This is a genomic window from Actinoallomurus iriomotensis (genome assembly GCF_030269445.1).
GTDB lineage: Bacteria > Actinomycetota > Actinomycetes > Streptosporangiales > Streptosporangiaceae > Actinoallomurus > Actinoallomurus iriomotensis.
Genome location: NZ_BSTJ01000018.1, coordinates 113321 through 158836, shown reverse-complemented (window position 1 = coordinate 158836; position 45516 = coordinate 113321). Strand labels below are relative to the sequence as shown.

General features: G+C 71.3%; 44 protein-coding genes and 1 pseudogene (1 of these 45 running past the window's edge). 24 read left to right on the top strand and 21 right to left on the bottom strand.

Annotation, left to right across the window (positions count from 1 at the left end; translation table 11 throughout):
• Positions 1–389 precede the first annotated feature (389 nt).
• Entirely contained in the window at positions 390–578 is a 189-nt protein-coding gene (locus tag QSK37_RS47825) for a DUF397 domain-containing protein (protein WP_285583153.1), read from the top strand.
• A gap of 93 nt (positions 579–671) precedes the next feature.
• On the opposite strand, the gene QSK37_RS47820 is transcribed toward QSK37_RS47825, so the two are convergent.
• From QSK37_RS47820 to QSK37_RS47810, 3 genes are read right to left on the bottom strand one after another with little or no spacing between them, the layout of a single operon-like run.
• Positions 672–1592: an alpha/beta hydrolase family protein gene (locus QSK37_RS47820; protein WP_285635738.1), complete on the bottom strand. Its 921-nt coding sequence runs from the start codon at positions 1590–1592 to the stop codon at positions 672–674.
• Positions 1593–1634: 42 nt separating this feature from the next.
• Complete coding sequence (locus QSK37_RS47815; RefSeq protein ID WP_285635735.1) at positions 1635–2348, bottom strand: class I SAM-dependent DNA methyltransferase; 714 nt, start codon at positions 2346–2348, stop codon at positions 1635–1637.
• Positions 2349–2399: 51 nt separating this feature from the next.
• Complete coding sequence (locus QSK37_RS47810) at positions 2400–3428, bottom strand: medium chain dehydrogenase/reductase family protein (protein ID WP_285635732.1); 1029 nt, start codon at positions 3426–3428, stop codon at positions 2400–2402.
• A 97-nt stretch (positions 3429–3525) separates the two neighbouring features.
• Here QSK37_RS47810 and QSK37_RS47805 point away from each other — a divergent pair, with 97 nt between their 5' ends.
• On the top strand, positions 3526–4194 hold the full coding sequence (locus QSK37_RS47805) for a TetR/AcrR family transcriptional regulator (protein WP_285635729.1): 669 nt from the start codon (positions 3526–3528) through the stop codon (positions 4192–4194).
• Between the two features lie 98 nt (positions 4195–4292).
• Here QSK37_RS47805 and QSK37_RS47800 read toward each other — a convergent pair whose 3' ends face one another.
• A complete protein-coding gene (locus QSK37_RS47800; protein WP_285635726.1) occupies positions 4293–5150 on the bottom strand; it encodes a LysR family transcriptional regulator in 858 nt (285 codons plus the stop codon).
• A 138-nt stretch (positions 5151–5288) separates the two neighbouring features.
• Here QSK37_RS47800 and QSK37_RS47795 point away from each other — a divergent pair, with 138 nt between their 5' ends.
• The 3 genes from QSK37_RS47795 to QSK37_RS47785 all read left to right on the top strand — a co-directional run bounded on the left by QSK37_RS47795 (position 5289) and on the right by QSK37_RS47785 (position 8550).
• Positions 5289–6281 (top strand): substrate-binding domain-containing protein, encoded by a 993-nt coding sequence (locus tag QSK37_RS47795; RefSeq protein ID WP_285635723.1) that lies wholly within the window; start codon positions 5289–5291, stop codon positions 6279–6281.
• Positions 6282–6484: 203 nt separating this feature from the next.
• Positions 6485–7321, top strand: a complete 837-nt coding sequence (locus tag QSK37_RS47790; RefSeq protein ID WP_285635720.1) for a geranyl diphosphate 2-C-methyltransferase — start codon at positions 6485–6487, stop codon at positions 7319–7321.
• A gap of 41 nt (positions 7322–7362) precedes the next feature.
• Complete coding sequence (locus QSK37_RS47785; RefSeq protein ID WP_285635717.1) at positions 7363–8550, top strand: family 2 encapsulin nanocompartment cargo protein terpene cyclase; 1188 nt, start codon at positions 7363–7365, stop codon at positions 8548–8550.
• 15 nt (positions 8551–8565) lie between these two features.
• Here QSK37_RS47785 and QSK37_RS47780 read toward each other — a convergent pair whose 3' ends face one another.
• On the bottom strand, positions 8566–9480 hold the full coding sequence (locus QSK37_RS47780; protein WP_285635715.1) for a LysR family transcriptional regulator: 915 nt from the start codon (positions 9478–9480) through the stop codon (positions 8566–8568).
• A 261-nt stretch (positions 9481–9741) separates the two neighbouring features.
• Here QSK37_RS47780 and QSK37_RS47775 point away from each other — a divergent pair, with 261 nt between their 5' ends.
• Entirely contained in the window at positions 9742–10965 is a 1224-nt protein-coding gene (locus QSK37_RS47775; RefSeq protein ID WP_285635712.1) for a YbfB/YjiJ family MFS transporter, read from the top strand.
• Here the strand turns inward: QSK37_RS47775 and QSK37_RS47770 are convergent.
• The 5 genes and pseudogenes from QSK37_RS47770 to QSK37_RS52005 form a co-directional block, all read right to left on the bottom strand.
• Entirely contained in the window at positions 10915–11496 is a 582-nt protein-coding gene (locus QSK37_RS47770) for a hypothetical protein (protein WP_285635709.1), read from the bottom strand. The two genes, QSK37_RS47775 and QSK37_RS47770, sit on opposite strands and share 51 nt — an antisense overlap.
• Before the next feature lie 200 nt (positions 11497–11696).
• Positions 11697–12359: a DUF998 domain-containing protein gene (locus QSK37_RS47765; RefSeq protein ID WP_285635706.1), complete on the bottom strand. Its 663-nt coding sequence runs from the start codon at positions 12357–12359 to the stop codon at positions 11697–11699.
• Positions 12352–13005 (bottom strand): SRPBCC domain-containing protein, encoded by a 654-nt coding sequence (locus QSK37_RS47760; RefSeq protein ID WP_285635704.1) that lies wholly within the window; start codon positions 13003–13005, stop codon positions 12352–12354. The genes QSK37_RS47765 and QSK37_RS47760 overlap by 8 nt, the downstream gene beginning before the upstream one ends.
• Positions 13006–13104: 99 nt before the next feature.
• Positions 13105–13278 (bottom strand): hypothetical protein, encoded by a 174-nt coding sequence (locus QSK37_RS47755; RefSeq protein ID WP_285635701.1) that lies wholly within the window; start codon positions 13276–13278, stop codon positions 13105–13107.
• A 28-nt stretch (positions 13279–13306) separates the two neighbouring features.
• Positions 13307–13459, bottom strand: a pseudogene (locus QSK37_RS52005) (MarP family serine protease); the annotation flags it as partial.
• Between the two features lie 37 nt (positions 13460–13496).
• Between QSK37_RS52005 and QSK37_RS47750 the strand changes: the two are divergent.
• The 4 genes from QSK37_RS47750 (at position 13497) to QSK37_RS52000 (ending at position 15969) form a co-directional block, all read left to right on the top strand.
• Positions 13497–13823, top strand: a complete 327-nt coding sequence (locus QSK37_RS47750; RefSeq protein ID WP_285635698.1) for a hypothetical protein — start codon at positions 13497–13499, stop codon at positions 13821–13823.
• 84 nt (positions 13824–13907) lie between these two features.
• Positions 13908–14801 carry a hypothetical protein gene (locus tag QSK37_RS47745; RefSeq protein ID WP_285635695.1) on the top strand — a complete coding sequence of 298 codons (894 nt, stop codon included), beginning with the start codon at positions 13908–13910 and terminating at the stop codon, positions 14799–14801.
• A 215-nt stretch (positions 14802–15016) separates the two neighbouring features.
• The gene (locus QSK37_RS47740; protein WP_285635692.1) at positions 15017–15838 is read left to right on the top strand and encodes a helix-turn-helix domain-containing protein; all 822 of its coding nucleotides are present in this window, start codon (positions 15017–15019) and stop codon (positions 15836–15838) included.
• Positions 15835–15969 carry a DUF397 domain-containing protein gene (locus QSK37_RS52000; protein ID WP_432705676.1) on the top strand — a complete coding sequence of 45 codons (135 nt, stop codon included), beginning with the start codon at positions 15835–15837 and terminating at the stop codon, positions 15967–15969. The genes QSK37_RS47740 and QSK37_RS52000 overlap by 4 nt, the downstream gene beginning before the upstream one ends.
• Positions 15970–15987: 18 nt before the next feature.
• On the opposite strand, the gene QSK37_RS47735 is transcribed toward QSK37_RS52000, so the two are convergent.
• On the bottom strand, positions 15988–17226 hold the full coding sequence (locus QSK37_RS47735; protein WP_285635689.1) for a hypothetical protein: 1239 nt from the start codon (positions 17224–17226) through the stop codon (positions 15988–15990).
• A gap of 167 nt (positions 17227–17393) precedes the next feature.
• Between QSK37_RS47735 and QSK37_RS47730 the strand changes: the two genes are divergently transcribed.
• Positions 17394–18047 carry a helix-turn-helix domain-containing protein gene (locus QSK37_RS47730; RefSeq protein WP_285635686.1) on the top strand — a complete coding sequence of 218 codons (654 nt, stop codon included), beginning with the start codon at positions 17394–17396 and terminating at the stop codon, positions 18045–18047.
• A 38-nt stretch (positions 18048–18085) separates the two neighbouring features.
• Here QSK37_RS47730 and QSK37_RS47725 read toward each other — a convergent pair whose 3' ends face one another.
• Positions 18086–19921 carry an SUKH-3 domain-containing protein gene (locus QSK37_RS47725; protein ID WP_285635683.1) on the bottom strand — a complete coding sequence of 612 codons (1836 nt, stop codon included), beginning with the start codon at positions 19919–19921 and terminating at the stop codon, positions 18086–18088.
• 265 nt (positions 19922–20186) lie between these two features.
• Between QSK37_RS47725 and QSK37_RS47720 the strand changes: the two genes are divergently transcribed.
• From QSK37_RS47720 to QSK37_RS47705, 4 genes are all read left to right on the top strand, one after another.
• Entirely contained in the window at positions 20187–22049 is a 1863-nt protein-coding gene (locus QSK37_RS47720) for a cutinase family protein (protein ID WP_285635681.1), read from the top strand.
• Between the two features lie 75 nt (positions 22050–22124).
• Positions 22125–23567 (top strand): S8/S53 family peptidase, encoded by a 1443-nt coding sequence (locus tag QSK37_RS47715; protein WP_285635679.1) that lies wholly within the window; start codon positions 22125–22127, stop codon positions 23565–23567.
• A 130-nt stretch (positions 23568–23697) separates the two neighbouring features.
• Positions 23698–24372 carry a TetR/AcrR family transcriptional regulator gene (locus QSK37_RS47710; RefSeq protein WP_285635677.1) on the top strand — a complete coding sequence of 225 codons (675 nt, stop codon included), beginning with the start codon at positions 23698–23700 and terminating at the stop codon, positions 24370–24372.
• Entirely contained in the window at positions 24372–27290 is a 2919-nt protein-coding gene (locus QSK37_RS47705; RefSeq protein WP_285635675.1) for an AfsR/SARP family transcriptional regulator, read from the top strand. The genes QSK37_RS47710 and QSK37_RS47705 overlap by 1 nt, the downstream gene beginning before the upstream one ends.
• Here the strand turns inward: QSK37_RS47705 and QSK37_RS47700 are convergent.
• Positions 27223–29418 (bottom strand): prolyl oligopeptidase family serine peptidase, encoded by a 2196-nt coding sequence (locus tag QSK37_RS47700; protein ID WP_285635673.1) that lies wholly within the window; start codon positions 29416–29418, stop codon positions 27223–27225. The two genes, QSK37_RS47705 and QSK37_RS47700, sit on opposite strands and share 68 nt — an antisense overlap.
• Positions 29419–29814: 396 nt before the next feature.
• Here QSK37_RS47700 and QSK37_RS47695 point away from each other — a divergent pair, with 396 nt between their 5' ends.
• Together QSK37_RS47695 and QSK37_RS47690 are read left to right on the top strand one after the other, a co-directional pair.
• Positions 29815–30378, top strand: coding sequence for a carboxymuconolactone decarboxylase family protein (locus QSK37_RS47695; RefSeq protein WP_285635670.1), 564 nt, complete (start codon positions 29815–29817; stop codon positions 30376–30378).
• Between the two features lie 57 nt (positions 30379–30435).
• Positions 30436–31038: a TIGR03086 family metal-binding protein gene (locus QSK37_RS47690; protein ID WP_285635667.1), complete on the top strand. Its 603-nt coding sequence runs from the start codon at positions 30436–30438 to the stop codon at positions 31036–31038.
• 29 nt (positions 31039–31067) lie between these two features.
• On the opposite strand, the gene QSK37_RS47685 is transcribed toward QSK37_RS47690, so the two are convergent.
• On the bottom strand, positions 31068–31667 hold the full coding sequence (locus QSK37_RS47685; protein ID WP_285635664.1) for a TetR/AcrR family transcriptional regulator: 600 nt from the start codon (positions 31665–31667) through the stop codon (positions 31068–31070).
• An 86-nt stretch (positions 31668–31753) separates the two neighbouring features.
• On the opposite strand from QSK37_RS47685, the gene QSK37_RS47680 reads away from it, so the two are divergent.
• Both QSK37_RS47680 and QSK37_RS47675 read left to right on the top strand, forming a co-directional pair.
• Entirely contained in the window at positions 31754–32767 is a 1014-nt protein-coding gene (locus tag QSK37_RS47680; protein ID WP_285635661.1) for a saccharopine dehydrogenase NADP-binding domain-containing protein, read from the top strand.
• Positions 32768–32781: 14 nt separating this feature from the next.
• On the top strand, positions 32782–33657 hold the full coding sequence (locus QSK37_RS47675) for an NmrA family NAD(P)-binding protein (protein WP_285635658.1): 876 nt from the start codon (positions 32782–32784) through the stop codon (positions 33655–33657).
• Between the two features lie 34 nt (positions 33658–33691).
• Here the strand turns inward: QSK37_RS47675 and QSK37_RS47670 are convergent, their stop codons facing one another.
• The gene (locus QSK37_RS47670) at positions 33692–34585 is read right to left on the bottom strand and encodes an AraC family transcriptional regulator (protein ID WP_285635655.1); all 894 of its coding nucleotides are present in this window, start codon (positions 34583–34585) and stop codon (positions 33692–33694) included.
• A 96-nt stretch (positions 34586–34681) separates the two neighbouring features.
• Between QSK37_RS47670 and QSK37_RS47665 the strand changes: the two genes are divergently transcribed.
• The 3 genes from QSK37_RS47665 (at position 34682) to QSK37_RS47655 (ending at position 39188) form a co-directional block, all read left to right on the top strand.
• A complete protein-coding gene (locus QSK37_RS47665) occupies positions 34682–35584 on the top strand; it encodes an MBL fold metallo-hydrolase (protein ID WP_285635652.1) in 903 nt (300 codons plus the stop codon).
• 218 nt (positions 35585–35802) lie between these two features.
• Positions 35803–38625: a hypothetical protein gene (locus QSK37_RS47660; RefSeq protein ID WP_285635648.1), complete on the top strand. Its 2823-nt coding sequence runs from the start codon at positions 35803–35805 to the stop codon at positions 38623–38625.
• Positions 38625–39188 (top strand): hypothetical protein, encoded by a 564-nt coding sequence (locus tag QSK37_RS47655; RefSeq protein ID WP_285635645.1) that lies wholly within the window; start codon positions 38625–38627, stop codon positions 39186–39188. The genes QSK37_RS47660 and QSK37_RS47655 overlap by 1 nt, the downstream gene beginning before the upstream one ends.
• A gap of 4 nt (positions 39189–39192) precedes the next feature.
• On the opposite strand, the gene QSK37_RS47650 is transcribed toward QSK37_RS47655, so the two are convergent.
• Positions 39193–39582 (bottom strand): Mth938-like domain-containing protein, encoded by a 390-nt coding sequence (locus tag QSK37_RS47650; RefSeq protein ID WP_285635643.1) that lies wholly within the window; start codon positions 39580–39582, stop codon positions 39193–39195.
• Between the two features lie 4 nt (positions 39583–39586).
• A complete protein-coding gene (locus tag QSK37_RS47645) occupies positions 39587–40000 on the bottom strand; it encodes a hypothetical protein (RefSeq protein WP_285635640.1) in 414 nt (137 codons plus the stop codon).
• A 71-nt stretch (positions 40001–40071) separates the two neighbouring features.
• Between QSK37_RS47645 and QSK37_RS47640 the strand changes: the two genes are divergently transcribed.
• A complete protein-coding gene (locus QSK37_RS47640) occupies positions 40072–41928 on the top strand; it encodes a bifunctional metallophosphatase/5'-nucleotidase (protein WP_285635637.1) in 1857 nt (618 codons plus the stop codon).
• A 74-nt stretch (positions 41929–42002) separates the two neighbouring features.
• Here the strand turns inward: QSK37_RS47640 and QSK37_RS47635 are convergent, their stop codons facing one another.
• A complete protein-coding gene (locus QSK37_RS47635; protein ID WP_285635634.1) occupies positions 42003–42740 on the bottom strand; it encodes an SDR family oxidoreductase in 738 nt (245 codons plus the stop codon).
• Between the two features lie 83 nt (positions 42741–42823).
• Here QSK37_RS47635 and QSK37_RS47630 point away from each other — a divergent pair, with 83 nt between their 5' ends.
• Positions 42824–43252, top strand: a complete 429-nt coding sequence (locus tag QSK37_RS47630; RefSeq protein ID WP_285635631.1) for a MarR family winged helix-turn-helix transcriptional regulator — start codon at positions 42824–42826, stop codon at positions 43250–43252.
• Between the two features lie 37 nt (positions 43253–43289).
• Here the strand turns inward: QSK37_RS47630 and QSK37_RS47625 are convergent, their stop codons facing one another.
• From QSK37_RS47625 to QSK37_RS47615, 3 genes are all read right to left on the bottom strand, one after another.
• Positions 43290–43958: a response regulator gene (locus QSK37_RS47625; protein ID WP_285635628.1), complete on the bottom strand. Its 669-nt coding sequence runs from the start codon at positions 43956–43958 to the stop codon at positions 43290–43292.
• Complete coding sequence (locus QSK37_RS47620; RefSeq protein WP_285635625.1) at positions 43955–45232, bottom strand: sensor histidine kinase; 1278 nt, start codon at positions 45230–45232, stop codon at positions 43955–43957. Before QSK37_RS47620 ends, QSK37_RS47625 begins: the two co-directional genes overlap by 4 nt.
• Positions 45233–45313: 81 nt before the next feature.
• Positions 45314–45516, bottom strand: partial view of a hypothetical protein gene (locus QSK37_RS47615; RefSeq protein ID WP_285635623.1) — the 3' portion only. Its footprint extends 199 nt past the window's final position; 203 of the gene's 402 nt are visible here — the last part of the coding sequence; its start codon lies beyond the right edge, outside the window; it ends in the stop codon at positions 45314–45316.

The following is a 45516-nucleotide window of genomic DNA, read 5'->3' as shown; positions in this document are numbered from 1 at the left end:
CGGGGACGGTGTGGGAGAGTAGGACACCGCCGGACATCAACATATAGTCGGGAAGAGGAGAGAACCCCGCGAAACATTCGCGGAGTGTTCTCTCCTCTTCTCGCATTTCAGGTAGGGGCCGCAAACAACGGCCCCTTTTTTATATTCCGGAAATGCCCTTTAAAGCGCGACAAATCGCTAATGGGGTCGATGGAGCGGCCGGCGGACGACCCGGAAGAACAGGGCGACCGCCCGTACGGTGGACATGGGGCCATTGTGACCTCAGATGTGAGCAGGAAACCCCAAGACACCGCCGTGACCGGCACGCCCTGCTACCGTTTACCACGTTGACTCTGAGGGGCGGCAAGAGCCGCCCCATCAGCGATTCCTCATGAGAACAGAGGTGCGCGGTGTCCGACGCGTCCGAAGAGGGCCGGGGCGAGCGTCTCATCGCGGTTCGTGACAGCAAGGACCCCGACGGTCCCAAGCTGTTCTTCAGCGTGAGCGCCTGGAAAGACTTCCTCGACCGCATCAAAGCCGGCAAGCACGAGCTCCCCGAGGACATGCGCGCGCTACTCGACGAGCGCTTCGTCGTCTGACCGTTCCCGCACGGCTCGTAGCACCCCTCCGACGACGCGGCCGGTAGAGAACGGCGGATGAGCTGCACCAGGCCGGGCCAGCGGGCGAAGCCATCAGTCCTTGCGCCGGTCCAGGATCCACCGGGTCAAGGTGTCGAGGTAGCGGGACGCCAGGCGGGTTCCACCGTTCGTTCGCACGCGATGGTCGGCGCCGGGGAACACCTGCACGGTCAGCGTCGCACGGGCATGGCGATCCGGGTGGCAGGCGGCGGCGCTGAACAGGCGGGCGCTGTCGGCGACCGGTACCAGCTCGTCCGCTCCGCCGAAGATCGCCAGGTGCGGGCAGCGTAGACGCAGCGCGTCCGGGACCGGGTCGTGGTCCTGCTTGCGCTTGAGGAACGCCCAGAGGCGCTCGTCGACCCCGGTCCAGTAGTCGCACGACACGGCCGGCCTCCCCGCGGAGTCGATCAGCCGTGCGGCCTCGGCGAAGCCGGCGTCGCGACGGCCGGCCGCGACCAGGCGGTCGTACAGGGCCAGGGCGTCGTCGACGTCCGCGCCGGCTCGCCGCAGGGTGTTGGCCAGCGCGTGACGCTCCTGGACCGCCGGAGTCGTCCCCGGGCAGCTGTTGGTGACGACCCACGGGAGATCGTCTCGGGCGGTGGCCGCGCGCAGGGCGACCCAGCCGCCCTCGCTGTGACCGAACAGCCCCACCGCCTCCGCCGGAACTCCGGGTCGCGTACGGAGAAAGTCCAGTGCGGCGGCGGCGTCGGCCGCCAGATCGTCCATGGTCGCGTCGCGCCAGTCGCCGGACGATCCGCCGACGCCGCGCTTGTCGTAGGACAGCACGGCGATCCCGGCGGCCGCGAGGTGCCGGCGGATCGGCGGGAAGTACGTACCGTTGTCGCGGTCCGTAGGCCCGGACCCACCGACCAGCACCACGCCCGCGGACGCGCGATCAGGGACCTCCAGAAGACCGGCCAGAGTCACGTCTCCGTTGACGAAGCCGACCTCACACGGCATCGGATCGGTGGACACCCGGGCAAGTATCCTCTCCGGCACGAGGCGGATGGCCGGGAGTCAGCCGGTCCTGCGCGCGAGCACGAGCCGGCAGAGCGGGGTGCCGTCCGCGCGTCGGCCGAGAGCCGTCAGGGGGACCGTCGTCACGGTGAATCCCGCCGCCGTCAGGTCGTCGCGGATCTCCGGCAGCCCGCAGGTGCGGTAGTACATGACGAACGGGGGACGCCACAGGGCGTTGCGCACCCGCATACTCAGGTCGAACCCGAGCAGCGCCCAGTACAAGGGCGAGGTGATGGGCTGCGGCGCCGCGATCGGGAAGGCGAAGAGCCCGCCGGGCCGCAGGGCGTCGTGCACGCCGGCGAACAGCGCCGGGCGTTCGTCGGGCAGGAAGTGCCCGAGGGCTCCGAAGCTGACCGCCAGGTCGAAGGCCTCCGCGAAGGGCATGGCCCGGACGTCGGCCCGTACCCACTCGCCGTCCGGGTGCGCGTCACGCGCCTGCGCGAGCATGCCGGCGCTGAAGTCGACGCCCGTGATCCGTTCTCGGCACAGGGGCTGGAGGACCCGTACGCCCGCGCCGGTGCCGCAGCACACGTCCAGCCCCCGGTCGAACGGCCCGAGCGGACGCAGCGCGTCGGCGGTCGCGTCCAGGATGCCATCGGGGGTGCGAAATGGCGTGTGGTCGAACTTCGGGGCGAGCAGGTCGTAGCCGCGCTCGACGGAGGACAGCGCCTGCACCGCCAGCTCGCGCAGCGACGGGCCTTGGGGCGAGAACACAGGCTCAAGGGTACTTCCCGGCGCCGGACCGGTTCCGGGGGCACCTCGCGGTCAGGAGTTGAGGATGACCTTGCCGGTGACGGTGCCGGACTCGGCCAGCCGCAGGGCGTCGGCGGCGCGGGCGAGGGGGAAACGGGCCGCGATCTGTGCGGTGATGTGCCCGTCCGCCATCGCCTGCAGGACCTGGGTGAGGTCGTCCCGCAGCCGCGTACGGAACCGCTGCCTGGCCAGGCCGCGGCCGGCCCAGATGTTGTAGAAGTAGGCGCGCCGTCGGTTGGGCAGCGCGTTCCAGAGCCAGACCCGGGCCAGGATCTTGAGGACCGGTAGCTGCTTGGAGCCGGTGTCGTCGAGGGTGGCGGCGCTTCCGTACGCGACGAGGGTGCCGCCGGGGGCGAGCAGCCGCCATGAGTCGGGCACGCTGCGCACGCCGAGGTGGTCGAAGACCGCGTCGACGCCGTCGGGGGCGATCTCGCGTACGGCGGCGGGCACGTCGGTGCGGTAGTCGATCGGGATGACGCCGAGGTCGCGCAGCCGGTCGTGGTTGCGCGCGGAGGCGGTGCCGATCACGCGGATCCCGGCCAGGCGGGCCAGCTGCGCCAGCGTGGAGCCCACGCCGCCGTTGGCGCCGTGGACCAGGATCGTCTGGCCGGCCTTGACGCGGGCCTTGCGGTGCAGCATCTGCCAGGCGGTGATGCCGTTGACCACGACGGTCTCCGCCTCGGCCGGGTCCAGGCCGGCGGGCACCGGCACCACGTCGGCGGCGTCGACGACCACGTGGCTGGCCCAGCCGCCCACCTTGGTCAGCGCCGCGACGCGCCGCCCGGTGAGGGCGGGGTCCGCGTCGGCGCCGACCGCGTCCACGATCCCGACCAGGTCGTAGCCGGGCACGAACGGAAACGGCGGCTGGTCGTAGTACCGGCCCCGGCGCATCTGCTGCTCGGCGAAGGACACGCCGGTCGCCTCCATGCGGATCACCACCTGCCCGGCGCCGGGTGCCGGGACCGGTGACGTACGCAACCGCAGCCCGTCCGGGTCCACCACGCCGGGGAGCACGATCTCGGTGCGCTGGTCCGTACTCATGCCGACCACTCCTTGGTTATTGCCTCTTGTGTTAGTTAGAAGCTGTAACTGAAGTATTATGGGCTCACTGAAGTGATGTCAAGCGAGGGGTACGGACATGGGCGACGCCGTCAAGAGCCCGCGGGCGCGTTACCGCGAGCAGGTGCGCGACGAGATCAAGGCGCACGCCTGGACGCAGGTCGCCACCACCGGCGCGTCGGCGCTGTCCCTCAACGCCATCGCCAAGCAGATGGGCATCAGCGGTCCCGCTCTCTATCGCTACTTCCGCAACCGCGACGAGCTGATCACCGAGCTCGTGCTGGACGCCTACCGCGACCTGTACGACACATGGCGGGCCGCGGTAACGCCCGGCGACTCGCCCGAGGCGAGGCTGGCCGCGATGGCGTCCGCCCTGCGCCGGTGGGCGCTGGCCACCCCGCATCGCTACCTGCTCATCTACGGCACGCCGGTGCCCGGCTACGCCGCCCCGCCCGAGGCGACCGAGCTCGCCGCCGGCCTCATGGCGCTCCTGCTCGACGCCTTCGCCGAAACCGAGGGCAAAGCCGAGAACGAAGCCGCCACAGCCCTCGAACACCACCTGGCCACCCACCGGCAGTGGGCGGCGGACCACCCCGCCCCGCCGTCCGCCCTACGCCGCGCGCTCACCTTCTGGACGCGGCTGCACGGCGTCGTCAGTCTCGAGGTCGCCGGGCACTTCACCGGCATGAACTTCGACCCCGGCCTGCTCTACGCCGCGGAGGGCGACTCCGTCGTCAACGCGCCCTGACCGGCGGTTCAGCTCGCCCGGGCACGGCGCGGTGTTCTTCCTCAGCCTCACGTATCCCGACCGATCAGAAATTCGCATCCGGCTGAGCGAACGGCTGTTCAAGGCCTGAGCGCCGCCGCGATCCCGACGAAGGATCGGATGAGCGGGTCGGTCCGGTCCCGGCGCCAGGCCACGACGAGTTCGCTCGGCGCTCGGTCGGCGACCGGGACGACGACGAGGCTCGCGGGCACCGGCTGGCCGAGCGGGGCCAGGGCGACCGCGCCGTTCCAGAGCACCGCCTGGAGGCACTCCTGGATGGTCCGCATCGGCGGAGTGCCCGGATCGGGACGGGCACCGGGCAGGGTCCAGTGGTCGCGCCACCGTTCGTCGGTGTCGTCCGGCAGCCGCACCGCGTGCCGTCCGGCGAGTTCCGCCGTGGTCACCGAGTCGCGTACGGCCAGGGGGTCGTCGGCGGGCAGGACGGCGCCGATGGGTTCGGTCCGCAGAGTGCGGAGTGCCAGGCCGGACGTTTCGAACGGCGTCCGGGTGAGGGCGACGTCGACGAGATCGGCGCGCAGCCCCGCGCTCGGGTCGCCGAGGTCGGCCTCGTGGATCGCGATGGTGACGTTCGGGTGCGCCTCGCGGAAGGCTCTCACCAGGGGTGTGCCGAGGTGCTCGACGGCGTCGGCGAGGGTGCCGAGGACGAGGGTCGCGGGGCCCGTCGCGACGGCGACACGCCTGCGCAGCCGCTCGGCCTGGTCGAGGACGGCTCGGGCCTCCCGCAGCATCACCGCGCCGGCGGGGGTGAGGTCGACTCCGCGCGGCGTGCGCTCGAACAGCACGCACCCGAGTTCGTTCTCGAGCTGCCGGATGGCCCTGCTCAGCGGAGGCTGGGTCATGTGCAGGCGCTGGGCGGCGCGGCCCACATGGCGTTCCTCGGCGACGGCGAGGAAGTACCGCAGCGAGCGGAGTTCCACGGGGCGACTCTACCCGTCGATACCGGCAGGGTATCGGGCCGAGAGAACCGGACTTGGACGCCGCGCCCGGCGCCGGTCGACGATCGAGGCCGGGACGGTCCGCCACTCCCGGCAGGCCGTGTGACGAGAGAGGCGGCAATGGGCGACCTGAGGATCGGCGTGTACCGGTACGACACCACCCGCGCGCTGTTCGACGGCGACGTGGCCGTCGACGGCGTCGACGCGACGTTCGACGCGGCGGGCACGCTGCCGGAGATCTTCAAGGGGCTGGCACGGGAGCGTCGCTACGACGTGGCCGAGTTCGGCCTGACCTTCTATCTGCGATCCCTCGAAGAGGGCGCGCCGTTCGTGGCGATCCCGGCCTTTCCGAACCGGGTCTTCCGCCACTCGTGCGTCTTCGTCAACCGCGACAGCGGCATCACCGGACCGCGGGACCTGGCCGGCCGGACCATCGGCGAGTTCGGGGTGTACGGCCAGGACTCCGGCGTGTGGGCCAAGGGCATCCTCATGGACGAGTACGGCTTCCGCCCCGAGGCGAACCGGTGGCTGATCGGCGGCCTGGACGAGCCGAGCGCGCCGTTCGACTTCGTGTCGCAGCTGCGCCCGGCCGGCGTCGACATCAGGGACGCGCCGGCCGGCAGGTCGCTGGGCGAGCTGCTGCGGACCGGGGAGATCGACGCCCTGTTCACCGCGAACGTGCCGCAGGCCGTGCTCGACGGTGCGCCGGAGATCGTGCGCCTGTTCCCGGACTACGAGCGGCGCGAGCGCGACTACCACCGTCGCACCGGCATCTTCCCGATGATGCACACCGTCGTCGCGCCACGGGAGCTGTTCGACGCGCGCCCGGGCCTCGCGACCCGCGTCTACGGGGCCTTCCTGCGGTCGAAGGACATCGCCGCCGACCGCTACCGCCAGGGTCGCCGGCTCTATGAGGTGCACAGCATGGTGCCCTGGACCAACGCCCTCGTCGAGGAGAACCGCGCGCAGTTCCCCGAGGACTGGTTCGCGTACGGAGTGTCGGCCAACCGCGCCGACCTCGACGCCTACCTGCGTTACCACCATGAGCAGGGCCTTTCGGCGCGGCGCTGGACGGTCGAGGAGATCTTCCACCCCGAACTTCTCGACACGTGAACCTCGCCAGGCGAGCGGCTTGGGCTCTGCTTACCTTGAGCGTGACGTTCCCATTACCTTCCGTGCAGTTTTCTGTGCGAGCTCGTCCACTTTCGGCTTCGTCGACTCACCCATAGTGTTCGGCGGGTGACGCAAAGTGCTGGAGACCCTGATCGCCGCCTCCCGCGACTGAGCGTCCATCCCCCCACCGAAAGGAACAGGTCATGACCATCGCCAGCGTGTACCAGAAGGACGTCGCCGACTACTGGAACGCCGAGCGAAACCCCGTCAATCTGCGACTGGGCGATGTGTCAGGGATCTACCACCACCATTACGGCGTCGGCGACGTCGACTGGTCCGTCCTCGACGTCGCCGACGGCGACGCACGGGACGAGGCGGTCATCACCGAGTTGCACCGGCTGGAGAACGCCCAGGCCCGGCTCCTGCTCCGCAATCTGGGCGAGATCCGGCCCGAGCACCGCCTGCTCGACGCCGGCTCGGGCCGGGGCGGCTCCAGCATCATGGCGAACGCCGCCTTCGGCTGTCGTGTCGACGGCGTCTCCATCTCCCAGACCCAGGTGGACTTCGCCAACGACCAGGCGGCCAAGCACGGCGTCGCCGACAAGGTGCGGTTCCATCTCAGGAACATGCTCGACACCGGCTTCGAGTCCGGTGCCTTCCAGGCGATCTGGAACAACGAGTCGACGATGTACGTGGTCCTGGACGACCTGTTCGCGGAGCACTCCCGGTTGCTGGCGCGCGGCGGCCGCTACGTCACCATCACCGGCTGCTACAACGACGTGTACGGGCTGCCCTGTAAGGCGGTGTCCACGATCAACGCCCACTACGTCTGCGACATCCATCCCCGCCGCGACTACTTCCGGGCGATGGCGGCCAACCGGCTCGTGCCCGTCACCGTCGTCGACCTGACGCCGGACACGATCCCGTACTGGGAGCTCCGCCAGAAGTCCTCGGTCGCCACCGGCATCGAGGACGCGTTCCTGGAGGCCTATCGCTCGGGCGGCTTCCAGTACCTGCTGATCGTCGCCGACCGCATCTGAGCTCTTCCCGACCGTGTTCCAACGAAGGCAGGTGAGCAGGCATGAACCCCACCCACGGGCCGTGCGACACCGGTGGCCGGCCCACCCCGCCGGCCGGCGACGCGCGGCTGGGCAGACCGACCGGCCTGGGGACCGCCGCGGCTCTCCTGCCCTCGCTGCTCGCCGCCGCGGGCCCCAGCCGCCAGGCGCCGTACGGCACCGTCTCCGAGGCGCTCCCCGGCCCGGCCCGCGGTGGTCCGGCCTACGCCGAACGACCATGGGGCGACGGCACGCACTCACCGCTCTACTGTCCGCTTCCCGAACGCGCCGACCAGCGACTGGCCGACGAGGTCGACGCCCGGCTCAGAGCCTGGGCGCGCGACCGCGGCTGCGACGACGACGAACTCGACGCGCTGGGCAAGGCCGCGTTCGGGAGGCTGGTCACCCTCGCCCACCCCGACACCGACGATCCCGACGCCCTCCTCGTCGCCGCCCAGCTGAACGCGGCCTGGTGGGCGGCCGACGACTACTACGCCGACGACACCGCGCTGGGCGCCGTCCCCGCACGGCTTCCGCAACGCCTCACCCTGGCGATGTCGGCCATGGACCCGGTCCCGCCCGTGGGAGACCTCACCCCTCCGCTGCGCGAGGCCCACGGAGACGACCTGGTCCTCCGGCTGCTCCAGTCGGCGGTCGCCCACCTGGGCCGGCACGCGACCTCCGCCCAGGTCCAGCGGATCTGCTACTCGACCTTCGCCATGTTCGTCAGCTGGACCGCGTACGCGGCCTGGCGCGAGACCGGCGAGGACCCGCCCGCCTGGGAGTACCTCGCGGCGCGCCAGCACGACAGCTTCTACACCTCGATGACGCTCGTCGACGTCGTCGGCGGCTACGAGGTGCCGGCCGAGCTCTTCTACGAGCCGCGCGTCCGCCGCGCCTCCATGCAGGCCGGCACCGCGAGCGTGGTGGTCAACGACCTGCACTCGGTGGCCAAGGACGCCGCCGACGAGAACCCCGTCTGCAACCTCGTGCTCCTGATCGCCGCCGACCGCGACTGCTCCGTGGACGAGGCGACCGAGATCACCGTGGCTCTCCACAACGACCTCGTACGCGACTTCGAGAGCAGCCACCGGGAGCTCGCGGCCGTCCCGTCTCCCGAACTCCAGCGTTATCTGCGCGGGCTGCGCGCCTGGATGGGCGGCGGCTTCGAATGGCACGCGACCAACCCCCGGTACGCCCAGCAGTCCTGATCTGCTCCACTGCGGCTACCGCCGGTGGGGATCGTCTTCGGGCAGCCAGGCGTCCGGGTCGTGTATTCCCAGGTCGCCGACGCCGTCGGTGAGCGCGTCGACGGTGGCCAGCACGGCCGACCGGGTCTCGTCGCGGCGCCAGACGAGGGACCACGTCCAGTAGACCCGCGGTTCGACCAACGGGCGTTTGACCAGGTCGGACGGCACTGAGGAGGTCTGGCTCTTCGGGCAGTTGACGATCGGGCGCGGGCTGCGGCGCACGTGGTCGAAGAAGCCGGATCCGGTGATGCCGGAGTCGGAGATGCGCACCGCGTGGGCGCCGGTGTCGCGGGCGAGCCGTTCGGCGTAGACGTTCCACTGCAGCCAGGACGCCGTGTCGTCGGAGCACAGAACGGCCGTGTCCCGGACGCGTACGGCGTCGGGGTCGGTGCCGGCCGCGACCGCGTAGAGCCGGTCGGCGCCGATGAGCCGGGCGTTCAGCCCGTGCCGTTCGAGGTCGTCCGTGCACACCCAGCAGATCGCGAGGTCCAGGCCGCCCGAGGAGACCCGGGCCGCCTGCGTGTGCGACGGCGCGACCCAGGCGTCCACGTGCAACTGGGCCACCGCGGAGACGTGGGCGACCGGGTCCGCGGGAAGCCAGCTGACGTACCCGAGCCGTACCGGCTCCGAACCGGACATCCGGGCCGCGCGGCTGCGGACGTCGTCGGCCCGTTCCAGTACGGCGCGGATGTGCGGAAGCAGCGCCGTCCCGGCCGGAGTGAGGCTGACCGAGCGGCGGTCGCGGTCGAACAGGCGTACGCCGAGGTCGCGTTCGAGCGCCTTGATCTGCTGGGACAGAGACGGCCCGGCGATCAGTAGTCGCTCCGCGGCGCGGCCGAAGTTGAGCTCCTCGGCGACCGCGACGAAGTATCGCAGCTGACGAAGCTCCATCACCGTCATCGTACGGCTCTGGGAGGCTGCGCCTACCAGCAGGGAGGAATCCCGTCCTGGCGCCATCCCCGGTGAGCCCTGCATCGTGGGACCTGGGAGACACGACCGCACACGCCCCCCAACGGCTTCCCGTCGCCGCCCCCTGGCCGGGCGGGCAGCCGGCCCCCGGATGGCTTTCGCCGCGGCGCCTCCCGGCCGCGGCGGGAGCCACCCCCGCCACCCCCGCCCCACCTGTCCGCATCGCATCGCCGAGGAACTCCCATGCGCTCCGCACCGCCGCAAGAGCGCGGCGTCACCCACGCCGGCGCGGCCCACTCGCCCCGGGCCCACATCATCCACAGCGCCGCCGCGCTCGCGGCGGGCATGGGCGTCGGCCGGTTCGTCTACACGCCGATCCTTCCCCTGATGAACGCCCAGGCCGGCTTGTCGGCCGGGACCGGCGCGAGCCTGGCGACCGCCAATTACGCCGGTTACCTGGCCGGCGCCCTCGGCGGCATCCTGCTGCCGCGGCTGGTGCGCTCCTCGACCGTCCTGCGCTGCTCCCTGCTGGTCCTCGGCGCGTCCCTCGCCGCGATGCCGCTGACGCACGCGACCGCGCTGTGGCTGGCGCTCCGGTCGTGCGCGGGCGTGGCCAGCGCGTTGATCTTCGTCATCGCCGTGAGCTCGGCCCTCGACCACCTGCGCGACCACCCGGTACACCTGCCGGGCTGGGCGTTCGGCGGGATCGGCGCCGGCATCGTACTGTCCGGGCTGCTGGTGCTGACGCTGCGTTCGGTCGCGGACTGGCGCGTCGCGTGGTGGGCCGCCGCCGGGCTGGTCGTCCTGCTCACCGTCCCGTCGTGGAACCTGAGGACGGCACCCCATGCGGTGACTCCGGTACCCAGCGGGCGGGAGCGAGCGAAAGGCCGGCGCGCCTGGTTCAACGCCCTGTTCGTCTCGTACACGCTGGAGGGCGTCGGCTACATCATCGCGGGCACCTTCCTGGTCGCCGCGATCGAGCAGGAAGCCCCCGCCTGGATCGGGAGCGCGGCCTGGGCCCTGGTCGGGCTGGCGGCCGTGCCCTCCTCCGCGCTGTGGGCGTGGCTGCATCGGCGCTGGTCCCGCCCTGGTCTGCTGGTCGCCGCGCTCGCCGTGCAGACGGCCGGCGTCGCCCTGCCCGCGCTGCTCGGCGGCGCGGCGGCGGCGTTGCTCTCGGCGATCCTGTTCGGCGGCACATTCGTCGGGGTCAGCACCCTCGCGCTCGCGGCAGGCGCCGACCTGCGGTTCCCGCGCTCTGTCGCGCTGCTGACCGCCGGTTACTCCGCCGGCCAGATCGCCGGGCCGCTGATCGTGACTCCTCTGCTTCACCACGGATACCGGGGCGCCCTCCTCGTGGCGGCCGCCGTGGTGTCGGCGGCCGCCGTCGCGGCCGGGTTCCTCCGGATCAGCGTTCGGTCAGGCGGCGGTCGGCTTGACGTAGGTGACCCTGACGTTCAGGTACGTTGATCGGCCGTAGTCGTGGCCGCGGATGGCGAGCACGTTGCAGCAGTCCAGGACGTTCGCCGGGACGACGACGTTGATCGCGCCGGCCACGCAGTTACCGCTCTTGGCCGTCTGCACGAGCTCGCCGTTGAAGAAGACCTGCGCGTCGTTGTCGACCGTTCCCTCGATACGCACCTGCTGCGCGTCCCGCGGGATGTGGACCCAGTGGCGCACCAGGATGTCGGTGTTCACCGCCCACGGCGTCTTGACGTTGGCCGGGTTGTTCCAGGCGCAGCCGGCGGTGACGGTGCCGAAGCCCTCCTGCCCGGTCGGCCAGCCGCTGTCGTCGAAGTGCCGGCGGTAGAACAGGGGCTGGTCGGCCGCGGGCGGCACCTGGAGGTACCTCCAGTCGGTGCTGTTGAAGCCGAGTGCCGTGACGACGGTCTGCCGCGCTCTGGCCGGAGAGGCGGACGCCGGCGCGGACATCCCCGCCGCGGCCAGCAGCGAGCTCGCCGCCAGCACGGTGGGCAGGAGACGCGATGAATTCGTGAGCATGACAATTCCCCCGGTAATCCCTATTAGCCTGATTTCTCGGCCAGTGGCGCCCTCTTGACGCGGTCACTGCACGCCACGGCGGTGAAAGCAAACCATGCCCCCAATGCCCGTGAACAGATCTCCTATTGCAAAGATCGACATGGCTTTGGGGAATGAATTCCATGTCGCGTTCGGAGCCGAATTTGAGGAAATACTGGAGATTACCGGTCGGCCCGCCGTCGCTGGTGCGCGGCCAGGAGCGAAGTCCAGGCCAGGATGAGCCCCATCGCGATGGCGAAGGCGACGTTGGCCGCGCGGGCGGCCTGGAGCGCGAAGACCGACATCCAGGCCGCCAGGAAGATCGCGCCGGTCACTGTGCTGAGAGCCGCCCAGCCGCGGCGGCCGGCCGCGGCGAACCGCCGGGCGAACACGAAGCACGCGCAGATCAGGGCGAGAAAGGCGATCCCGGCGACGAGGAGGTGCAGCGTGCCGTGCCAGCTCATGGTCGTGGGCGGGCCGGTCGGCGTCCCCGGTGGAAAGCCGTCGGCGGGGTCGGCCGAGAAGACCGCCGCGGCGACCATGCCGGAGCCGAAGACGCCGACCAGCGGCGGTCCCCAGCGGCCCGGACCCGGCACCCGGTAGAGCCCGATCGCGTATGCCACGAACAGCAGCCCGCTGACCGCGAACGTGGCGATCTGGATCCATCCCCGGTCACCGTTGCTGAGCATGCTCGCCGAATGCCGGCTGATGTCGAATCCGGCCCTGGTCGCCATCTGCAGCACCACCATGACGATGTAGAGCGGGCCGGCGACGATGCCACAGGTCAGCAACGCTCTCGTCGATCCGGCGACCGCGCCGGGCGCCCTGCCGGTCGCCTCAGCCATTGTCGCCCTCGCTGGGCGCGTAGTGGTGCACTCCGAACGCGACGGCCACGGCGAGGTCCTCGTCACTGGTTCCCCAGGCGGCCTGGATCGCGGCCCCCCAGGCATGGCAGCTGCGGGTGGCGAATTCCCTCGCCTCGGACCTGGTGCCCCAGGTGGCGGGGTCGAACTCCACGTCGTGCAGGAAGAGGTCGAGGCCGAGCAGTGCGAGGTCCCAGCCACAGCCGATCCCGACTGTGCCCCCGGGGCCGTAGGCGCGTACCAACTCGTCGACGATCTCGGCGGGCGACGCGTGCTCCAGCTCCAGAATCGCGCCTCCCTCGCCATCGGGCGCGAGGCGGACCTCGACCTCGGTTTCCATGCCCTCCCCGAGACACCAGGTCACCTTGAGCAGGCGAGGCTCCTCACAGTGCAGGATCTCTCCGCCGGCGTTGTTCCTGAGCCGGTAGGTGCCGCCGAGCCGCAGGTCGCCCTCGATCGGGGCCAGCCATCGGCCGATTCGGCCGGGGTCGGTGCAGGCGTTCCACACGTCCTCGACCGGGGCGTCGTAGCCGCGGCGCAGCAGCAGTGACCGCCCTTCGCCGGTGGCGACCGGCAGGTCGCCGATCTCCCGGTGGGTGGCATTGACCTGGCTGACGATGTCGATCACGTATCTGCCTCGCTCTTCGTCGAAGGTGGTCCGCCGGCCGGTGCGGGCACCAGACAATGCCAGGCTGTGCTTATATAAGTCAACCTTGAATATACGAGATCAGTCCGAGCAGGGACCGGTGGAAACGGCGGTGACCGGGGTCGTGCCCGCCCGGGCCTGGGAGCTCAGCTCCCGCGCGGTGAGCGCGAAACTGCCCTGCGCGCTCCCGAGATCGGTCGCGAACACCATGGCGGACACGTTGCCGGCCGTGGTGACGAGCGGTCCGCCGCTCATTCCCCGGGTGATTCCGGCGGACTCCGACATCGCCCACGCGAGCGTTCTCCTGAAGGCGCAGGGCCGGTGCCGTCAAACCGGGCACCCGGAGAACGGCCAGGTCCCGTTCCGGGTCGAATATCACCACGGTCGCCGCGAAGGACCGGCCCCGGTCGTCGTTGACGGTCGGGGCGCCTTTCATGCCCGCCAGGACATGCGCGGGCGTCAGGACGTGTTCCGTGGCGTACACGAACCCGCTCCCGGCGAGGCGCCGGCCGCACGAAGGCGCGGTCCCCATCACCTGCACGACGCTCGCGCGGGCGGCGCTGACCGCCGGTGAGGCGGTGACGGCGCTGTCCGGCGGCCCGGTCACCGGCGCCGAGCGTACGGCCGTCGCCCCCGACGGGTGGCGCCGCTCGCCGCCCGGCAGCCACACGACCGCCGCGACCGCGAGTGCCGTGAGCAACACCGCGCCAAGGGCGAGGGCGAGCAAGAGGAAGCGGGACCGGACCCGGTGGCCCGCGGGCGGCTCGGGCCGCCACGACACCTCGTCGATCACGCGTTGACCCGAGGGCTCCGAGGTGTCGGGGCGGTGTCCGAAAGATCACGGTGTTCGCCGCCGCTTGTCGCGTCGGTCCGCCGGTGCCACCGTGGACGACATGGCAGGCGAGCGCACGGGCTGTCGGGTTCGGATGTCGAGCGAGGTCCGCGACTGGCTGGCGACTCTGCTGGCCGAGGACCGCCAGGTGGGTCGGACGGTCGGCGAGGCCGTGACGGTTCTGTTGGAGAGTGGTTTCGGGGCACCGTTCGTCCTTCCGCTGGAATCCGCGCTGCGCGGGCAACATCCCGGGATCGCGCTGGATCACTGCTACCAGCGTCAGCTTCGGCTTCTGCGGGGGGTGCGCCGGAGCCTGGCCGACCTGGCCACCGCGCGTAAGCGACTGGAGCTGCGGATCGGTCAGGAGGTTACGGCCGACGCGCGTCGACGGTACGAGGACCTGGTGGCGGAAGAAGTCCGGGCGACCCTGTTCTTGCAGCGGGTACAGGCGACAGTGGATGCGTTCCGTGCTCGCAAGGAGGTCGTGAAGGCGGGGTACACCGCGGCGCTGGCCAACCGGACCCTCGACGAGGCGTTCGCGGCCTTCGACGAGTCGTACGTGTCCGGCCGGGCGGCCGATGAGGTGGCGCCGGCCCATGCCGCCGCCGACGAGATGCTGCGCGCCGCCGCCGAACTGGAGCGGCAACTCGGTGCGGACACCCAGCCTGAGATCAGTGAGCTGCGGCTTGAGGCATCCGACCTGCGCCTGCTGTTCGCGGTCACGCCATCGGACACGGCGGTGCTGCTGGTCGTGGGAATCGGTCACGACGATTGGGGCCAGTGGTACGCGGAGGCGCTACAGCTGGCCCAAGCCGAACTCGAACTCCAGGACGACGACTTCACCGGCTACGACCTGGCGGCCTTCCTCTCCGAGTACTTCCCCGGCGAGGAGGCGGCGGTCCGGGCCGGCGCCGCCCGGCTGATCGAGCCGAACCGGGCGGGGTAGTTCGTGTGGAGAATCGGCATGGCCTCGGCGGTCGGCGTCCTTGTACGGGCGCGCGAACATTCGGAGAAAAACGACTTTTCGCGTTGATCGTATTGCGCGAAATCACCGTGAACTCTCTCCGGTATCGCCTGTGGAAAACTTATGCACCCTCGGTTATGCCGCGTTACGATATGTAGAGAGCGACCGCCCCCCGGCTGACAATTTGGAGATTCCTTATGCCAGCACAGACTGAAGCCTACGAAGCTCCGGCGATCCGTGCCTACGGCATTATTCTGAGATCGTGGCGGGAGCGCGCCAATCTCACCAAGCTCGAACTCGCGGAGACCCTCGGCTACACGCCGCAGCTCATCGGCCAGCTGGAGGCCGCGAAGAACATTCCCTCCGAGAAGTTCAGCGAGGACCTCGACACCTTCTTCAAGACCGGCGGCCTCTTCGTCGAGCTCTGGAAGCTGATCAAGGACACGCGCCATCTCATCGCCCTGCCCCCGGGCTTCTCCAAGTACCTGGAGCTGGAGGCCGCAGCCGCCAGGACCTATACCTTCGAAGCGCTACTGATCACAGGACTCTTCCAGACCGAGGCCTACGCACGCGCGATCATGAGCTCGTTCATGGCTCCCGACGTCATCGACGAGGCATTGCAGGCGCGGATGGACCGAAAGCGCATTCTCGACCGCCCGAACGCACCTCGAATCTTCTTTATCGTCGATGAGCAGGTGCTCCGTCGCATCATCGGTTCACCCGAGATCGTGAGAGAGCAGCTTGCCTACTTACTCGAGCTCAGCGAACGACCTAACATAAACATTCAGGTGCTGCCCGAGGACACCGAGCACTATGTGGCGTACTCCGGTAGCTTCACGATCCTCGGCTTCGGCGACGAGCCCGACATCGCCTACATCGAAGCAGCAGGTCAGGGCAATCTAATCGCGAGCCCGGCGTCTGTCGCGAACTGCGCCATGAGGTATGACTTGCTCCGAATCCATGCGTACTCTGTAGCTGAGACACGGCGTGTCATCCGGAAGGCTATGGAGAGCATATGAAGACTCCGGACCTGTCCACCGTCCAGTGGCGTACGAGCGAATACAGCGGCGCTGAGGGAGGGCAGTGCGTCCAAGTGGCCATTCTGCCTGCATGTGATTCGTCAGATGCGGAGGCGGTTCGTCCGGCCTAGGTCCGGGGCTGCGCGTGGTCAGGGGGTGTGGCTTGGGGTGGGCTGCCCGGCCGGCGGGTTGTTCGCTCGGGTGGTCAGTTCGGTGAGCAGGGGTGTGGGATCGAACGCCTCCTGTGCGCTGATGTTGCTGATCACGTGGTGCTCGTCCCAGTAGGCGATCTTGATGAACGAGCCGGGGACCGAGTTCCAGAAGCGGTCCACCCGCGGATCGGTCACGTTGCAGGAGCCGTGGACGGTCTTGCCGGGCGCGGCGAGGGGCAGCTTCGCGACGCAGTCGCCGACGGCCTTCTCGCTGCCGCCGGACATCGACCTGCTGCCGTAGACCGTGACGTCGACACTGGCCTGTACGGACCGGTGCTCGTCCGACTGGTTGTGGCCGGTCACCTTGATGTGGCAGTTTCCGCTCCGGCAGTGTGACGGCAGGTCCACGTTGTCCACGTTGAAGTCCGTGGAGAAGCCGCTCTCGATGACCATCGTCTTCGGCAGCGTGCGGGCCTGGGCGGCGAGTTCCGCGTACGCCGCTCGGGCGTCCTGGACGCTGCCGGCCCGTACCGACAGAGTGGACTGTTTCACCGGGGGGTCATAGTCCTCCTTCTCGCCGGGCAGGCCGACACCGGTGTAGGCGACGAGGGTGTGCGGGGAGGACGCCGACGCCCAGAACGTTCCCGCGGGGAGGGACTGCGAGTCGTCGGGGATGAAGCGCGCCGCTCCGGACGGTACGTCCGACGGGGTGGGCAGCGGCGTCGTGGTCTGCGTCGGCGGCGCGGGGGTCCACGGGTCGCTCACGGGCGAGACCTTGAGCGCGCTGCCCAGTTTGCGCGGGGACAGGTCGCCGAGCGCGGCGCCCCAGACACCGCTGCCCTCGTCCACCCATCGGCCGGCGTAACGCGCGACGTCGGCGGCCTTGGTGTCGCCGTGCCGCCAGTACGCCTTGCCGGCCTTGAGGAACACCCGCGACCCGTCGACGACGATGACCTGCGCCGAGTCGCCCTTGTCGGTCACGGTGCCGATGGCGTCACCGTCGCCCATGGCGCGCAGGTCGAGCGTCAGCGACTGGCCGTACGCCTTCCAGGAGCCCGTCCAGTGCAGCAGCGGCACCGCGGTGACCGCCGTGCCGACGTCCACCATCGTCAGCGGTCGCTGCGGTGCCTTCTTCCTGCCGCCCGAACAACCGGTGATCCCCACCACGCCCGCAGTCGCCAGTGCCACCGCGGCCCGCACGCGCTTCCCGTGGCGGACCTGGCCACCTGTATTCATTTCGCCCCAGCCTTCCCGAAGACCCGACCAGGGTCGTCGCGGCCGGAAGCCTAATGTCCTGGGCTCGGAATTCGTCGGCGAGACGAACGCCGCGCGCTGGTTGGCGAGAATCCGTGCACGGAATGGCGAGAACGCCGCCGCGACGTGGATCAGGGCACACTGGCCGCGTGCGGATCGTGGTCGGTGGCGACAATCTCCCTCTCGCCGAACGCATGGCCAGGTTGAGCCGGGCGTACGGCGCGGAGGTGATCAAGGCGGGCGACGGGTTCCCCGCGCTGATCGAGACGGCCGAGCGGGAGCGGCCCGACGTGGCCGTGACGACGGTGCGCCGGGCGTACGCGGATCTCGACAAGGTACTCACGGTGCTGGACCTGCGGCGCCGGAACCCGGGGACCGGGTTCGTGCTCCTCTCACCGACCGCGGACGTGGCGTACACGAGGGAGCTCCTCACCGCCGACGGCGGCGTCGGATACCTGCCGGAGAGAAGTCTCGGTCGGCCCGCCGACGTCGTCCTCGCGCTCCTGCGCGTCGTTTCGGGCGAGTTCGGCCTGGACCAGGCGCTGATCGGGAATCTCATCAGTTCCACCTGGGGGACGGAACTGCGAAGGCTGGGCAGGGTGGAGCGTGAGGTCGTGGATCTGCTCGCCGCGGGCTGGCCCGATGACGTGATCGCCGCGCGGCTGTGGTTCGAGGAGGCGACGGTGGTCAGGCTCGTCGGCGAGATCTTCGAGAAGCTCGGCCTGGAGCCGGCGGCCGATCCGGCGCGCCGGGCCAGGGCCGTGCTGGCGCTCGCCGCCGGTCGCCCGCGTCCGCCGTCCTGACCTCGGTCGGCGTACGGCCCGCGCTCACCGTTCCGACCTCAGCCGCGGAGCGCGTCGGCGAGCAGGATCGCGTGGATGTCGTGGGCCAGGTCGGTGAATCCGATCCGACCGTACGCGTGGCGGTGGGCGGTCTCGTCGAGCCTTCGGAGGAGCCGGCTCTCGGCGCCCGGGACGTCGGGGGTCGCGAACCAGCCCTCGTCGGCCACGCTGATCCGCAGGGCGGGAGCCGCGGCGCCCGTGCTCACCACCAGCCGGCCGTACGGGTCGTCACGGTCGACGTCCTTGCGTTCGAGCACCCGCAACCCCCGGCCGCGTAGCGCCCGGTCGAGTCTCCGGACGGCGTTCGCGAGCCAGTCGATCAGCTCGTCCCGGAGGTAGGTGTTCCGGTCGGCGACGAGGTAGCCGCGCCGTCCGTCGCCGAACGCCGCCGTCCGGGTCCAGCGAAGGCCGAACGGCGCGTCGCCGTTCAGGGAGAACCACGTGCGGATGTCGTCGGGGCTCGGCGGGCCGAGTTCGCGGCCGAGCGGGCTGAGCCGCCGGAACGCTTCGGGACGTACACCGGCGATCTCGACCGCCCGCTCGGCGAGCCACGGGGACACGTCGGTGCCGCGGACCGCGGCCCGGCGCCAGCCCAGTTCGCGTGCCAGTGAGCCGTCGGCCTCCGCGATCGCGGCTTCGATCCGCGGGAATCCGGTTTCCAGCGTCCATTCGGGATCGCCGGCGTTCAGACGGAAAGAACTGCCGGCGAGCCTGAAGGCGGTCTCACCGTTGAAGGGATACCACCGAGGGTTGAGGCGGGTCCATTCGCAGATGCGAGCGCCGGCCGGAGGGCGGCCGTCTCCGCAGGTGATCTCCGGAGCCGGCTCTTCGCTCAGGACGCGTTCGAGTGCCGAGCCGAGATCCCGGCCGAGGAGGTACCAGGCGTTGTCGTACCGGGCGAGGATCCGCCCGGTCTCGTCGGTGAAGAACCGGCCGACGCCGTAGTCGTACCGCCGGCCGAGGACGCCGCCGTCGACCTCGATCAGGCCGATCGGGAAGAGCCGCGTCCCGAGGTCGTCGGCGAACCTCGTGTACTCCACCGGATCGATCCATGGCTCCAGTGGGAGGAAGTGGATGTGGCATCCGGGCTCGGCCACGTCGAGCAGGCCGAACTCGGTCAGGAGCTCGACGGCGGCGGGGAAGACCTCATGACGGCGGCCCTGGATCCCGTCCCTGGCACAGAACTCGGTGAGCCAGCGCGTCACGTGCGCGCCCGCGTCGCGTCCCGGCCGCCAACCCGCGTTCGTCAGGAGGAGCCCGACGTCGAAACCGAAGGGGGAGTCGTCGCTCACCAGCTCGCCCGTCCGATCCGGGTCGTACGGAACGGTGGGCGGGTCGTTCGCCCAGCCCGACCGGTCGATCGGGCACTGGTCGAGGGACCGGAGGTAGAGGTCATCCGCGATCTCCCGATGGGCGCCAAGGGCGGATCGGGCCTTCGCGACCACGGCCGGTGAGACGGGGCCGCACCGGTATTCGGCGGCGGCGATGTGGTCGAGGAACTCGGGCTGCGGCGCGTGGTGGTGGGCGATCAGGTGGTAGGCGCAGCCGTCCGACCAGATCCAGGTGCCGTCGGTGTAGTAGGACAGCGGAACGCCTTCGGCCGAGGCGGCCGGATCCTCGTCGTCGAACAGGGTGAACAGCCACGCCTGGTCTCGTTCGAGCACCTCCGCCCCCCGCAGGTAGCGGACGATCCGGGCGCGTTCGGCGGCGTCGTCGATGACGGCGCGGGAACGCCCGTGACGCGCCGCGTCGCCGTCGAACCGATGAACCTCCTCGGCGAAAAAGAATTCTCCGAACGCGGAGGACAGGACGGATATCGCGTCACCGTCGGCCATGCCGCAATGGTAGGGAACGGCGCATCAAGCGCTCTACGTAATTGGTGTGTCATCGGGATTTCAACGGGCCTGACTAACTTCGCAGCGAAAAGACGGTGCCCGCGTTCTCCACCCCGGTTCACCGCGAACCGTCATGTCGTCGACCGCGGTCGACGTCCCCTCCTTCGCCACCCTCCGGCGCGCCCGGCCGACCCCTCCCGTGGCGCGCCAAAGTCCCCCGACAGCAAGGAAGGAAGCAGTGCACTTCATGTCGAACGCGAGAAGAGTGAGAAGGTGGCGCGCCCGACGGCTGGGTCTGGCGGCGCTGGCCGTCACTGCGGCCGGCGCGACCGTGGCGGCCACCACCCTCACCCCGCAGGGAACGGCCCACGCCGATGCCGAGGTCACCTGCAGCCCGGTGAAGCTGGTCTCGGTACCCGGAACCTGGGAGATAACCCCCTCCGCGGATCCGAACGCCGCGACGGGCATGCTGAAGGGCGTCACGGACCGCCTCGAGCAGCGGTTCGGCTCGCGGGTCTCCACGTACACCGTGCCGTACGACGCCCAGGCCTTCACCCAGAACGAGACCTACGCCGACTCGGAGCAGGCGGGCCTCAAGGCCGCCAAGGCCGCGGTCACCAAGATCTCTCAATCCTGCCCGGGCACCAGGTTCGTCGGCGTCGGTTACAGCCAGGGCGCGGACATCGTCGGCGATCTCCTCGCCCAGATCGGGAACGGAAACGGCCCGGTCCCGGCGTCCGACCTCATCGCCGGCGGCAACCTGGCCGACCCGCAGAAGGGCACGGACGGCGAAGTCGTCCTCGGCAACGACCTGCCCGGCACGCAGGGCCTCCTCGGTCCGCGCAAGGGCGGGTACGGCGCCCTGAACGGAAAGGTGGCCGAGGTCTGCCTCAAGGGCGACCTGTACTGCGCCTCACCGAAGAACAACCACCTGACGCTGGCGCTCGGCGCCGTGCTGGGCAATGTGGGCCTCACCAACCTGCTGGCCGGCGCCAACGACGATCTCAGCCAGTCGCCCGACCCCAGCAAGACCGACGACCCGGACAAGAAGGAAGACGGGCCGAACCCCGACCTCAGCCTGCTGCCCGCCGGCATCAAGAAGCTCGCGGGTCAGGCGAAGCACAAGAACGCCAAGGGCGCCGAGAAGACCGCGACCGACCTCACCGCTCTCGTCCAGCCCGTGCAGGCGCTGGCCAAGCTCGCCTCCAACCCCTTGCTGGTGAACGCGCTGCTGGCCAACCCGCAGACGCATGACGCCGGCCAGGTGCTGCAGACCCTCGGGCAGATCGACATGGTCGGGCTCGCCGGCGACCTCGACAAGGCGACCACCGCCGCGTCCAACAACGACCTGGACTCCCTGGCCTCGGTCGCGGCCGACGCCACCAGCAAGATCGCGCCGCTGGCGGGTGTGCCGACGGGCCAGGTGGCGCAGGTCACGGCGGTCCTCCTGGCGCTCCAGCCCACCCACCTGCTGGGGCAGGCCAACAACATCCTCAAGCTCACGAAGATCGACTTCGCCGGCATCACCAAGGCCGCCGAGGCGCTCCCCGAGCAGATGAAGAAGGGCGACGTCAAGGGCACCTTCCGCTCGGTGAACGCGATCGAGGACCGGCTCATGCCGCTGGCCCAGATCGCCAACGACATCGACTTCAAGGCGCTCGGCGCGGCGCTGGAGCTGATTCCCGACCAGAACGCCCAGCTGGTCGGTCAGGCGCTCATCGTCCTCGACCGGGTCAACTGGACGCGCATCGTCCGTGACCTGCGCAAGATGCAGACCGCTGTGGAGAAGTTCGACCCCCGGCACCCGCCGGTCATCGACCAGAAGCACCCGGTGAAGTCGCTGAACAACGTGTTCGGCGTCAACGTGCTCGGAATGCTGCCGCAGGTCCTCGACCTGGGGGAGCACGGCCTGCAGGTGGCCGGGCTCAAGCTGCCGAACGGCACCCTCAAGCAGCTGGTCAAGGAGGACCTCACTCCCCAGCACGTGGCGAGCGAGGGTCTCCAGGTCGCGGTCTTCTACGCCTCCAGCGTCCACACCGCGTACGGCGACACCTCGGTCGACGGTACGGGCAAGCCGGCCGTGGAGACGCTCGCGGACTGGCTGGGCGAGCGCATAGCGACCTCCTGATACCAGGCGTCCCCGGCCGTCCAGAGCAGCGCGGCCGGGGGCGTCTGCCCCTTCCCCCCTCCAGAAGAGAAGACGATGAAATACCTGAAAATCGGGGTCGCCGTCGCCGGGGCGGCGGCGACCGTCGCGGCCGTGACCGTGGCCGCGCTGTCCCCGGCGCAGCACACCGCCGGAACCGTCGCCGCGAGCACGGTGAGCTCGGACAGCGCCAGTGCGCTCCGCGCGTCGATCCTCGACGGCTCACTGTGGCGCACGCACAAGGTGGTCAACTCGTGCGCGGGTCCGAAGAAGTACCGCATCGGGTGCGACTTCGGGCTGGTCGCGGCGTCCGGTGACGCGTCGAAGCCCGCGAGCACCACCGAACCGGCCGGCCTCGGCCCGTACGACCTGGCGCGCACCTTCCACCTGCCGGCGGGCAAGGGGAAGGGCGGGACCGTGGGCATCGTCACCATGGCCCACCATCCGAGCCTGGAATCGGACCTGGTCGCCTATCGCAAGCAGTACGGGCTCCCGGCCTGTACGGCCGCGAACGGCTGCCTGAAGGTCGTCGGCGAGAACGGCGGCAAGCCGCCGGCGACGACCGTCCGGCTCCCGCTGCTCTCGCAGCTCGCGCAGAGCTACACCCTGGAAACCGCCATGGACGTCGAGATGGTGTCCGCGGCCTGCCCGAACTGCAAGATCCTGGTCGTCGAGCAGCCCATCGAACCGGCATCGATCGCGGCCGGCGCGGCCGGCTTCCCGCAGCTCGACGCCCAGCACGAGGCCAACGCGACGAACACGGCCATCAAACTCGGCGCGGACGCGGTGTCCATCAGCTACTTCATCGGCAACGGGATGCAGAGCGACATCCTCACGGAGGGCGCGCTGCCCGAGCGCATGCACCACCCGGGTGTCCCGATCCTCTCGGCAGCGGGTGACCTGGGCTTCCTGGGCATCAAGCCGAAGGATCAGAACTGGCCGCAGCAGCTGCCCTTCATGATCTCGGCGGGCGGGGTGGAGCTGACCTCGGCCGACGGCGGCCAGACCTTCACCAAGAAGGCGTGGGGGAAGGTGGAGGGCGGACAGAAGTACATGTCCTCCTCCAGCGGCTGCAGCACGACACTGCCGCCCGCGAACCGGCAGCCGGCGTCCGTGGCAAAGCTCTGCCAGGGGCATCGCGCCACCACCGACATCTCCGCCGCCGCGAGCGGCCTGACGATCTACGACACCTACTGGCCGACCGCGAGCGCGGACCCGGTGGGCGGATGGGGCGTCGGCGTGGGCACCAGCGCCGCGTCGCCGTACCTCGCGGGCCTGTTCGTCCGGGCCGGCGCCGCCAAGAAGGTCAGCGGCCCGAACACCATCTACCGGGCGCCGCGCGGCGCGATCGAGGACGTCACCACCGGCTCGAACATGGAGAACGGCGCGGAGGGCTGCGGGGACGCCCCGACGGTGCTGTGCGTGGCCGGGCCCGGCTGGGACGGGCCCACCGGAGTCGGAGTGCCGAACGGTCTGGGGGCCTTCCGGCCGGCCTCGTGACAGCGGGCCGGTGCTCTCTCGCGGAGTACCGGCCAGTACGGCCCACAGGCCGGTGCTCCCCGCAGAGCACCGGCCTGTGTTTTTCCGGATTCTCTATTGAACGAGCGGTCAATACTGCTAGTTTGCCGACATGGTCAGGGTTCGACTTGATACGGACCAGCGGCGTGAGCAGCTTCTGCGCGTTGGCATAGAGCTGCTCGGCACGCAGCCGGTGGAGACGCTGTCGGTCGGCACGGTCGCCCGTGCGGCCGGTGTCTCGAAGGGGTTGCTGTACCACTACTTCCATGACCGGGAGGAGTTCCTCGTGGCAGTGGTGCGGGCGGCGACGGAGGAGCTCGTCGCCGCCACGGAGCCGGACGTCTCCCTGCCGCCGCTGGTGCAGCTCGAGCGCGCCATCGACGGCCTCATCACCTACGCCGAAGAGCACGCCGTCGGTTACGTCGCGCTCGTCGAAGGGCGCATCGGCATCCCCGGCGTCGCCGAGGTGACGAAGGCCCAGCGCGAGCGAAGAGTCGAGAGCTTCGTCGAGCACCTCGCGCGGATGAGCCCGGCGGACCCGCAGACCGTGCGCGGCTCGGCGGTGCTGCGGACCGCCATCGACGGGCAGCTCACCTTCCTCCACCAGTGCGTCCTGCGCTGGCTCGAACAACGGGACATGGACCGCGCGACGCTGCTTCGCTTCCTGGTGAACGCCTTCCTGATGGCGATGCTCGCGGCGAACTCCGTCGACGCCGGTCTCCAGTTCGACGTGCTGGGCGCCTCCCCTCCGTTCCAGGCGGACGTCGCCGAAAGTGGGAGAGCATGATGGGAACGCTCCGGCAACTCCGGTTCACGGTGCTCGGCCCGGTGCGGGCCTGGCTCGGCGACGTCCCGCTGGACCTGGGACCGGTCCGCCAGCAGGCCCTCCTGGTCGCCCTGATGCTGCGGCCGGACGCCACGGTCAGCCGGCAGGAGCTGCTCGACGGGATCTGGGGCGCGGAGCCGCCGGGCACCGGCGGCAAGGTCATCCCGGTCTATGTGCACCGGTTGCGCGAGCGCCTGCGCGCCGCGGGCGCCCAGGACACCGTGATCAGCCGCGACCGGGGCGGATATCGCTTCGTCAGCGAGGGCGCCCGGGTGGACACCGCGCGGCTGGAGGAGATCGCCGTCGAGGCCGCCTCGGCGCGGGCCTCCGGCGACCTCCGCGCCGCGGTGGACACCTGGTCCCACGCCCTGAAGCTGTTCCACGGTGAGCCGCTGAGCGGGCTGCCCGGGCCGTTCGCGGAGGGGGAGCGGCTGCGGCTGACCGAGCGCCGCATCGCCCTGCTGCAGGAGAAGCTCGAATGTCAGCTGCGGCTGGGCCGGTACGCCGAGGCGGTGAGCGAGCTGTCCGCGTTGACGGCGACGCACCCGCACAGCGAGTCGCTGGCCGCGCTGCTGATGCGCGCCATGTACGGAAGCGGCCGGCAGGCGGACGCGCTGTCGGTGTTCACCCAGGTACGCGGCCGGCTGGTCGACGACCTGGCGGTCGAGCCGGGCGAGGAGCTGCGGCGGGTGCACCAGGCGGTGCTCCGCGGTGACGACGCGTTCCTTCTCGGCGACGCCCCACGGCGCGCGCCGGCCGAGGCCCCCCTGGCGACGGCTCCGGCGGCGCCGTCCGCGCCGGGTCACCGCCGGCGCAACGAACTTCCGGGCGACGTCGGCGAGCTGACGGGCCGCGCCCGGGAGATCGCGCTCCTCACCGCGCCGTACCGTACGGACGCGGTGTCGGTCCTGGCGGTGGACGGTGTGGCGGGCGTCGGCAAGACGGCGCTGGTGGTGCGCGCCGCGCGGCTGCTCCAGGAGGGGTATCCGGACGGCTGCCTGTTCGTCGACCTGCACGGGCACAGCGCCGACCGGGAGCCGCCGGCCCCGATGCGGGTGCTGCGGCGGCTGCTGCGCGCGGTCGGCGCCGACGACGAGTCGGACGACCTCGACGAACTGGCCGCGTCCTGGCGCGCGGCGACCGCCTCGACGCGGTCCCTGCTGGTGCTCGACGACGCGGTCGGTGCCGAGCAGATACGCCCCCTGCTGCCCGCGGGGGCGGGCAGCAGGGTGCTCGTCACCAGCCGCCGGCGGCTCGCCGGGCTCGACGTGGACCAGCGGGTCTCGCTGGGACCGCTCGACCTCGACGAGGCCGGGGAGCTCCTCGCCCGCTTCGTGGGCGACGCGCGTGCCTACCAGGAGCCGGAGGCGGTGCGTCAGCTGGCCCGGCTGTGCGACCGGCTTCCGCTGGCCCTGCGGATCGCCGGGGCGCGGCTGCAGAGCCGGCCGATGTGGACGTTCGAGTACCTGGTGGCCCGGCTGTCCGACGACGAACGCCGCCTCGGCGAGCTGACCGCGGAGGACCGCAGCGTGGAGGCGGCGTTCCGGCTCTCCTACGACCACCTCCCGCCCTGCACCCAGCGCGCGTTCCGCGCGCTGGGGCTGTCGCCGACGGTGGAGTTCGACGGGCTGACGCTGGCCGCGATGCTCGGCTGGTCGCGGCACGAGACCGAGCACGCCCTGGAGAGCCTGGTCGACGCCAGCCTCCTGTGGCAGCCGACCGCGGGCCGGTACCGGCTGCACGACCTGGTCGCGGCGTACGCACGGCGGCTCGCGGCCGAACACCCGGCCGAGGTCACCGCGGCCCGTACCGGCGTCTTCCGGCTCTACGTGACCGCCGCCCGATGCGCGAACGGCTACCACCGCGAGGATCCACCGGCCGGGCCGGCCCCGGACTTCCTGCCCTTCGCCGACGCGAAGGACGCGGCCTCCTGGCTGGACGCGGCGGCCGGCGAGATCGCCGACGTGGCCGCGCACGCGGCGGCCGTGGGTCACGTGGACGAGGCCTGCCTGATCGCCGACAGCCTGATCGACTACCTCGTCCGGGAGGGCCGCTACCACGAGTGCCGGGCGGTCGCCGAAACGGTGCTGCCGCTGGTCGAGGCGTCCGAGAGCCGGCTGGCCTCGTCACTGCGGACCTGCCTCGGCATCGCGTACGGCCTGCAGGGCGACTACGAACAGGCGTACGCCTGGTTGAACGACGCCCTGGCCATCAGCGGTCGCTCGGGTGACCTGCGGGAGCAGGCACGAGCGCTGGGAGTGCTGGGCACGGTCGCCCGATGGGCGGGGCGGACCTCCGAGGCGCTCGCCCGGCTGACCAAGGTGCTGGAGCTGGCCGGGCCGCTGGGCGACGACTGGCTCGTCGGCATGGCCACCTGCAACCTCGGCGCCGCATACCAGCAGCTCGGCCGGTACGACGAGGCCCTCGAACACTACGCGCGCTCCCTCCGGCTCGCCGAGAAGATCGGCAGTCCACGGGTCATCGGCAAGACGCTGAGCCACATCGGCAGCCTCCACATGGACCGCGGCCGGCTGGCCGAGGCCATCGGACCGCTGCACCGGGCCGCCGACCTGGCCGGGGAGATCGGCGACCTGCCGCAGCAGGCCGCCATCCTGACCCGGCTGGGCATGACGGAGGAGGGGCTGGGCAACACCGGCGCGGCCCTCGAACTCCACCGCCGGGCGCTGGCCGCGGTCCGCGAGCAGACCAACGTCGGCCTCGAGGTGGAGATCCGGAACCGGCTGGGCGGCAGCCTTCTCGCGACGGGCGACCTGGACGAGGCGCGCGAGCAGTTCGAGGCGGTGCTGGCCCTCAGCGAGACCGCCGGCAGTCCCGAGCAGCTCGCCGGCGCCATCGAGGTGCCCGGCCGTTGGGCGTAGCGGCCGTCCGCCGTGACGCCGGCCCGTCCGGGGACAGGCCGGTGTGCTCTCCGGCGAACGCCAGGATGTCCGCGGTCAGGGCGCGTTCCCGGCTCGCGGGCGAGGCCGCGTGGGCGGTGTCGGGTTCGCGGCGCATGAGGACCGGCCGGTCACTGCTCGTGGCGTGCTGGAGGGCCGCGCACATCTTGCTGACGTGCGCCTCGCCGGTCTGCAGGTCGGTCACCGCACCGGCGAGGAGGAACGCCGGATAGGGCGTTCCGGGCCTGAGGTTGTGGTACGGGGAGTACCGGAGCAGCCAGCGGAGCTGGTCGGGGTGGGAGGCGGTGCCGAACTCCTCGGTCCAGGTGTGCCCCAGCCCGAAATGTTCGTAGCGCACCATGTCACAGAGCGGGCCCGCGGCGATGACCGCGGCGTACAGGTCGGGTCGCTGGGTGGCGGCGGCGGTGACCAGCAGCCCGCCGCCGGACACGCCGTAGCTCGCCAGCCGGCCCGGCGTGGTCCGGCCCGTCTCGACGAGCCAGGCCGCGGCGTCGTTGAAGTCGCTGATCGCCCGGTGTTTGCGCGGCCCGCGGCCGGCCTCGTGCCAGTCCTCGCCCGCCTCGCCGCCTCCGCGCACGCAGGCGACCGCGTACGTGCCGCCGGCGCTCACCCAGGCGGCCGCCAGCGGGAAGAACCAGGGCCGCATCGGCATGCCGAAGCTGCCGTAGCCGTACAGGAGCGTCGGGCGGGGACCCGGAGGTTCCTCCGCCGGAGTGAACAGGAACAGGGGGATCTCCGTACCGTCGCTCGCGCGGTAGGTGACGCTGCGGCCGCGGATATTCGGCGCGTTCCCGGTGATCGCGGCGCCGGCCTCCTGTTCCAGGGTCCCGTCGGCGGCGTCGTAGCGGTAGATGACGGGCGGCGTGGCCACGTCGCAGTAGCCGAACCAGGCCTGCCGCCCGTACGGGAGGTTCGTGCGCAGGGACGACACGACGCCCGCGCCGGGCAGGGGCAGCCGGCCGAGCGGCCGGCCGTCGGCCAGGTCGTGCGACGTGACGGTGGAGATGCCGTGCCGGGCGCGGGCCACCAGCAGGACGGGGCGCGCGAGCGCCGGGTCGTCCAGGACCACGCACTCGTCCAGCGGCGCGTCCGGATCCTCGGGGACCAGCGTGCGCCACGCCGCCGGGTAGGTGGCGTGCCGGTCGGTCACGCAGATCCGGCCGCACGGCGCCTGGTAGTCGGTGACGAGCAGCAGGTCGCCGCCCGGGAGGAAGCGGGGGAGCACGCGGGCCCGCGTCGTACGCCCGTCCACGACCCTGACGAACCGCGGGGCCCGCGGGTCGACGAGCTCGGCCACGTACACATGGTTGGGCGAGGCGGGCCCGGCCATCGCGGTGATCGCCAGGTGACGGCCGTCGGCGCTGACCGTGAGCCCGTAGTAGTGGTCCGGGGTGTCGGGGTCGCCGAACACGACCGTGTCGTCCTCCCAGCCCGTACCGATCCGGTGCAGCCGCACGCGCCGGTGCAGGCGCGTGTCGCCGGGGGCGAGCTGATCGTCGGGAACGCGGCTGACGTAGTAGAACTCCTGCCCGCCCGGAAGCCAGGCGAGCGAGGTGTTGCGGGCGTGCGGCAGCGGTCCGTCCAGCGTCGCGCCGGTACGGGCGTCCAGCACGAGGATGTCGCTGCCGGGCTGCTCGGCGACCTCCAGCTGGACGGCCACGCGTTCGCCCTCGCGCGACGGCCACCAGTCGTACAGGCCCGTGTGGCCGGTCGGGTCGATCTCCGCCGGGTCGACGAGCACCCACCGGTTCCCCTCGGCGTCGACGACCAGCAGTCGCCGTTGCTCGTCCTCGCGCCGCTGCTCGGCCAGGAACCTGACCCCACCGCGCACGGTGGGAGGTTCCGACACGCCGAAGGACGAGACCTCCTCCACCAGCGACGCCCACGACCCCATCCCGGACCATCCGGCGCGATACGCGCGGAACAGCCGATCCTGGGCCGACGCCCAGTCCCGTACGCCCGTGTCGTGGCCGTCCTCCAGCCACCGGTAGGGATCGGCGATCGACAGGCCGAACAGAGTCTCCACCACGTCGCCGCGCCGAGCGGCCGGATAAGAAAGTCGCGCCACCAGCGCCCCCCGTCCCCTCATGGGCCGAGGTACCGCGGCCGGTGAAACCCGCGGTACCTCGACGCGCTCAGCTAGGACTCGCCTCGAAGAATGTCCTGCTGCCAGCCGCGAACGCCTCCGAAGCGAGGAGCCGGACCGGTCGAGCTATAGGGCAGGTATCCATTCATGACAGCCTCCCGGATCCCCATAGGAAGCCCGAAAAGGGCAATTACGTCGACAAACATCCCCGTGGGTGCGATCGATAAACGGGTCGGCTTTCTCAATGGTGGGCAAAGTAATGGCCGAGTAGATCGCCGGTAAATCGTTGCGCAGGCTCGCTTTTCCGCTCTCCGGCCGGGCGCCGGTTTACTGAGAAACCTCTGAGATCTCGTCGTTAGCCTCGCGTCCGGATGTTGCCCCCGTGGAGGTGGAACCGCGATGCCCTTTCTCTCCTCGCTTCCCGACGCCGCCGGCGTCCTGGACGTCATGAAGGCCTTCCCCGAGGCCTCCGCGCCGCTGGTCGACTACCACGAGGTGGTGCTGCGCGGCCCCTCCGCGCTGTCGGTCGGCGAGCGCGAACTGATCGCCGCCTACGTCTCGGGACTGAACGCCTGTCACTACTGCCACGGGGTTCACGGGGCGGTCGCCGAGGCGTTCGGCGTGGAAGAGGGCGTGCTGGCCGCGTTGCTGGCCGACGTCGAGTCCGCGCCGGTACGCGACGAGCTGAAACCGTTGTTCGCGTACGTGCGCAAGCTGACCCTGACGCCGAGCGGCATGACCGACGCCGACGCCGACGCGGTCTTCGCCGCCGGCTGGGAGGAGAAGACCCTCTTCGACGCGGTGTCGGTGTGCGCCCTGTTCAACTTCATGAACCGCCTCGTCGAAGGGCTGGGCGTCAAGGCCCCCGACGACGGCTACTTCGCCGTCGCCGCCCGGCGCCTGACCTCCGGCCGCGACTACACCGGCTACCGGCGGCTGATCGCCGACGACCCGGAGACCTGAGCCCTGACGTCGGATACCTGCCAGCCGTTTCGCCGATGGGCGACCACACTGCGGCCCATGTCCGACTTCTCTGAAGGGCTGGTCGACCGGTTCGCCGGGGCCAGCGCCGGGTTCGAGCGGAGGCTGGGGGCGGTTCGGCCCGCACAGTGGCGCCGGCCGACTCCCTGCACCGAGTGGAACGTACGTCAGCTGGTCAACCACATGACGCGAGGCAACCTCGGCTACGTACGGCTGCTGCGGGGCGGTTCCGGAGAGGAGTTCCTGCGGCTACGGGACGCCGACGCGCTGGGCGCGGATCCGGTGGGCGCCTACGTCCGGTCCGTCCGGGAGTGCGCGGAGGCGTTCGCCGCTCCCGGGGCCTTCCAGCGGCTCTTGGACTACCCGCTGGGAAAGGTGACCGGCCGCCAGGCCCTCGCGGTGAGGACGACCGACACCGTCATCCACACGTGGGACCTCGCACGGGCCGTCGGCGCGGACGAGACGCTCGACGACGGCCTGGTCGCATGGATCGACGACTTCCTCGAAGAGATCTACGCCGGTCTGGTGGAGACTCCCACCGCCGCCGAGACGACGCACCGGTTCTTCGCCCTTCCCGGAACGCTCGGGCGGGAGGCGTCCCGGCAGGACCGCCTGCTGAACCGCATGGGCAGGGTCGTGTAGGCGCACAGCGGCCTCGGCCGGGCGAGTCCTCAGCGGGCGAGGGAGCCGAGCAGGCGCTCGGCCTCGGCGGCGACGACGGGGAGGGCCCTCACCGGATCGTCGGAGCGGGCCAGCAGCATCCCCGCCTCACAGAGCGCGCCGAAGATCAGCTGGCAGCGGGCCGGCAGGTCGCCGTCGATCATGGCCCCGTCCGCGGCGGCGGCGTTCATTCCCTCGGTGAGGACGCGGAGCGTGTGGGCGTACTCGATCTCGCGGACCTGTTCCCAGCCGAGCACCGCCGGGCCGTCCAGCAGCACGATCTGACGGAACGCCGGGTTCAGGCAGTGTTCGAGGAAGGTCCGGCATCCCCGGAGCAGCGCGGACCACGAGTCGGGTTCCCGCGCGGCGGCCTGCCGCAACGCGTCGGCGATCTGTCGCTGCTCCTCCACGAACACGCTGCGGAACAGTGCGGCCTTGCCACGGAAATGGTGGTACGCGGCGCCCTTGGTCATCCCGGCCGCAGCGGCGATCGCCTCGATCGAGGTGGGGGCGTAGCCGTCTCGGCCGAACAGCTCCTGGGCCGCCGCGACGAGCTTGAACGTCGTCGCGCCCGAGCGTTCGGCCTGCGTGCGGCGAGGCTGGCGAGGCAACGGCGAACTCCCTTGACAGTGCGATCTATTCGTACGTACGTTCGATACTATCAGTTACATACTCTCGGTATGGAAGTGGGATGGTCATGACCGCACCACTCATCGCAATCTACGGCGCGACCGGGCACACCGGGCGGCTGGTGGCCGCCGAGCTGATCGATCGAGGACAGGAGATCGTGCTGGCCGGCCGCGACGCCGTGGCCCTCGGAGCGATGGCCGGTGAGCTCGGCTGCCGCGCCGTGACCGCGCCGCTGGACGACCGAGAGGCGATCCGCGGGCTCGCCGAGAGCGCCGACGTGTTGATTCACTGCGCCGGGCCGTTCTCGGTGACGGGTGTCCCGGTCGCCTCGGCCGCGGCCGAGGCGGGCTGCCACTACATCGACCACGCCGTCGAGCCGCACCACGTCAAGCGCCTGTTCGATACGCACCAGGCCACGGCACAGCGCACCGGAGCGATCATGATCCCTTCGCTGAGCTTCTACGGCGGCCTGGGTGACCTGCTCGCGGGCGCCGTCACCGAGGGAATGGCGGACGTCGGCCGGGTGACGGTCGCGTACGCGGTCACCGGCTGGCGGATGACCACCGGGGCGCTGGACACCGCCCGGCAGCTCTTCGCGGAGACCGTGCGGATCGGCTTCTCCGACGGTGCGCAGCAAGTGGGCTACGTGGAACCGCGCAACGCGGTCTTCCCCTTCCCGCCGCCGGTCGGCCCTCGGTCGATGATCGCCCCCGTTCCCTTCCCCGAGGCCGTGACCGTGCCCCGGCACGTCCCCGCGCGTGAGGTCGAGGCGATGCTGACCGCGCGGACGTTCGAGGAGGAGCCGGTGTTCACCAGCGAGGACGTCGACGTGGAGACCAGGGCGCGGACCGAGTTCACCGTCGCCGTACAGGCGCTGGGCGAGCACGGCGACCGCGCCGGCCACCTGAGCGGACAGGATCTGTGGCGGGCCGCCGCACTGGCGTCGGTGATCGGCGCCCTGCGGCTGACCGGCGGAGAGGCGCCCGCCAAGAGCGGGGTGCTCAGCCCCGGCGAGGCGTTTCCCGCGGCACCCTTCCTCGCGACGCTCGAACGGCTCGGCGCCCTCACCGTCACGTTGTGAGAAGGGACCAGGCGATGACACCGATTCTCGTGACCGGAGCGGCCGGCGGCCGGCAGGGCTCCACCGGCCGGCACGTGACGCGGATGCTGCTCGATCGCGGGCAGGCCGTACGGGCGTTCGTGCGTACCGACGACGCGCGCGCCGCCGAGCTGCGCGCGATTGGTGCCGAGGTCGTCGTCGGCGACCTCCGGGAGATCGCGTCGGTGATCCCGGCCGTACAGGGCGTGCGCCGGGCCTTCTTCACCTACCCGGTGACCGACGGGATGCTCGACGCCACGGCCGTCTTCGCCGCGGCGGCGCGACAGGAGGGTCTGGAACGGGTCGTCGACGTGTCACAGCTCGCCGCGGACCCGGGCGCCGGCACTCCTCACATGCGCCGGCACTGGGTGTCGGAACAGGTCTTCGAGCGGGCCGGCGTCGGCGCCATCCACCTGCGGGCGGCCGTCTTCTTCGAGAACCTGGCCGTCCTCGCGGACGCGAGCGACGGGCGCACACTCGAGCTCCCGTTCGGGTCCGCCGAGACCACGCTGCCGCTGATCGCCGGGACCGACGTCGCGCGAGTGGCCACGGGCCTGCTCACCGGGCCGGACGGTGAGCTGGATCCGGTGTGTCGGCTGACCGGCGACGTCATGACCATCGGCGAGGCGGCGAGGGCCTTCGGGCTGGAGTACGCCGACCAGGACCCGCAGCGGTGGCGGCACCGGGCGACGGCTCTGTACGGGGACGCCACCGTGGTGGAGCACCTGTCCCATCTGTGGGACCTGTTCCGGGCGATCGGCGGTGGCCACGAGCTCTACCAGGTGACCGAGGCCATCGAGCGGATCGGCGGGTGTCCTCCGCAGACCCTGCACGACTTCACCGCGACCCGGCCCCGGCCGGTCACCCGATGAACGACGGGCACGCCGGTCGCCTCCGTACGGCCGGTCAGGCGGTGGCGGCGACGGTCTGGTCCGCCGTGCGGTAGCGGCCCGGCGCGAGGCCGAAGTGCCGTTTGAAGGCGTGGGCGAAGGCGTACGGCGAGCCGTAACCGACACGCCGGGCGATCTCCGGCAGCGACAGGTCGGTGTCGCGGAGCAGTCGGGCCGCGACGGCCATGCGCCACCACGCCAGGTACGCCATCGGCGACTGCCCGGTCACCGAGGTGAACCGCCGGGCCAGCGTCGCGCGGGACAGGCCGGCGGTGGCGGCCAGGTCCTGGAGTCGCCACGGCCGGGCCGGATCGGCGTGGAGGGCCTCCAACGCGGCGGCGAGCGTCGGGTCGCGCAGCGCCTGGGGCCATCCGGTCGCGGCGTTGTCGTCGAGCCAGGCGCGCACCATGTACACGAGCAGGAGGTCGAGCAGGCCGGACACCACCGCGTCGCGGCCGGGCCGCCGGCCGCTCACCTCGCCGCCGAGCAGGTCGATGGCCGCGCGAAGGTCGGCGTGCCGCCCGGCCTGAGCGGGAAGGTGCACGACCTCGGGCAGCCGCGCCAGCACCGGATGCGTCCGCGTCCGGTCGAGGCGGTACTTGCCGCACAGCACGTCGGTCGGCCCGTCCGGATCGGCGGCCGCGCTCTCGAACGGGACCGCGTGCTCGGCGCGCGGGGAGTCGGACAGGACGTGCGCGCCGCCGTGCGGCACCAGGACGACGTCACCGGGGCCGATCGGGGTGGGGTCCGCGTGCTCGGTGAGCAGCCATCCGGCGCCGCGCAGGAACACGTGGAAGCCCGCCCCGTCATAAGGCGCGAAGCGGTAACACCACCGGGCGCCCAGGCGGAGCCGGCTGGAGGACGGCCGTCCGGTGCGCATGACCGCGATCACGTCGCTCAGCACGTCCATGAAGCCGCATCCTAGCCGGGACGTGAGACGATCGAACATCGAGGAGCGCACATCAAGCATTGAGAAGCGCATCGGCGGCGACCTAGCGTGAACCCCATGAGTGGTTTTCAGCTGGGCGAGGTCGAGGTCACGAAGATCGTCGAGTGGCAGGGCGCGATCGCCCCCGCCCGCTTCATCGTTCCGGACAGCACACCGGAGATCTGGCGGGACAACCGGTCCTGGCTCGCGCCGGACCACTGGGATCCCGACACGGACGAATATCGCGGCGCCGTGCAGACGTGGCTGCTGCGCAGCGAGGGCAAGGTCGTCCTCGTCGACACCGGAGTGGGCAACGACCGGCACCGGCCGCAGATCCCGCTCTTCGACCACCTGCGGACCCCCTTCCTGGACCGGCTCGCCGAGGCCGGAGTACGGCCGGAGGACGTGGACGTCGTCGTCAACACGCACATCCACTACGACCACGTCGGCTGGAACACCCGGCGGGAGAACGACGAGTGGGTGCCGGCGTTCCCGAACGCGACGTACCTGATCCCACGGGCCGACCAGGAGTTCTTCGACCCCCGCAACGCCCACCGCCGTCCCGCCGTACGCGACGAGCACGACCGGCTCCGCCGGGAGGGCAGCCGCATCGTGTACGCCGACAGCGTCGCGCCCGTGCTCGACCGGGCCGTGCTGTGGGAGGAGGAGTACCGGATCGACCGGAACCTCGCACTGGAGCCCGCGCCGGGCCACACTCCCGGCTCCTCGATCGTCCGGTTGTCCTCCGGCTCGGACCGCGCCGTGTTCGTCGGTGACCTGCTGCACAGCCCGGTGCAGATCCTCGAGCCCGCGTACAGCAGCTGCTTCTGCGAGAACCCCGCGCAGGCGGCCTCCACCCGCCGCGCCGTCCTCGAACGCGCCGCCGACCTGGGCGAACTCGTCGTACCCGCACACTTCGCCGGCACGGGAGCGGTCGAACTCCACCGCGACGGCGAGCACCTGACCATCCGCCGGTGGTGAGGCGCGCGGGTGAGGCGCGCGGGTGAGGCCCGCCCGCCCTGGGGGCCGACCCCACTTCTATTGTCCAGCCTGACGCCCGGCGCCGGAAGCTGGGACGTGAAGGCTGTGGATGACTTCCAGGCGCCCATTAAGAGCTGGAAGAACTGGAACGCCGCGATGGCGGGCTTCTTGGGGAAATCGCGTTGGCCTGTCCGATGGCGTCCGCGATGATGGGCCGAATGAAGATCCGGCTCGCGGGCGGTGTGGTGGCCGACGGCCGGTGTGTCTGGGTCGCCGGATCGCCGGGGCCGGTGCACGCCGCCGAGGCGCCCGCCGGCGCGGCCGTCGTTCTCGGGCCGGCCGAGGCCACCGACGAGCAGGTCCGGCACGCGGTCGATGAGCTCGGCCGGCTGGTGGCGGCCGGTGGTGTCGTCGCGGCGGGCGCCAACGTCGACCTCGGCGAGGGTTTCCGGTCCGCGCGGCTGGACGGGGCGCGCGGGGACCAGCGCGACGCCGTACTGGCGGCCCTGCGTGTCCTCGGGGTGGAGAACGCGCATCGTCTCGGTGACCGTGCCGGGTTCCTCGTGGCGTTGTTCGGGCCCGCGGTGACCAGGCGGGTCGGGGCCGCCGCGGCGCGGGCGATGAGCGAGGGCCGATGGGCGGCGCTGCATCTCGCCGTCGCGGCCAGCGACACGCTCGGGCCGGAGCAGGTGGAGCAGGTTCTCGCCCTGCGGGCACCGGAGACCCTCACCCCGGACGGTCCGCCCTCGGCGCTCGCCCACCACCTGCGGCAGGTGCTCGAGCCGGTGCCACGTCCGCGCCGGCTGGAGCTGGTCCTCGACCTGTGGGCCCAGGTGCTGGAGCATCACGCCGGCCTCGCGCGGCGGGAACGGCGGCTCGCCACGCAGAGCCGCCACGACCGGGTCGGCGACCTTCGGCGGCGCCGCCGCCACGATGACGACGAGCTGATCCTGAGGTGGCTCGGGACGTACGAGGGCCGGCAGCCGTCGCTGGCCGCCGCCGCGCGGTGGATCCCGCCCGACGCGTACTGGTCGGAGGTGCTGGCCCGGCTCCTGCAGGACGCGCTCGCCACGACCGCCCTGCTGCGTACCGCGGTGGCCGTCGCCGACCACGGCCTGGAGGACGGCCTGGCGCGTTCCGCCGCGCTCATCCGCGCCGCCGACGCCGAGACCGGACGGGTCCCGACGCAGCCCACCCGCCGGGTGCCGGGCCTCACCGGTCTGCCGGCCCATCCCATCGCGTACGTCCACGACATCCACCGCAGGCTGACCGACGGTACGCCCCACGACGCGAAGTTCGCGGGCTACATCCGGCCGCGGCTGGCGTGCGCCCGCGACTTCGCCCTCCTCGTGATCGAGACGGCGGCGGAACTGCTCTACGACTACACGGACGTCCCGGAGCGTGTACGGCAGCGCTGGGCCCGGTCGGGCCTGCGGAACTGGCGCGCCGGGGCCGGGTACGGCCGCCCGCCCGCCGCGTGGGACGGCATCCAGCCCTGGACCGCACCGCTCCTCGGGCCCGAGGAGCCGCTGTCCCGGCGGCTCGCGGCCTCGGCGGACGCCGCCGGCGTGGAGATGGTCGGCGACCTGCTCTGGTACGCCGACCTCATCGACGCCCTGGCCGAGCTGTACGGGCATGACGCCGCGCGGGTGACGCCGGGCACCGGAGCGCCGTGGTTCGACCACGATCCGCCGCCGCCGGACGAGCCGCTGACCCCACGGCTGGACTCGGTGACGCTGGCCGTTTCGGGCGCCGCGCAGCTCGTCGCGCTCGGCGGCACGCCGCCCAAGGGCGTCCGGACCTGGCGTGGCCTCACCGAGGGGCTGCTGGCCGGCACCGCGATCGCCGAGGCGCTCACCGGCGAGTTCGCCGTACCGGCGCTCCTGGCCGCGCTGGACGGTACGGCCGTGCCCGGCACCGGGGTCCGCTTCCGGGTGGCCCGCGACGCCCGCACGCTGGCCGAGTGGTCGGAGTACATGGGCAACTGCATCGCCGGGTCGTACTACCTGGAGGAGGCCAGGACGGGCCGGTCCTGCCTGGCCGGGCTGTACGGCGAGGACGGCACCCTTCTCGTCAACGCCGAGCTGGTCGCGCGCCGTCCCGCGGCACGCGGCTGGCGGGTGGGGGAGATCGCGGCGAGGTTCAACAACTCGCCCGACCCGGCCCTGGAGAAGCGGTTCAGGGACTGGGTCGACACGATCCCCGGCAAGCCGGCCGATGTCGCCGCGGCCGATGGCGCGCAGCCGGATGACGCACCGCCCGTACGCCCTGCCCGTAAGCGCTCCGCGTCCCGTCTGATCGAGGAGGCCGGACCGGCGCTCGACGCTCTCGCGCGCCGCGCGTGGGATGAGGAGGCGCTCGGCACCTTCGCCCGCCTCGCCGGCACACCGCCGGAGGCCGCCCTCACGCGGCTGCGGCGCCTCGGCCCGGCGCGCCTCGCCGACGCGTGCCGGCGCGCGCTGGACGCCGGTGCCGTCGACCTCGACGCGCTGTGGGCGGCCGGCGGGATCCGCCCGCTGACGACCGCGGTCGAGGCCCTGGACCCCGCCGTACGGGACCGGTTCGACGGTCTCTCGCTGCTCGTGGACGGGTCTCCGCTGCCCAAGTCACTGCGCAAGCTGGTCAAACTGCCGGCGGTGGCCGACGCGTACGCGCTCGACCTGGTCGCGCGTGCCACGCGCCGGGCGATCGGTGAACTGGCGAACCGCGACGACCCGGTCATCGCCCGCGCCATCGCGGGCCGCCCGGCCGAGCCGCTGCTCTGCGCCCTCACCGTCATGGTCACGTGCCGCGCTCCCGCGGTCGACCTGACCCCCGTGGCGCCGCCGCGCGCGGTCACCGTGCCCGGCCATCCCGCGACCTCCCTCGCCGACGAGGACGGCCCGTGGCAGCGCGCGTTCCCGCTCGCCCGCGAGATGGACGCCGACACCGGGCGGTTCTGGGACGCGATCGCCGAACACGGCCTGCGCGTCCCCGCCTCGTGGCTGGGCGCGGGCGGCTGGCCGGCCCTGTGGTCCCGCGCCCACCGCCGGGAGCGATGATGCGGCGAGCGGGCTCGGCGTCGTGGCGGATGCGCGTCGAGCGGTGGTCGGCGCCGTACGACGTGGCGCTGTGGTTCCGTGCCGCCGAACGTATCCAGGTGGAGGCTGGGCCCGTGATCCCCGGGCCACCGATCGTCGAGCCGCTGCCGCACCGGAGTACGGATCCCGCGGACGCCGGAGAACTGGCCGAGGCATGGTCGGCCTGGTGGCGGTCCCTGGTCGGCGCCGAACCGCCGACCGAGCCGGTCGACGCCGCGAGGACGGCGCTGAGCCGTGTCGTGGCCGAGCGCTGGGCGGAGGCGCATCGGTGGCACGCCGCACGGAAGCGCGCGGGAGTGGCGTCGGTCCCGCGGCGGGACGTCCGGAACGGCCAGGTGGTGACCGAGATCGAGGATCGGCTAGGGCGCAGGGCACGGCCGTTCTCCCTGGATCTCGTCCTGCTGCCGGTCGACGACGAGCGCATCCGACCCGTCGGCGCCGACCGTTACCTGGTGCCCGAGCGGGTGTACGACGGCCCTCGGTGGCCCGGCCTGCTGCGTGCGCTGGTGACGCCGATCGCGTGAGCGGCTAACAGGTCGAGTGGAACAGGCCGCCGACCGGCCGGGAGGCGGCCAGGTCGTTGTAGAGCTCGACGGCCTTGCGGGTCTCCTCGACGTGGACCTCGATGTTCTGGGCGCGGAGCAGGTCGAGGGTCTCGGGGCACGTGCCGAGGCGGCACTCCATGCCGCGGCTCAGGACGACGACCGTGGCTCCGTGCGCGAGAAGGTCGGTCACGTCGGCCGGCTGGATGCCGGGATCGTGGTGGGTGCCCGTCTCCTTCCAGTCCCAGGGCCGTCCTCCGCCGGGATACAGGATGAAGTCGCGTCCGGTGCCGAGGGTCTCGACCTCCATACGCCCCCAGGCCACGGCCAGAACACGCGGCGACCGGCGAGCGGCGTCCGGTGGTTCCGTGGTCATCGGCTCACCCCCTTGTCCTGAAATTCTTACCGCTCAGGCCGAGCCGGTCCAGCAGCACCTCGGCGTCCGGCGCCACGGGTATCCACCGGTCGGTCCCGATCGTGAGGTAGACGACCCTGGGACGGCCCCAGGACGTGCGGAAGTCCAGCGCGAACGGCATCTCGTGGCCGAGATCGCCGATGAGGACCGACCGCCGCGGATCGATGTCGCCGGGCGTCGCGGCCCGGTCGTGGGACTGTAGACGGCCGCGAACCGGCCGCGCGTCCGGGAACGTCTCCCGGAAGCCCTGGACGAGCCCGAGCAGGGCACCCACGGCGGCGGCCAGGACGAGGGGTCCGGCGTTCCGGCCCCGGACGCGGGCCGCGTTCGCCTGGCAAGACCGGGGAGTGCCAACGATCGGGCGTGCGGATGGGAACATCTCACCGGTTCGAAAGCGGCGTGCGACCTCTAGGGTGGCGACGCTCGCCCACGGAAAGGAACACGTACGTCATGGAGAACAGTCGGCCCGGCCCCGCGCCTCGGTGGTGTTCCTGCCGCATACCGGACGACGCCGAGCAGCGTCGGGGCGTCAGTCGCCGGCAGGTGCTCGGCGGGCTGACCGCGACGAGCGCGCTCGCCCTCGCGGGCTGGCCCGGGGCGGCCGAGGCGGCCACGGCCGGCAAGGGCGCCAAGAACTCCGTGACCATCACGGTCATGGGTACCTCCGACATCCACAGCCACGCCCTCGACTGGGACTACTACAAGGACGCGGCGTACAGCGACAGCGCGGGGAACGCGGTCGGCCTGGCACGGGTGTCGAGCCTGGTGAACCAGATCCGCAAGGACCGCGGGCGCGAGCACACCCTGCTGTTCGACGCGGGCGACACCATCCAGGGCACGCCGCTGGGCTTCTACTACGCCACGGTGGAGCCGTTCACCGAGACCGGCCAGGTCCACCCGATGGCGCTGCAGATGAACGCCATCGGCTTCGACGCGGTGGCGCTCGGCAACCACGAGTTCAACTACGGCCTTCCGCTGCTGGACGCCTGGATCAAGCAGATGCGCGCGCCGGTGCTGGCGGCCAACGCCGTGCACGCGGGGACCGACCGGCCGGCGTACCGCCCGTACATCATCAAGACGATGCGCGTCCACGGGCACCCGCCGATCAGGGTCGGGCTGCTCGGGCTGACCAACCCGGGCGTCGCCATCTGGGACAAGGCGAACGTCTCCGGCAAGCTGGACTTCCTGGACCTGGTGGAGACCGCCAAGCGGTGGGTCCCGAAGATCCGCGCCCAGGGCGTCGACGTCATGGTCGTCAGCGCGCACGCCGGTGACAGCGGCCTGTCGTCCTACACCGGCGACATCCCGGTGGAGAACGCCGCGGCGATGGTCGCCGAGGAGGTGCCCGGCATCGACGCCATCCTCTTCGGCCACGCGCACATCGACGTCTCCGAGCGGTTCGTCACCAACAAGGCCACCGGCGAGACCGTCGTGATGAGCGAGCCGATGTGCTGGGGCGAGCGGCTGTCCGTCTTCGACCTCACGCTGACCCGCGACCGGGGCCGCTGGAAGGTCACCGGCAAGTCCGCCACCACGGTGAACACCAACACGGTGCAGGACGACCCCAAGCTGGTCGCGCTGGTCAAGAAGCAGCACGACGCGGTGGTCGCGTACGTCAACAAGGACGTCGCCACGTCCACCGAGGCGATGTCCGCGGCCGAGTCCTGCTGGAAGGACACCGCGATCCTGGACTACGTCAACGTGGTGCAGACCGAGACGGTCAAGAAGGCCCTGGCCGGCACGGCCGACGCCTCGCTGCCGGTGCTCTCCATCGCCGCGCCGTTCAACCGCGCCGCCACCTTCCCGGCCGGACAGGTGACGATCAAGGACATCGCCGGGCTCTACATCTACGACAACACCCTGCTGGCGAGCGTCCTGACCGGCGCCCAGGTCAAGGACTACCTGGAGTACTCGGCGCGGTACTACAAGCAGGTCGCGGCGGACGCCCCGGTCGATCCGGCGTCGTGGACCAACGCCCACAACCTGCCCGACTACAACTACGACCAGCTCTCCGGCGTCACGTACGAGGTGGACATCGCCAAGCCCGAGGGCTCGCGGATCTCCGGCCTCGCCTATGACGGCACGCCGGTGACCGACGACCAGAAGTTCGTGGTCGCGGTCAACAACTACCGCCAGTCCGGCGGCGGCGGCTTCCCGCACATCACCACCGCGCCGGTCGTCTACAACGCGCAGGTCGCGATCCGTGAGGCGATCGTCGCGTACGCCTCGGAGGCCAAGACCATCGACCCGGCCACCTTCCACGTGGAGAACTGGCGGCTCGTACGCGACGGCGCGCCGGTGTTCTAGGGCGTGCCTCGTGAATCACGGGGAGTCGCGTGGCGTGGGTTCGGCGTCGGCGGGGTCGGTGGAAGGGGGGCGGGTCAGCACAGGCCGCCGTCGACGGTGATGCTTTGGCCGGTTATCCACCTGGCCGCATCGGAGGCGAGGAAGTTGACGACTTCCGCGATGTCGGCCGGCTCCGCCAGCCGGCCGAGCGGAGTCTGGGCGATGAGCGCTTCAACGGGAGCGGATGCCGATGCGAATCCATCGGTGTTGGTCGGTCCGGGTAGCACGCTGTTGACAGTGATGCGGCGGGCGCCGAGTTCACGGGCGACGGTGCGGACGAGGTGTTCACCGGCGGCCTTGCTGGCCGCGTAGAGGGCTTCTCCCTGCGGATTGACGCGGGTGGCCGCGGAGGAGATGAAGACGATCCGGCCGCCGTCGCGCATTTTGCGCCCGGCCTCGCGCAGCGCGACGAATGTGGCGTGGGCGTTCAGCGAGAAGGCGTGGAGGTAGTCACGATCGGTGGCCGCGGTCAGCGGACCGCGCACGAAGCCGGCAGCGTTGTGCACCAGCACGTCCAAGCGACCGTAGTGGTGCTCGGCCGCGTCGAACAGTGTGCGGAGTGCCTCTGGGTCGGCGGCGTCCGCGCGCACCATCATGGCGCGGCCGCCGCCTGCCTCGATCTCGGCGACCGCCCGCTTCGCCGAGGACGCGTCGCTGCGGTAGTTGACCACGACGGCCGTCCCTGCGGCGGCAAGTTGGAGCGCAACGGCCCGGCCGATCCCTCGTGAGCTCCCAGTGACAACAGCGACTCGATCGGTCGTGTCCAGTGACATGACGCTCCAATAGTATGTGACCTCAACAGTTAAGATCACATACTAGATAGTTGAACTCCTTAACTGTCAAGTACTCTCTACGCATGGCATGCGCATCACACAGTCCGGATCTCGCGGAGGCACTGCTTGAACTGTGCTGCGTGGTCGAGGCAGTGAGGGCCGCCGCCAGCCGCGAACTCGGGCTCACTCCTCAGCAGGCCCAGTTGCTCACGCTGGTGGCTCCCCAGGAGCTGACCCATGGCGAGTTGGCGAACCGGATGCACTGCGACAAGGCGAACATCACCGGCCTGGTCGATCGGCTGGAACGGCGTGAGCTGATACAGCGACGGCCGAACCCCGACGACCGCCGGGTCTCCCAGGTCATCCTCACCGGTCAGGGCAGGGAGCTGGTCACCCGCTTCAGGCGAGCGGTCAGCACGGCGATCACGGGGCATCTCGCGTCATGGCCGGCCGCGGACCACCAACAGCTCGCCACCCTCGCTCGTGCCACAACCGAGGCACTCCGCGTATAGGCCGCATCGAATCACCGGCATCAAGATACGGCTGGGCCTAGGCGTTCCCGGGTCGCTCCGGTGGGCCGGGGAGGAGCAGGCCGCGGTTGTACGCCTCGGCGACGGCCGCGGCGCGGTCGCCGACGCCCAGCTTGGCGTAGATGTTGAGCAGGTGCGTCTTGACCGTGGCCTCGGTGATGAAGAGGCGGGCCGCGGCCTGCCGGTTGGTGGATCCGGCCGCGACGAGCTCCAGCACCTCGATCTCCCGCCGGCTGAGCGGTCCCGAGCCCGGAGTGCGGACCCGGTTCATCAGCCGGGACGCCACCGACGGGGAGAGGACCGCCTCGCCGTGGGCGGCCGCGCGCACCGCCCGCAGCAGTTCCGCACGCGGGGCGTCCTTGAGCAGGTAGCCGGTGGCGCCCGCCTCGATCGCCGGCAGTACGTGGCTGTCGGTGTCGTAGGTCGTGAGCACGAGGACGCGCGCCGCCGTGCCCTGGCGGGCCAGCTCGGCGATGGCCGTCACGCCGTCCATGCCGGGCATCCGCAGGTCCATCAGGATCACGTCGGGCCGCAGGTCGCCGGCGAGCCGGACGGCCTCGGCGCCGTCGCCGGCCTCGCCGACCACCTCGAAATCGGGGTCACGCGCGAACAGGCTGCTCAGGCCGTCTCTCACCACCGGGTGATCGTCGGCGATCAGTAGCCTGATCGGGCCTTCGGAGCGGCTCATGCGGAGGCCTCCGCGGCCGGGACGCAGGCGGAGATGCCCGTGCCCCCGCCCGGCTCCGACTCGACCTGGAGCGTCCCGGACAGGCCCTCGATCCGCTGCCGCATCGCGACGAGGCCGAACCCGCCGCCCGTCTCCGTACGCTCGCCGGTCATCTTCGCCGGGTCGAACCCGCACCCGTCGTCCCGTACGTCCAACGCGACCTCGTTCTCCATGTACGAAAGGGTCACCCCGACTCTGGTCGCCCGCGCGTGCCTGGCCACGTTGGCGAGCGCCTCCTGGGCGGTCCGCAGCAGCGCGACCTCCACCTCGCGGTCCATCGGCCGCGCCGTACCGGTCGTGGTGACCTCGACGGCGAGTCCGTGCAGCGACGACCAGCGCCCGGCGACGCCGGTGAGCGCCTCGCTGAGACGCGCCGTCTCCAGGGGCTCGGGGCGCAACGCGTGCACCGACCGCCGCGCCTCGGTCAGGCTCTCCCTGGCCAGCCGGGTCGCCGCCGTCACGTGCCGCCGCCACTCAGCGGCGTCCTCTCCGGCGTCCTCGCCGGCCTGGTCGGCCGCCTGCAGCTGGGTGATGATGCCGGTCAGCCCCTGGGCGAGGGTGTCGTGGATCTCCCGCGCCATCCGCTGGCGCTCGTCCATGATCCCGGCCTCGCGCGCCTGGGCCACGAGCCGCTCGTGCAGGCCGGCGTTCTCGGCCAGGCTCGCCTCGAGCCTGCGGTTCGCCTCCCTGGCCTCGCGGAGGGCCTGCTCCCGCTGGTCGTTCTGCTCGCCGTTGCGCCAGATGACCCAGGCGAGACCCCACATCGGAAGGATGTTCGCGACCACGACCGCGAGGTAGATGATCAACCCGAACAGCGTCGTCTTGGCGATCGTGGAGGCCTGCGCGGTGCCCGCCACGACCGCCATCGCCGCGACGGCGAGCAGCCGCCAGGGCCACAGGAAGAGCCGGAACGCGAACACGTATCCGGCGGGTGCGAAGAACCCCCACCAGGGGTCGCGCACCACCAGGACCGCCACGATCGCCATGAGGACGGCGAAGAAGACGGCCATGGCAGCGGGGTTGTCCCGCCACGCGGGACGCAGCGTGACCATGCCGAGCGTCCAGAGGGCGGCGAACGCGCAGAGGACCAGATCGAAGGTGAGGCCGCCCGACGCGTGCTTCTCCGCCACGGTGACGGCGGCCAGGAGCACCAGGAGGAGGTACGGGAGAACGGCGACCGCCACCGGCCACTGCTCCCGCGCGTTCAGCCGGGCGCGCGGTGCCGGACCGCTCATCTCCGCCCTCCCTGGTGACGGCCGCCATTTCCAGGACAATCTAACCGGGACCGTTCCGTACGCCATCGCGGTTCGCGTTCGTCACGCGCTCGCGAACAGCGATCGCAGGTGCCGGCCGTTGACGAGCAGGACGACGCCGAGCAGGAGCAGCCCGCAGACGCCCTGCTCGAGCCGCAGCCACACCGGGAACGTCCCGGGCAGCGAGATGATCACGACGATGGCCACGACCATGACGGCCGAGGCGATCCGCAGCCGCAGGAACGCGGCACGGGAGCCGCGGGACG

Bases quoted from the DNA above. Each gene is read 5' to 3' on its own strand.
- QSK37_RS47810 (WP_285635732.1), bottom strand. From the start codon at position 3,428: ATGAGTACGGACCAGCGCACCGAGATCGTGCTCCCCGGCGTGGTGGAC.
- QSK37_RS47805 (WP_285635729.1), top strand. From the start codon at position 3,526: ATGGGCGACGCCGTCAAGAGCCCGCGGGCGCGTTACCGCGAGCAGGTG.
- QSK37_RS47795 (WP_285635723.1), top strand. From the start codon at position 5,289: ATGGGCGACCTGAGGATCGGCGTGTACCGGTACGACACCACCCGCGCG.
- QSK37_RS47790 (WP_285635720.1), top strand. From the start codon at position 6,485: ATGACCATCGCCAGCGTGTACCAGAAGGACGTCGCCGACTACTGGAAC.
- QSK37_RS47785 (WP_285635717.1), top strand. From the start codon at position 7,363: ATGAACCCCACCCACGGGCCGTGCGACACCGGTGGCCGGCCCACCCCG.
- QSK37_RS47780 (WP_285635715.1), bottom strand. From the start codon at position 9,480: ATGGAGCTTCGTCAGCTGCGATACTTCGTCGCGGTCGCCGAGGAGCTC.
- QSK37_RS47775 (WP_285635712.1), top strand. From the start codon at position 9,742: ATGCGCTCCGCACCGCCGCAAGAGCGCGGCGTCACCCACGCCGGCGCG.
- QSK37_RS47770 (WP_285635709.1), bottom strand. From the start codon at position 11,496: ATGCTCACGAATTCATCGCGTCTCCTGCCCACCGTGCTGGCGGCGAGC.
- QSK37_RS47765 (WP_285635706.1), bottom strand. From the start codon at position 12,359: ATGGCTGAGGCGACCGGCAGGGCGCCCGGCGCGGTCGCCGGATCGACG.
- QSK37_RS47755 (WP_285635701.1), bottom strand. From the start codon at position 13,278: ATGAGCGGCGGACCGCTCGTCACCACGGCCGGCAACGTGTCCGCCATG.
- QSK37_RS47740 (WP_285635692.1), top strand. From the start codon at position 15,017: ATGCCAGCACAGACTGAAGCCTACGAAGCTCCGGCGATCCGTGCCTAC.
- QSK37_RS52000 (WP_432705676.1), top strand. From the start codon at position 15,835: ATGAAGACTCCGGACCTGTCCACCGTCCAGTGGCGTACGAGCGAATAC.
- QSK37_RS47735 (WP_285635689.1), bottom strand. From the start codon at position 17,226: ATGAATACAGGTGGCCAGGTCCGCCACGGGAAGCGCGTGCGGGCCGCG.
- QSK37_RS47725 (WP_285635683.1), bottom strand. From the start codon at position 19,921: ATGGCCGACGGTGACGCGATATCCGTCCTGTCCTCCGCGTTCGGAGAA.
- QSK37_RS47715 (WP_285635679.1), top strand. From the start codon at position 22,125: ATGAAATACCTGAAAATCGGGGTCGCCGTCGCCGGGGCGGCGGCGACC.
- QSK37_RS47710 (WP_285635677.1), top strand. From the start codon at position 23,698: ATGGTCAGGGTTCGACTTGATACGGACCAGCGGCGTGAGCAGCTTCTG.
- QSK37_RS47705 (WP_285635675.1), top strand. From the start codon at position 24,372: ATGGGAACGCTCCGGCAACTCCGGTTCACGGTGCTCGGCCCGGTGCGG.
- QSK37_RS47700 (WP_285635673.1), bottom strand. From the start codon at position 29,418: ATGAGGGGACGGGGGGCGCTGGTGGCGCGACTTTCTTATCCGGCCGCT.
- QSK37_RS47695 (WP_285635670.1), top strand. From the start codon at position 29,815: ATGCCCTTTCTCTCCTCGCTTCCCGACGCCGCCGGCGTCCTGGACGTC.
- QSK37_RS47690 (WP_285635667.1), top strand. From the start codon at position 30,436: ATGTCCGACTTCTCTGAAGGGCTGGTCGACCGGTTCGCCGGGGCCAGC.
- QSK37_RS47680 (WP_285635661.1), top strand. From the start codon at position 31,754: ATGACCGCACCACTCATCGCAATCTACGGCGCGACCGGGCACACCGGG.
- QSK37_RS47675 (WP_285635658.1), top strand. From the start codon at position 32,782: ATGACACCGATTCTCGTGACCGGAGCGGCCGGCGGCCGGCAGGGCTCC.
- QSK37_RS47670 (WP_285635655.1), bottom strand. From the start codon at position 34,585: ATGGACGTGCTGAGCGACGTGATCGCGGTCATGCGCACCGGACGGCCG.
- QSK37_RS47665 (WP_285635652.1), top strand. From the start codon at position 34,682: ATGAGTGGTTTTCAGCTGGGCGAGGTCGAGGTCACGAAGATCGTCGAG.
- QSK37_RS47660 (WP_285635648.1), top strand. From the start codon at position 35,803: ATGAAGATCCGGCTCGCGGGCGGTGTGGTGGCCGACGGCCGGTGTGTC.
- QSK37_RS47655 (WP_285635645.1), top strand. From the start codon at position 38,625: ATGCGGCGAGCGGGCTCGGCGTCGTGGCGGATGCGCGTCGAGCGGTGG.
- QSK37_RS47650 (WP_285635643.1), bottom strand. From the start codon at position 39,582: ATGACCACGGAACCACCGGACGCCGCTCGCCGGTCGCCGCGTGTTCTG.
- QSK37_RS47645 (WP_285635640.1), bottom strand. From the start codon at position 40,000: ATGTTCCCATCCGCACGCCCGATCGTTGGCACTCCCCGGTCTTGCCAG.
- QSK37_RS47640 (WP_285635637.1), top strand. From the start codon at position 40,072: ATGGAGAACAGTCGGCCCGGCCCCGCGCCTCGGTGGTGTTCCTGCCGC.
- QSK37_RS47635 (WP_285635634.1), bottom strand. From the start codon at position 42,740: ATGTCACTGGACACGACCGATCGAGTCGCTGTTGTCACTGGGAGCTCA.
- QSK37_RS47630 (WP_285635631.1), top strand. From the start codon at position 42,824: ATGGCATGCGCATCACACAGTCCGGATCTCGCGGAGGCACTGCTTGAA.
- QSK37_RS47625 (WP_285635628.1), bottom strand. From the start codon at position 43,958: ATGAGCCGCTCCGAAGGCCCGATCAGGCTACTGATCGCCGACGATCAC.
- QSK37_RS47620 (WP_285635625.1), bottom strand. From the start codon at position 45,232: ATGAGCGGTCCGGCACCGCGCGCCCGGCTGAACGCGCGGGAGCAGTGG.